Consider the following 41,271-nt stretch of genomic DNA (forward strand, 5'->3'; position numbering starts at 1 on the left):
GCCACACGCGGACACGCGACCGCTCTTACACCACTCCACGGGACGTGACCCTCGACCGTCGCGTCGTCGACACCTTCGGGACGTCGGGTCTTCTGTGTTTGCAGCTCGGTCATGAAAGGTGTGATACCCAATAGGCGTCGGATTGCATCACACAGCAAAGCCGCCGCGGTTCGCATTGACCGGCGCGAAGACGGGTAGAAGTAGGTGGTGACGGAGATGACGGTCGCCGCCGGTGATGACCTCGTGGTGTTGGTCGACGAGGCCGGCAGGCAGGTGGGCAGCGCGGCGAAGTCGGTGGTGCATCACCGCGCGACGCCGTTGCACCTCGGGTTCTCCTGTTATGTGTTCGACGCGGGCGGTCGCATTCTGCTGACGCGGCGGGCGCTGACCAAGCGGACGTGGCCGGGTGTGTGGTCGAACTCCTTCTGTGGGCACCCCGCGCCGGGTGAGCCGGTCGTCGACGCGGTGCGACGCCGTGCGCGCCAGGAGCTCGGCCTCTCGCTGGACGCCCTGGAGTGCGTGTTGCCCGAGTTCCGCTACCGGGCGGTGGCGGCCGACGGCACCGTGGAGAACGAGATCTGCCCGGTGTTCTACGCCCGCACCGCGGAGCCGCTGCAGGTCGACCCCGACGAGGTGATGGACTGGCGGTGGGTGTCGTGGCGCGACCTACGGTCCGCGGCCGCGCTGGGGTGGTCGATCAGCCCGTGGGCGGCCGAGCAGGTGCCGCTGCTGGATGCGGTCACCTGCCGGAGTCGGCGTCGCGATTGAGCCCGGCGAACCGCAGCGCGAACAGCCGTTCCGCGTAGGCCAGGTCGTCGCGCCAGAGCCGGGTCGCCGCGCGCCGCATCACCGGTGCCACCAGCGGCGCGCCGCGTACGGCGTGCACGAAACCGGGCCGATCGGAGTGGGCGATGACGGCCTCGATGACCGCGGTGCGCGGTAGCCCGTCCGGCCCGTTCCCCAGTGGCGTGGCGTGGGTCTCCACGGTGCTGCCGGAGCCCTCGCCGTCGATGATCCGCATCACGATGGTCCGCGGCTCGGGACTGGTGAACTCGGCCACCACGGGTACGCCCAGCCGCCCGATGCGGAAGGTCACCGCGACCAGGAAGCGGTCTGCCGTTGCGCAGACATCGTCTCCCGCCGGTGGGCTGGCGAGCACGTCCAGCTCGGTGAACGAGTACGGGTGAAACCAGGAGCCGTGCCACGGATCCATCCGGTTCGCGATGACATCGCGCGGTTCGCAGGTGCCGTCCAGCCGGGCGACGGCATGCATCCGGGGTGCGTCCGGACGCTCGGGAAGCACCGGCCGCTCCGTTGGGGTCTCCGCGCCGACGCTGTCGAGCCGTACCCACGCCAACACGCCGTCGTCGTGAGCGGGAAACGGGCTCCACCCGGCTCGGCGTCCACCCGACAGTCGCAGCCCGTGCCAGGGACAGATCAGAACACCGTCATCGACCTTTCCGGTCGACAGGTCGGCGCCCAGATGGGGGCACGCGCCGGGACCCACATGCAGGGAGCCGTCGGCGCCGCGCCATGCCACCAGTTCCTTACCGGCGACGACCGACCGTACCGGTCGGCTGCGGATGCTGTCGCTGGCGGCGAACACATACCAGTTGCCGCTGGGCCGAGCCTGGGACCGTTGCAAGGCGGCCTCGATGACCGCCGGCGAAGCGTCGCGGTGGGTGGGCCGCTGCGCCGGCCACCGCGACGGCGGAAGTAGCTGGAACGGAAAGGTTTTCGACAGCCTCGATCGCATCTCAGCCAGCAGGCTCATCGCGGATGCGCCTTTCGCTCAGACGGCGCAGGACCGCTGAGCGGCCCCGCATCGGGACGGTGTGCAGGGTGTGGCCCATGATGCCGAAGCGCGCCAAGAGCCGGTTGGCCGCCGCCCAGCCCGTCGTCGCGGCGCGCTCCATCAGCGCCACCGGCAGGTCGATGCGGATGCCGTCGCCGGCCAGCATCAGCGCTTCGTGGGGTGTGGTGACACCGGGCCGCCCGGCGAAGTCGCCGGGGGCGAAGCGCGGGCAGTCGTCGTGACACAGCACCCGTTCCCCTACCACGCGGGCCCGGGCGGTCTCTGGATACAGCTCGTGGAGGCGCTTGACGAGCTGCTCGGTGACCTCGGGTCCGGCGGCGGCGTAGGCGTGCAGTTCGACCACCGACCCGCCGGTGCGGACGCGCCAGTCGGCGGCTTCTCGTTCATACCGCTCGAGCACGCTCACATTGTCCAGCGGCGGCAGCCCGCCGGTGCCCAGAAACGGCGCACGGTCGGGGTTGACCGGGCGATCCAGCCACAGGCGCTGCACCACGAACGGCGGCGCGGTGCACAGCGCGGCGATCCGGTCGCGCCAGGCCTGGTCGCCCAGGTTTCCTGAGTTGCCGACGATGCGTTGCAGCGCGGTGACATCGGTCGCCAGCACCACGCCGTCGGCGTGCAGTGTCGCACCGGTGCTGCAGCGCACCTCGAACCGGGTGCCCTCGCGCACCTCGGTCACCGCGACCCCGGTACGGAATCGAACGCCCCGCGTCTCCAGGTAAGCCCGCAGCGGGTTCCACAGCGCCACATCGAAGTTCGCGGCGGCGACGTCGAAAACGAGCCCCTCGCTGGAGCCGAGGAAGTAGATGTGGAACATGGTGGCCAGTTCGGCGGCCGACAGTTCGGCGGGCCTGGCGAAGAAGCTGCGGCTGAACACCTCGAAGGCCAGATGCCGCGCGGCCTCGGGGAAGTTGATCGCGCGCAGGAAGGTTTCGGCGTCGACGTGGTCCAGCCGGTGGTAGGTGCCGGGCACCGACACGGCGGCCAGCGGCGCGGCCGCGCGGGCGTTCAGGCGTACCAGGTCGCGCAGCCGGAACGTGGGGCTGCGCACGGCGAACGCCAACGCGTTGAACGGCGGCGTTCGCGGCAGTCCGCGGAACGTGTCGCGGCGCCCGTGCGCGTCGACCAGCGGGTAGTCGTCCACCGGCGTCAGCATGGACAGCGTCGGATCTATGCGGCCCAGCAGTTTTCGAAGGTTGTAATACTGGCGGAAGAAGGCGTGGAAGCCCCGGTTCATCGCCACCGGGGTGCCGTCGTCCAGCGTCTCGGTCCAGCCACCGACCCGGCCGCCGAGTTGGGGCTCGCGTTCGACGACGTCGACGCCGACACCGCGTTCGGCCAGTCCGGTCGCCGCGGCCAACCCGGCGATACCTCCGCCGACGACCACGACGCGCGGTGTGGTGGTCAACGCGGCGGCGTTCGCGGCGCCGGGTGGTGCGGTCAACGTGACGCGCCGCGGATCGGTCATGGCATCGGACATGTGGAGGCCTTCGCGAGGAAGGTGTGCACGATGTTGTGTTGCCATCCCGGCACGGTCTTGCTGTGAACGTCGGTGAAGCCGTTGCTGCGCAGGCGGTTACAGAACGCCGTCACACCGTCGAAGCGGTTCACGCTGCGCCGCAGATACGTGTAGAGCGACGCGTCTCCGGTGCGGAGCCGACCCGCGGGGATGATGACCGTCGCGCACACGGTGTTCCACACGGCCGCGGCGAAGCGGGAGTCGCTCACCGAGTATTCGTGCACGGCCAGCGTGCTGCCCGGCCGCAGCAGCGCCCGGAACTTCTGCAGCTGGGCGTCCGGGTCGGCCAGGTTGCGCAACAGGTATGCCGCGAAGATTCCGTCGAAGGGGCCTTCGACTCCGGCCTCGGCGAGGTTCTCGATGCGGCTGTGCACGAACCGCACCGACCCCGGCCAGCGCTTGGTCCGCGCCTCGGTCAGCATGCCCGCCGAGCCGTCCACCGCCACGATCTCGGCCAGCGGCGCGACGCGCAGCAGCGCCGCGGTGGAAGCCCCGGTGCCGCAACCGGCGTCGAGCAGACGCAACCCGCGGCCGTTGCCCGGCAACATCATCCGCCGCGCCGACAGCCGCAAGTGGCTGTGGTAGCCCGGGTTGGCATCGACGAGTCTGTCGTAGCTGCCTGCCGCCGCGTCGAACGCCGCGGGCACGTCGCCCGGCTCGCTGATTCCCCGGGAACTCACGACGCGTCCGCCTGACCGTCACGCAACCGCTGGCGTTCCCACAACAGCAGCACCGCGGTGACCAACGCCCAACCGAACAGGAAATCCTCGACGGGAATGTCGAAGGGAAACCGGATCCCGCTGGTGTGGCGCTCGTCGTAGATCACGATCGGCGCGCTCAGTTTGGTCAGCCAGCCGTCGACGGGAACCTGAAACGCCGTCACGATCGCCATCGACACCCAGTAGGCGGGCCGCCGGAGCAGCCCGGTGTGCAGCACGGCGACCTCCCATATGCACACCAGGATCACCGCCAGCACGGCGGGAAGCGTGTAGCCCAGACCCGTCATCGCCGGCGCACCGACTTGCGCCGCGAGCGTTCGATGATGGTGTCGACGGCGTTGTAGGTGAGCAGCCCGCACAGCGGAATCACGAAGAAGAACAGCAACTCCTCCACCGGCATGATGCCGGGCACGTCGACACCGGTCACATACGACGGGTTGTAGCTCCAGACCCCGGCGAGGATGGCCACCACGTCCCAGGTGATGAACACCGCCGCGACCGGAAGGATCGCGGCGGCCGCCCGCCGGGCCCGCCGGTAGACGCCGGCGCCGAACAGCTCGAGCGGGGCGGTGATCGCCAGGCAGGCGGCGAGCACGAGCAGGTAGTGCCAGCGGTCCACGTCTAGAGCCTGCCCTCCTGTAGCCGGGTGCGCCACGCTTTGACCAGGCCGCCGGCGGCCACCCGCAGCCGGCGGCCGTTGCCGACGGTGGCGCGTTGGCTGAAGATCGCGAAGTCCAGGTCTTCGATGCGGTCCAGGATCTGTGAGTACAGCGTCAGGGCCGCCGATATGCACGGCCTCGACCGGGGGGCCAGCAGCGCGATGCCCTGCTGGGCGTACTCGTAGATGCGCCGGGTGGTGGCGTGCTGCTCGACCAGCGCGCGGCGCACCCGCACATCGGTGCGACGGTGGTCGTGACACCACGACAGCACGTCACGGTCGACGTGGTGGGCGGCCAGCTCGTCGGCAGGCAGGTATACCCGGCCGCGCTGGAGGTCCTCGTCGACGTCACGCAGGAAATTGGTGAGCTGGAAGGCTTTTCCGAGCGCGGCGGCGTACGGCGCGGCCTCCTCGCGGGGACCGACCGTGCCGAGCACCGGCAGCAGCTGCAGCCCGATGACCTCCGCCGAACCGTGCATGTACCGGTCGAGTGCGGCCCGGTTCGCGTAGTCGGTGACGGTCAGGTCCATGCGCATCGAGCTCAGGAAGTCGTCGAACAGCTCCCAGGGGATGTCGTACTTTCTGGCGCTGTCCACGACCGCGGCCAGCGCGGGATCGTCGTCGTCACCGCGGTCTGACACCATCCGCGAAAACAGTTGGGTGCCCAGGTGTTGCAGGTGTTCCGCGCGCTCGGCGGTGGTCAGGCTCGGGTCGAAATCGTCGAGGATGTCGTCGGCGCGGCGGGCGAAGCCGTACAAGGCGTGCACCGCCGGACGTTGCTCGGGGGCAAGAAGCCTGGTCGCCAGATAGAACGTGCGGCCGTGTTCGGCGTTGAGCCGGCGGCAGCACCGATACGCTTCGCGCAGCGCGGGGTCTCGCACGCCGGCCGCATCCAGTTCGGAACTGATCATGTCTGCACCACCTGTGAATTCCTGTGCCCGGCAGGCACTCCGGTGATCCGGTCGGCGGCCAACCGACCGGACAGCAAGGCTGTCGGCACTCCGACGCCGGGCACCGTGGACGACCCGGCGAGCACCACGTTGTCGATGCCGCGCACGATGTTGGCCGGTCGGAACGGCCCGGTTTGGGCGAAGGTGTGCGCGAGCGCGAACGGGGTGCCCGCGGCCATGCCCTGCCGCTCCCAGCCGGCGGGGTCGACCGTGTGCAGGAGTTCGGCGTCGACGCCCAGGTGCGGAAGCCGGTCGACGACCCGGTCGAGCATGTGCTGCGGGTACGTTCGGCCGCTGTCGGCCCAGTCGACCTTTCCCACAACGGTATTCGGTGCCGGTGCGAGGATGTAGAGCAGGTCTCGACCGGGCGGGGCCAAGCTGGGGTCGCTGGCCGTGGGCCTGGTCACCAGCAGGGACGGGTCGCCCATCACGCGTCCGTCGTCGATGATGTCACGGAACGTCTGGTCCCACGAGTCGCCGAAGACGATGGTGTGGTGACCGGCTCCTGCCGGAGCGGGCTGCCCGGCCCGGCACCCGACATGCGCGACGACCGCGGACGGGGCGTGCCGTAGCCGCAGAACTCGTCGCGGCGTCCGCCCGAGCAGACGGTAGGTGTCGGGAAGCTCGGTGGTCAGCACCACCGCGTCGGCCGCGATGCGTTCCCCGGTGTCGGTGTGCACCGCGGTCACTCGGTCGCCGCGGCGTTCCAGGCTGGAAACCGCGCGCCCATAGCGGAATTCAACGCCGGCGTCGGACGCGGCAGCGGCCAGCGCGTCGGGCATCGCCCGCATCCCGCCGCGGGGGAAGTAGACACCGGCGACGGTATCCATGTAGGCGATCACGGCGTACACGGCCAACGCGCGCTGCGGTGGCACCCCGGCGTAGAGGGCTTGGAAGGTGAAGACGCGGCGCAGCCGCTCGTCGGAGATGAACCGACGCACCATGCGGTCCCAGCGCCGGAAGCCGCCGATGGCGGCCAGCCGCGCCAACTGGGGGGTCAGCAGCGAAAGGGGAGAGTCGAAGTTCGCCGCGATGAAACCGTCGAACTCGACGCGGTACAGCCGGGTGAGCCAGTCGCGCAGCCGCCGATAGCCTTCGGCCTGTCCGGCGCCCGCCAGCCGTTCGACCTCGGCGGCCATCGCGGCGGGGTCGCTGTGCACATCCAGGCCGCTACCGTCGGCGAACGACGCGTGGTAGCAGGGTTGGACCGGCATCAGCTCGAGGCGGTCAGCCATGGATTCGCCGACCGCGGCGAAGGCGTCCTCGACGATGTCGGGCATGGTGAGCACGGTCGGACCGGTGTCGAGGCGGTATCCGTCGACGTCCATGCGGCCCACTCGGCCGCCGGGGTGTGTCCCGCGCTCGACGACGGTGACCGCGCGTCCTCTGCCCGCCAGTTGCAGCGCCGCCGACAGCCCGGCCAGGCCGGCGCCGACCACCACGACGTGGGAGCAGCTACCCTCGACGGTCCGCACGGTCATCCACCGCCCTCATGCCGCTCGTGTTGTGCATGTTGTGGCCATGTCCACCAACGCCTTTCGAACCGGCTCCCGGATCTGCGGTGTCCGGATGCCGTCGGTCGCCCGGCATACCCGCTCGTCGATCATCTGCTCGACCCACTGAACCGCTCCGGTGGCGGCGATCAACCGGCGCCACCGTTCGATGTCGGACTGGTCGAGGTCTTGTGCGCCCATCAGCTCGGCCAGCTGGCGACGCAGCGAGGGGTTCGCGAGGTGGTACGCCGACACGACAACGCTGGTGGCCTTGTGCTCGGACAGGTCGACGCCTGCCGGCTTTCCGGTGACCGCGGGCGATCCGAAGACCCCCAGCAGGTCGTCGCGCATCTGAAACGCTTCGCCGACCGCCTCACCGTAGACACCGAGCGCGGTCAGCACGGGACGGCCGCATCCGGCCAGCGCTGCACCGATTTCCAGGGGACGGCGCACCGTGTAGTTGCCCGACTTGCGCCGGGACACGTCGAGCACCTGGTCCCAGGTGGGAAAGCCGCTCGAGTCGTTGACCAGGTCGGCGAACTGACCGACGGCCAGTTCGGTGCGCATCTCGTCGTAGCGCGGCCAGGCGCGCGACAGCGCCACGGCCGCCACCCCGCTTTCCCGCAGCATCTGTTCGGCCCACACCAGACACAGGTCACCGAGCAGGACAGCCGCCGCCTCACCGAAGCGGTCCGGCGAGCCGGTGAGTCCGCGTGCCCGGTGCCAGCGCGCGAACGCGATGTGCGCGGCCGGCCGGCCGCGGCGCAGCGTGGAGCCGTCCATGACGTCGTCCTGCAGCAGCGCGAACGCATGGAGCAGCTCCATGCTGGCGGCCGCCCGCAGCGCCGCGAGGTCCTCGTCCTGGCCGCACAACCAGCCCAGATACATGAACGTCGAGCGCAGGCATTTTCCGCCGGTGAGAAAGCTGCGCAGAATGTCGCCGGTGACCTCCACGCCGGTCATACCGAGGTGGTCGGCGCCCCGTTCGGCGACGAAGCACGTCACCGCGTCACAGACGGCGTCGCGGATGCCGCTGCGCCAGGTGGCAGACGACGGAGGCGCTGAGACCAGAGCGCATGTTCGTCCGTCACCTGTGTTCAACGGCTTGTCCTTTTCTCGTCCGGCGTTGAATCCACTACCCACTTCGCGCAGAAATGAACCGCCGAACCGCTCCGCCGCGCCGGTCTCACGCCGCAGCCGTTGCCTGGGGCGCGAATGACGCTGTTGCGCCGCGGCTATCACGTCATCGGCGTCGGTTGAGCAGCCAGATGTGAGTGGAGAGCACGGTCGCGAAGGCGCACCACGCCGGATAGGGCGCCAGCACCAGCGCGTTCCTCCCGCTGGCTGCTGTGGCCCTGCGCGTCAAATCGGCGCTGCTTGCCGTCAACGCGGCAGCCGTCACCGCGGCCAGGCCGAGCCGTCGTCGGCTGAAGAACACCCAGGACCAGCCGGCGTTGAGCACCAGGTTGACCGCCAGCGCGGCGGCGAAGGTCTTGCGCCGGGCGTCGTCGGCGACGCCTCGGCTGTCGTCGAGTGCCTGCGCGGACACCAGCGCGATGTCGGTGTAGAGCAGCGGCCACACCACCGGGAACACCGTGCTCGGCGGTTGGTACGGCGGTTTGCGCAGCTTCTCGAACCACGACGACTGCGGGTTACGGCCCGTGGCCGTGCCACCGGCGAGGGCGGTAGCGGTGACGGCGGCTGCTGCCACCCCAAGTGTCTTGATACGCAAGGTAACTCCGTTCGACGGTGGTTTACGGCCGGTGCACGATGGCGCTTGGCCGTGCAAAGAGTACCCAGGTGACGGGCCTTCGACTCCTCTCCCGACGTGTGCCGCCCGGCACACCCGCCCCGCGCCGGCAGGGCCGTTTAGCCCGCCCGAGGCAAGGGAACACCACGGGGTGCGTGGGGAGACTCCCCCGTTCGGCCCGGCAAGCGGGCAAGACCGATCCACCGCATAAGGGGAAAGGCGACCGATGACAGAGAAGAACAGCGGCCCTCAGGAAGGCGTCAAGGGCGCCGTCGAGGACGTCAAGGGCAAGGCAAAGGAAGCCGTCGGCACCGTGACCGGTCGAGACGACATGGTGCGCGAGGGTAAGGCCCAGCAGGACAAGGCCGACGCCCAGCAGAACGCGGCGAAGAAGGAAGCCGAGGCCGAATCGGCTCGAGGCGGTGCGAAGGCCGCCGAGGAGCGTCAGAAGTCCGAGCAGTAGGGCTGAGAAGCCCGAAGAACAAGCCCGAAGAAGAGGCCCAGCCGGTCATCCGGCTGGGCCTCTTTCTACTGTGCCTGAGTTAACTGCTGGGACGCTGACGTTGAGCATCGGGATGCTCTGAGTACCAACGGTCTTCGACCTTTCGCACTCGCAGATGCTCGATCAGCAGCCAGCCGAGCGACACGATGAACAGGCCGGCAGAGATGCAGCCCAGCGTGACGCCCACGTTGTGGTGGGTGGTCGCGTGCGCGGCCAAGGCTGCGACGAAGGCGACCAGCGCCAGGCCGAGCACGACCAGCGCGGGCATGTTCTTGCTGTCTTTCATCGTCTCGCCGGCGTGCGGGCGTGTCGTACGTGAATGGTCGACAGGATCTTTCGGGCTTTTCATGACTTCTCCTCTCCCGCGTAGAACTACCCGACTGCGCAGGTTAAGAAACCGCCGATATCACTGGTAGGGCGGATATTGATCATCACGCAGCACCGTGGCGAGGTGGACGGCGTTGCGTGCCAACGCCGCGGTGGTCTTCGCCACCGGCGCGGGGACCTCGTCGAGATCCTGGTAGTCGGTGGATTGCATCGCCTCGCCGACCCGGTAAGTGCCACCCTGCGGCGGAACGCTCATCGTCACCACGAGCAACATCAGGGTCAGCAGGAGCCAGCCCGCGCCTTGCCACGCCCAGAAGGACTCCCGCTTGCGCCACGCCTGGTAAGTGCGGAAGAAGGCGAACAGCGCGCCGAACAGCAGGATGGCCGGTGCACCCAGTGCCAGCAGGGCGCGCTGCGGTGCGCCGCAGGCCACGGTGTCGGCGGTCGATCCCGAGCAGGTACTCATCCAGACGGCAGCGGTCACCAGAAACGCCACTCCGATCGCCCCGACGATCACCGTGTGGCGGACCGCCTCGCGCACGTTCGAGTCGACGTGCCGCAATTCGCCTTGGTTCTGACGCACTCCCGTTTCTCCCCGGTTCGCTGGTCGCAGTGTCGTCCTACGACGACGCGAAAGAATGTTCCCGACCTCTTGACCAGCTAAACCTCAGGATTGAACGCGATAATGCGCGGTCAACAGCAATCTGTCGTAGGTGGACCGGGGCGGCAGCTCTTCCTCGTAAGTGAGCTCCAAGAAGTCCTTCACGATTTGCTCGGCAAGCAGTCGCAGCTTGGTGTTGGTCTCCTGCGAACGCCACTTGAGCAGTTCGAACGCGGATTCGGCGTTGATTCGGTAGATGAGCATCAACATGCCCTTGGCCTGCTCGATGAGGCCGCGCGCCTCGGCGATCTCCGCCACCGCCGCGGTGACCATCTTGTTCTGCCGCTCGGCCATCGCCGGCGTCACGTCGACGTAGAACCCGTGGGTCCCGATCACGTCGCCGGCATCGTTGAAGATCTTGTCACCGACCACGACGACGTGATGCGTCTCGCCATGGGTGTCGATGATCCGATGGCGGGTGGAGAAGGCGCCGGCGGTGAGCTTGATCTCCTCCAGCGTCGCGGCCACCTGCCCGTAGTCGTCTGGATGCTTGTGCGACAGCACGAGATCCGTCGTCGGCTCGACCGTGCCCGGTTCATACCCGTGCATGCTCTGCACCTGTGGGGACCATTCCCAGCGCTCGTCGGCGAAGTAGAAGCGGAACCAGCCGACACGCTGCATGTCTCCGCCGGCAAGGACGTGCTCGACGGACTTCTGCCCCTCGAAGTCGACGAGGTCGTCAGCCATGAATTGAAGGCTAACCCTGTCCGGGCAGGTAGACATCCAGCCTGGTCAACACTTCGCAAAGTGGACAGGCGCAGGGGGCGAGCGCAACGGTATCGCGAGCCCACCCCGTGGTGCGATCATGGACCGTGGGCTTTGTCGGCGAGCTCGTCGCGCCCGTCTGATGTGCCCATACCGCGGAGAGGTGCGGCTCCCAGCGAGATTCGAGATCGCACCAGTTGAGGAGGTCCCTGATGCCTGGCGCACCGACGGATACACCGGCGGCCGGCCGCCGTTTCCCCGACGACTTCTTTTGGGGCACAGCCACAGCGGCCTTCCAGATCGAAGGCGCATGGAACGAGGACGGCAAAGGCCCGTCGATCTGGGACACCTTCGGCCATGCCGGCAAGATCAGGGACGGCTCCACCGGCGACGTGACCGTCGACCACTATCACCGGTACAAGGAAGACGTCCAACTGATGAAGGCGATCGGGGCGACGGCGTACCGGTTCTCCATCTCGTGGCCCCGCATCTTCCCGGACGGGGTCGGCCGGCCGAACGCGAAGGGACTGGACTTCTATCGCCGTCTGGTCGACGAACTGCTTGCCAACGGCATTGAGCCCTTCGCGACGCTGTATCACTGGGATTTGCCGCAGGCGTTGCAGGACAAGGGCGGATGGCAGTCGCGGGACACGGCCAAGGCCTTCGGTGATTACGCCGGCTACATCGCGGGGCAGCTCAGCGACGGGGTGCGGCACTTCTTCACCATCAACGAGTTCTCCAGCTTCGTGGAGCTGGGTCACGGCGTGGGCATCCTCGCTCCCGGCCTGCAGCTGCCTTCCGGTCAGGTCAACCAAGTTCGTCACCATGCCGTGCTGGGCCACGGCCTGGCTGTGCAGGCCATTCGCGCTCAGGCCCGCGCGGGGACCAAGGTCGGGCCGGCGGAACAGATCATCGGCACCGCTCCCATCATCGCGACGCCCGAGAACATCCGGGCCGCCGCAGCCGCATTGCGGGACTTCAACGCGGGCTACATGACCGTGATGATGGAAGGCCGTTACCCCGACGCGTTCCTCGCCGGGCAGGGGGCGGACGCGCCGACGTTCACCTCCGAGGAGCTGCAGATCATCGGTAGCCCGGTGGACTTCATCGGCACGAACATCTACATGGTCCACGCCTTCGTCCGGGCATCCGGCTCGGAACCGGGGTACGAAGTGGTCGCAGGAAGCTCCATGGTGCCTCCGCCGGCGCGGCCCTATCAGCCGTCCCATGCCCGCGCCCAGTATCCGAACTCAGAAATCGCGTTGAGGCTCAGCCCAGAGTCGATGTACTGGGGGTCGCGCCTGCTGGTCGACGTCTGGGACGCCAAGGAAATCTTCATCACCGAGAACGGCATGCCGACGACCGCCGAGGAAGACGCCGAGGGGTTCGACACCGGCCGCATCGTCTGGCTGCGCGCTTACCTGACTGAGCTACAGCGGGCGACCGCCGACGGTGTGCCGGTGCGTGGCTACTTCCACTGGAGCCTGATGGACAACCTCGAGTGGGGCGCGGGCATGCAACCGAAGTTCGGGCTCTATCGTGTCGACCTCGCCACCCAGCAGCGGATTGCGAAACTCAGCGCCACGTGGTTTCGCGAAGTCGCCCGCCACAACGCCGTCGTGTAGTCGTGAAGAGACTCGCCTCGACGCGTCTCGACGGCCCGCTGATGTCAGCGCCCGTGCCTACCATTCGGCTGTGAGGTTGCGGCTGTACTTGTTCACGGGCGTCGTCGCCGGCGTCGGCGCATATCTGCTCGGCCTCGGTGTCGGTTGGAGCGTGGCACTCGGCGTGCTCGCGCCGCTGGTCTTGGCGGCGACGCCGTCGTTCCTCGCCGGCACCTTCGCCGGGCTGCGAACCGCGCATGACCCCGCCGAAGCCATGTCCGGCACCGAGTTCGAGGACCACGTCGCGCGGATCGCGCGATCCTGCGGGCTGCCGGTCATCATGACGTCACTGACCGGCGACTGGGGCGTCGACATCATCGTCGGGAAACGCCCCAACCGGTTGGCCATCCAGTGCAAGCGTCAGTCGCGTCCCGTCGGCGCCGCGGCCGTTCAGGAGGTGGTGGCCGGCGCGCCCATGCAGGACTGCGCCAAGACGATGGTGGTCACCAACAACGACTTCACCCCTGCGGCAAGGAAACTCGCGGAGTTACACGGCTGCGAGCTGGTCAGCGGCGCCGAGCTGCGCCGGCTGCCGGCGACGATACGTCGCCTCACGCAGCCTGCGGCTCCGACCGAGATCAGCTGAGGGCGTCGCGCACCGCGCGGATCGCGGCGTCGATCTCCTCGCGCGTGACGGTCAGCGCCGGGCGGAACCGCACGCCGTCCGGCCCGGTCGGCAACACGATCACCCGGCGGTCCCACAGTCCGCGCACCAGCGCATCCCGCTGCGCAGCCGACGGCAGGCTGAACGCGCACATCAGCCCGCGCCCGCGAACGTCGAGCACCACACCGGGAAACTCGGCGGCCAACTCCTGCAGCCGAGCGAGCAGGTATCGGCCGGTGTCGGCCGCCCGCCTCATCAACCCGTCGGCCTCCATGACCTCCAGGACGCGCCGTGCCCGCACCATGTCGACGAGGTTGCCGCCCCAGGTGGAATTGAGCCGCGAGCTGACCGCGAAGACGTTGTCGGCCACCTCGTCGACCCGGCGGCCCGCCATGATCCCGCACACCTGAGTCTTCTTGCCGAACGCCACGACATCTGGCGTCACACCCAATTGCTGGTAGGCCCAGGCGGTTCCGGTGAAGCCACACCCCGTCTGCACTTCGTCGAAGATCAACAACGCGTCGAACTCGTCGCACAGTCGGCGCATCGCCGCGAAGAACTCGGGCCGCATGTGCCGGTCGCCGCCCTCACCCTGGATCGGCTCGGCGATGAAGCAGGCGATGTCATGCGGATTGGCTTCGAACGCCGCGCGCGCCTGGGCGAGCGAACGCGCTTCCACCGCATCCATGTCCGCGTCCTGCCGCACGACGGGCGCGTCGATGCGGGGCCAGTCGAACTTCGGAAATCGGGCGACCTTGACCGGGTCGGTGTTGGTGAGCGAAAGCGTGTAGCCGCTACGACCGTGGAACGCGCCGGTGAGATGTAACACCTTGGCGCCCAGGCCCGCATCGATGCCGCGTGACTCGTTGAGCCGGCTCTTCCAGTCGAACGCCACCTTCAGCGCGTTCTCGACCGCCAACGCGCCGCCTTCGACGAAGAACAGGTGCGGCAGCGCGGGGTCACCCAGCACGCGGACGAACGTGTCGACGAACCGCGCCATCGGCACGGTGTAGATGTCGGAGTTGCTCGGTTTGTTGACCGCCGCCTGCGCCAGCTCCGCGCGGAACTGCTCATCGGTCAAAGCCGGGTGGTTCATGCCGAGCGCGGACGAGGCGAAGAACGTGAACATGTCGAGGTAACGCACACCGGTGCGGGCGTCGACCAGATAGCACCCCGCTGAGCGTTCGAGGTCGAGCACGAGGTCAAGACCGTCGAGCAGCATGCTGCGGGACAGCACCTCGTGCACGTCGGACGCGGCGATGTCATGCTGCGCGAAAACAGCGGTCATACGGCGATTTTACCGCACATTTTATGGATATAGCGGTAGCAGACCGTATATATTCCTGTCAGGCCTATGGTACGTGCTGTCGCCCGTCGTAGAAGGTCTGCAGGATGACTGTGCTGCGAGTGCGGACGTTGGCCGCGGTGCGGATCTGTTGCAACAGATCCTCGAGCGCGCGCGCCGAGCTCACCCGCACCAGCAGCACGTAGCTCTCCTCGCCGGCCACCGAGTGACAGGCCTCGATTTCCGGGATGTGCTCGAGCCGGGCAGGCGCATCATCGGGTTGGGACGGATCGAGAGGGGTGATGGCCACGAACGCCGACAACTGGTGCCCGACGGCTTCGGGCTCGATCCTGGCCTGGTATCCGGTGATGACACCGCGTGCCTCCAGGCGTCGCACCCGCGATTGCACCGCCGACACGGACAGGCCGGCACTGGCCGCCAGATGGGCCAGGGTCGCGCGGCCGTCAGCGACCAGCTCGCGGGCCAGAATCCGGTCGATATCGTCCAACTGCACTGGTTCGTGCGGGTGTTCGTCGAATTCACCCATGGCGGCACTGTATCCGAGGCGGTGTCCGCGATCTGCCGGCCATTCCCACGACGTCGAATTGGAGGCGGCATCATGACCGAGAGCCGAACCGCTCCGCTCCCCACCACCACCGCGCTGAGCGCGAGGGTGCGCAGTGCGATGGACGCGCTCGGGGTATCCGTCGAACTCGGCGAGCCCACCGCGGCCGGACTGCCCGCGAGCACACCGATCACCGGAGACGTGCTGTTCACCCTGCCGGAGACGACGCCGGAGCAGGCCGACGCCGCCGTCGCACAAGCGGCGCAGGCGTTTACGACGTGGCGCACCACTCCGGCCCCGGTGCGGGGCGCGCTGGTCGGCCGACTCGGTGAACTGCTCGTCGAGCACAAGGAACATCTGGCGACGCTGGTCACCGTCGAAGCCGGGAAGATCACGTCCGAGGCGCTCGGCGAGGTGCAGGAGATGATCGACATCTGCCAGTTCGCCGTCGGTCAGTCCCGTCAGCTGTACGGCAAGACGATCGCCTCGGAGCGGCCCGGCCATCGGTTGATGGAGACCTGGCATCCGCTCGGGGTGGTCGGCGTCATCACGGCGTTCAACTTCCCCGTCGCCGTGTGGTCGTGGAACGCCGCGATCGCGCTGGTGTGTGGGGACACCCTGGTCTGGAAGCCCTCCGAGCTGACCCCGCTGACCGCGGTCGGCTGCCAGGCGCTGCTGGAACGGGCGGCCGCCGACGTGGGCGCTCCCCAGGGGGTGAGCCGGCTGATAGTCGGCGGGCGGGAGATCGGCGAGCGGCTGGTCGACGATCCGCGGGTGGCGCTGTTGTCGGCCACCGGTTCGGTGCGGATGGGCCGACAGGTCGGCCCACGGGTGGCGCAGCGGTTCGGCAAGGCGCTGCTGGAACTCGGCGGAAACAATGCCGCGATCGTGACGCCGTCGGCCGACCTCGAGCTCGCGGTGCGCGCGATCGTGTTCTCGGCCGCGGGCACCGCCGGTCAACGGTGCACCACGCTCCGGCGTCTGATCGTGCACTCTTCGATCGCCGACGAGCTCGCCGACCGGATCGCTTCGGCCTTTCGGCAGCTGCCGGTCGGTGACCCGGCCGCCGACGGCACGCTCGTCGGCCCGTTGATTCACGAAACCGCCTACCGCGACATGGTCCGCGCGTTGGAGCAGGCGCGCAGCGACGGCGGCGAGGTCTTCGGCGGACGGCGCCACGACTTCGGCGAGGGCTCGTACTACGTCTCCCCGGCGCTGGTGCGGATGCCCGCGCAGACCGAGTTGGTACACACGGAGACGTTCGCGCCGATCCTCTACGTGCTCACCTACGACGAGCTCGACGAGGCGATCGCGCTGAACAACGCTGTACCGCAGGGCCTTTCGTCATCGATCTTCACCACCGACCTCCGGGAGGCCGAGCGGTTCCTGGCCGCCGACGGTTCCGACTGCGGCATCGCCAACGTCAACATCGGCACCTCCGGCGCCGAGATCGGCGGCGCGTTCGGCGGTGAGAAGCACACCGGTGGCGGCAGGGAGTCCGGATCGGACGCGTGGAAGGCGTACATGCGCCGGGCCACCAACACCATCAACTACTCGAGCGACCTCCCGCTGGCGCAGGGGGTGCACTTCGGCTAGGACGTCTCCAACGCCTTGGCGCAGCCGTCGAGGACGGCGCGAAAGCTCCAGCGGAGCAGGCGCGAGCTCACCGGCTCGAAGGCCTTCCCGCCCGACCAGAGCGGATGGGTGTATCTGGTCACCCAGTCGACGTGTGTGCCGGCACCTGCGTCGACGGGGCTGAACGTCAGCGTGCCGCCTTCGTGGACGAAACCCGGAACCGACCGCAGAATCCGGTAGGAGTAGCTGCGCGGCGGGTCGAACGCCGTGTACTCCTCTTCGAACCAGATGCCCGCACCGGTCACGACACGCACCGCGCCTTTTCTCGGCTCCGACGACCCGTCCGCCAGCTTGGCGCCGAAGACGGGGGGCGCCGCCTTCAGGCTCTTCGGGTCGGCCAGCCAGTCGAATACGCGCTCGGGCGGCGCCGCGATGGTGCGTTCGACGTGTAACTCCATCATCGCGCCATTCTAGGTCGAGTGCACATGCGGCCCAATGGGGTTAGTTCGGCGGCACCAGCATGCTCTGCCACGTGCGTTCCCCGTTGGCCGGGGCCAGGTCCTGCTGTGTGTAGACGTTGCCGTCCGGCGCCCGGTAGCTGCCGGTGGTGGGGTCGTAGAACGCGGTCGCGACCGGCGGCACCTCCGGCGGCGCCTGCGGGATGTCCTGCCCGGACAGGGTCGCGTTCGGATCGCCCTTCCAGTTGAACCCGTCGTTGAGCGGCACATACTCCTCGCCGCTCCGACACATCTTCGCGGTGGGCGCGCGCTTCCCCGGCTTCATCATGCAGGGTAGATTCCTGGCGCCGCGCACGGCATTCCACGAGTTCTGAGGTATCCGGCAGTAGAGATCGTCGACCGGCCGATCCGGGGTGTCGGTCAGCGTCGGGATCCGCTGTTGCTGCGCGGGTATGTATCCCGTGGTGCAGGGCGGGGGCAGGTTGAGGTTCAGGTTGAACGACAGGACCAGTCCGGGGTTCGGGGTGTTCTGGTTGGCGACGGTGCCGGCCTGCATGACCGCGACGCCCATGGGCAGCAGCACCAGCAGCTGTTCGATGCCCGGATGGTAGGTGAGGGCGAGTTCGCCGATGCCCAGCAGGTTGTTCATCAGCACGGGCACGGTCGGGTTCAGCCGTTCCATCAGTTGGCGGGCCTGGTCGGCGGCCGCACCGCCGTGTTCGATCAGGCCGGCGACGGCGCTGTCGTGGGTCTTGAGCTGCCGGGTGAGGTCGGCGGCATTGGCCGCCCACGCCTTGATGGCGTCGGCGGTGTCGGCCTGCGAGTCCAGCACCGGTTGCGCCTGGTCGATCAGCGACACCATCGGTTCCAGGTTCGCGCGGGCGTCCATGGCCAGCTGGGTGGACCCCTGCACGATCCGGGAGAGTTCGGGCCCCAATCCGCCGACGGCGGCGTAGCTTTCGTCGACCACGGTCTTGACGTCGTCGCGCGGAATGGCCCGCAGTCCGCGGTTGGCCGCATCGAGCAGCGCGCCGATGTCGGGCGGGGTCGACGTGTCTTCGATCCCGATGACGTCGCCGTCGCGCAGCGGCCGTTCGTGGTCGCTGCGCGGCAGCAGCGCGACGTACTGTTCGCCGATCGCCGACGTGCTGTGCACCCTCGCTTCCAGGTCGGACGGGATCGCAACATCCGAGCGCAGCGAAAGCACCGCGTCCACCCCGGTTTCGGTGATGTTCACCGCGGTGACCCGGCCGACCTCGGTGCCGCGGTAGGTGACGTTCGCGGTCTCGTAGAGCCCGGCCGCCTCCGGCAGTTGCACCGTGACGGTGTAGCGGCCGAGCCCGATCATGGCGGGCAGCTTGATGTAGCCGAAGATCATCACCACGCTCGCGATCACCGCGACGATGGTGAAGATCGACAGCTGCGTCTTCACGTGCCTCGTCAGGCGCATGTCACGGCCCCTGGTCGAGACGGTAGGGAACGACCAGCGGATTCGCCGCCGTGTAGGGGCTCGGTAGTTGGCCGATCGTGCGGCCCCACTGCATCTCCAGCTCGGTCAGATCGCCCTCCCACCGCGTGCCGGTGAACAGGTTGTTGTCGATGCGGCTGAGCGTCAGGTCGACGATCGCGGTGATGTTCGCGTAGTCGCCGCGAATCCAGTTGGCCAGCGGCCCTTTCGGCCACGGGAAGGTGCCCAGGAAGTCCAGCGAGCGGGTCAGGTCGGGGCCTGCGTCGGCCAGCGACTGCAGCACCGGTGCCACCGCTTCGAGTTCCTTGACCAGATTGTCCTTGCTCTGGTTGACGGTGTCGGTGGCCAGCGCGCTGAAGCGTCCGAGCGCGGTGACCGCGTCGGCGAGTTGATCTCGGCGGTCGGCGAGCACCTCCAGCGCGTCGGGGATGCTGTGGATCGCCTTGTCCAACACCGGCTTCTGGTCGGCGACTTGGCTCACCAGCCCGTTGAAGCTCTCGGTGGCGGAGATGATGTCACCGGTCTGGGTGTTGAGCCGGGCGGTGAACTGGTCGATCTGTTCGATCAGCCCGCGCAGGTCGGCTTCGCGCTGGTGAAAAGCGGTCGCGAAGGCCGCGGTGATGTCCTGCACCTGACCGATTCCGCCGCCGTTGAGCAGGAGCGACAGCGCCGCCAGGGTCTGGTCGGTGCCCGGGTAGGCGCCCGCATTCCGCAGCGGGATCAAAGATCCGTTGCGCAGCTTGCCCTCCGGCGGAACCCCGACCGGAGGAGCCAGTTCGATGTGCAGCGAACCCAGCAGGCTCGTCTGCCCGACCTTGGCCGTGGCGTTGGCGGGCAAGTCGACATCCGGATTGAGGGTCATCGTCACCAGCGCGTGCCAACCCTGGCGCTCGATCTTGGTGATCGTACCGACGTTGGCGTCGCCCACCCGCACGCGCGAGTTCTGCTGGATGTAGCCGACGTCGGGCAGCTGCGCCTGCACGACGAAGGAGCCCGGGCCACCGCCCTCGGTGCCGGGCAGTGACAGCGAGTTCAGACCGTGCCACTCACAACCGCTGAGCACCATCGCGGCCATCGCCGCCAGCACACCGGACACGGAGCGGCGCAGCAGGTTTCGTCGGCTCACGGCTGGCCTCCGGGGACCATTATGCCCTCGAGCCCGGCGCTCGGATCGGTCGGTGTCGCAGGCACTTCCGCCGGAAGCGCTGGGCCATGCGTCTGCGCCGGTGGCGGGGGCGACGGTCGGTAATCGGGGCGCAGCCAGTCTTCGGAGTAGGTGAGCTCGTTCGGTCGGGCCGACTGACCGACGACGTAGTTGGCGCCGAGCGGCAGGAAGTTGTACTGGCGGTTCTTGATGATCGGAGCCAGGTACTGCACGCACAGCTTCGCGGACTCCTCGTTGTTCTTCCGCGACGCGGCTTGGATACCGCCGCACAAGAACGAGATCGGGTTCGCGAAGTTCTGCAGTGTGAGGGCTCCGGTGATGCCCTGCTGCGTGGGTTGGTAGATGTTGATGAAGTTCTGCAGGGTGTTCGGGAACAGGTGCAGCGATTGCTCGACGTCGTCGATGCTGTCGTGGACCGCGCTGGTGATCGACGCGAGCTTGTCGGCGGCGGTGCCGATCGCGTCCTGGTTCTCCGAGAGGAACGCGGTGGCCTCGGTGACCACGTGGTTGAGGTCGGCGATCGCGTCGCCGACACCGTCGGGAGCGCTGTTCAACGCCCCGGTCGCTGCGGCGAGGTTCCCGTTGAGCTGACGCAGCAGCGCCGAGCTGTCGTGCAGCGCGGAAACCACCACCGACAGGTTCTTCACGGTCGCGAACGTGTCGGCGCTGTGATCGCCGAGAATCGACAGTGCCCGTGCGAGTTTCACCACGGTGTCGTGGATGTTCACGCCCTCACCGCGCAGGTTGTTCGCGGCGGTGTCGACGAACGCGCCGAGGGTGCTCACGCCGCCGGGCTGCGTCGGCGCCAGCGCTTCGGTGAGCTTCTCCAGTTGCAACCGCAGGTCGTCCCACTCGAGGGGGACGGCGGTGCGGTCCTCGCCGATGACCGCACCGTCGGCCAGCTTCTCCCCACCCGTGTATGCGGGCGTGAGTTGGATCGCGCGGGCGGTGACGAGTTGCGGAGAGACGATCGCGGCCCTCGCGTCGGCGGGCACCGAGTATTTCCCGTCGACCCAGAACGTGATCTTCACGCGCTGCACCTGCGGTTCGATACTCGTTATCCGCCCCACCGGCACACCGAGGATGCGCACTTCGTCGTTGACGTAGAGCCCGTTGCTGTTCTCGAAGTAGGCGGTCAGATGAATTCGGTTGGCGGCAGCCACCGTTCGCCAGATCACCGCGCTGCTCGCGGCGAGTAGCAGCGCCAGCGTCACGGCGAGGCCGATGCGTAAGCGGCGCGACGTCATCGCTGGCCTCCCTCACTCGGCGGGCCGGGCGGCGGTCCTCCCGGCGGGGGTGCCTGCGGTGGCTCGCGGTGCGGATAACAGCCGGGTCCCGGCAACGGCAGGTCGGGCGGGCCGCAGCCCTGGTCGCCGGGATTGCCGGTGATCGCGTCGGGCACGGTCAGGCGTGGTTCGCCACCTTGGCCCGTGCGGGGGTACGGCACCGGCAGCGGCGGGGTGGCCCGCTGACCGACCTGCGGATCCGTGCGTTCGGAGGGCAACAGCACGTTGGGATCGAGCCCGAGGTCGGAGAACGCCGCGTCGACGAACGGCTGAATGAACTGTCCCGGCAGCAGGTTGGCGATGTAGGCCTTGAAGAACGGTCCCGAGGCCACCGACTCTCCCAACGACATCGCGTACTGGTTCAGGTATTTGATCGCCTGCTGCAGACCGGCTTTCCGCGCATCGACGATGGCCAACGCCCCGTTGAGCTTGTCCAACGCGGGACGCAACCGGGCCTTGTTGTCGGCGATGAAGCCCGACAGCTGCTGGGCGAGGGCGGACAGATTGCCCGAAAGCTGCCCCAGGGCATCGCGTTGTGCCAGCAACTCGGCGAGAAGCGCGTTGCTGTTGGCGACCAGCTGGCCGACCTGGTCGGCGCGCTCTGACAGCACCGCACTCGCCTGGTTGGCGTTGGCGAGCAGGCTGCGCAGCGCCGTATCCCGCTCGGCCAGCGTCTGGGAGAACCGGCCGACACCCTCTACGGCGTTGCGGACGTCCGGCGGCGTGTCCTTGAACGTTTCGGCCAGAGTGGCCAGCGACTCCGAAACTCCTGTGGTGTCGAGGCTTTCGATCGTGGCGGTCAGATCACCCAGGGCATCGGGCAGCTGGTAGGGCGACTGGGTGCGCTCGGCCGGGATGGCGCGGCTGAGCCGTCCCTCACCTCGCGGGGTGATCTCGAGCACCTTGGCGCCCAGCAGGCTCTTGGTTCGGATCTTCGCCTCTGTCTGCTCGCCGAGCCGCACGCCCGAATCGACCTTGAATTTCACCAGAACCTGTGCACCTTCGAGGTCCACCGACGACACCTCGCCGATGCGGTATCCCGCAACCTGTACGGGCGCACCCGCTTTCAGGCCACCGGACTCGACGAAGTAGGCGGAGTACTTGTCGGTGCTGTTGAGGAAGGGGAGTTTGTCGTACTGCAGCGCCAGCGCGACGATCGCGATCGTGACGGCGATTCCGATGATGCCGATGATCACCGGGTTGCGTTCCTGGAAGGATCTCATTTCGGCGCACACCGTCCCGTGCTCTGCCCGGCCAACTTGATGTACACCGGTTGACCGCCCTTCCCGTTGACCTTGAGCACCAGGTCGCAGAGGTAGAACGTGAAGAAGTCGCCCATGATGCCCAGCCGGCTGAGCACCTTGTAGGACTCCGGCAGCGTCTCGAGGTACTCGTCGAACCATTCGTGGTCGGCCGCGACGATGGCAGCGACGCGATCGGTTTGCGCCACGGTCTCGTTGGCCGCGGGCCGGGAGCGCACGAGCAGGTCGGCGAGCGTCGCCGACGCGGCATTGGTGTAGGCGACGGAGTTGGCGATCTCGGTCTTGCGATCCGCCAGCCCCTTCGTGAGTTCGGACAGCTTGTCGACGGCCTTGGCGAACTGCTCGCTCTCACCGGCGAACGAGCCCGTCACGGCGTTGAGGTTGATGATCACCTGCCCGATGAGCTCGTCGCGGTCGGCGAGCGTGCTGGTGATCTGCGCGGCCTGGCTCAGGAATGCGCTGACCGTGGCGCCTTCGCCTTGGAACACCGAAATCAACTGGGCCGACAGCATGTTCACCTGCTCTGGGTCGAGCGCGCGGAACAGCGGGCGGAAGCCTCCGAGGAGGGTGTCGAGGTCGAGCGCCGGTTCGGTCAGGTTCGCCGTGATCGTGCCGCGAGGGGGAAGGGGCCTGGTTGCGCCGGTGCCCTCCAGCAGGGCCAGGTACCGGTCACCGATGGGGTTCTCCCACCGGATCGCGGCCTTCGACGCGTCGGTGAGCTCCACGGTGGGGTCCGTCGAGAACTCCACCACGGCTTGGGAATTCTCGTTGATCGAGATGCCCTTCACCTTGCCGACCTCCACGCCGGCGATGCGGACGAAGTCGCCGGACTTCAACCCGCTGACATCGGTGAACTCGGCGCGGTAGAGCCGCTCGCTGGAGAACCGGAACTGCGAGAAGATCGCGAGCAGCCCCGCGGTGCCGAGCAGGCACACGACCACGAAGACGGTGAATCCGATCGCAGCGCGTCGCAGGCTGGTGTTCACGGGTTCGGCTTCCTAAGCTTTCGGGGGCTTTCGGGGCTCACGGCGCAGGCGGCGGGACGGGTGCGGGATCCACGGGCAGCCCGGGATACAGCGGCGTGCCGTCAGCGGCGTACCAGGGTGCGCCGTAGGGCGGCCCACCCGGGTAAGGGGGCGGCGGGCCGGGTGCCGGGCCGGGCAGGCACTCGCCGACGTGCGGCGGTTCGGGGACGGCGCGGGTGACGGGGAAGTAATCGGCCGCGCAGGTGCGTCCGATCCCGGGATTCGGCCGCCAGTCCAAGCCGGTGCCGAAACCGGTGTTGGTCACCAGTTGGCGTACCGGGAAGTTCTTGGCGGCATCGGGCAGCGACCCGCAGCCGGGCTTACCACCGGGTCCGCCCTTGGCGGCCACGATCGGCAGGTTCTCCGGATACCGGTACAGATCGTCGCCGAACGAGATACCCGCATCGAGGAACACCGTCCGGCCGTCGCCGCCGAACCACTCGTTGCCGGCCTTGTCCAGAAAGACCTTCGCGCCCTGGATCGTGCAGGTGTATTCCGGGTTGTACTTGAGCAGCAGGTTGGTCGTCGGCTCAAGCACGTTGATGCCGTCGACGATGCTGTCCTTGTGGGGTGCCAGCAGCTCGGTTCCCCGGTTCGCGAAGCCGGCGGTGCTCAACAGCAACGCATCCAGATGTGCGGCGTGAGCGGTGATTGTGTCCGCCGTAGTGGACGCCGCGTCGATCGACGACAGGATGTTCGCCGCGGCGGAAGCGTAGGCGTCGCTGAAGGCCCCGAACGAGCGCCAGTCGGCGGCGACGGTGTCCATCCGCGGATTGACCGCCTGCAGCACCTGATACGCGTCGGTGGTGGCCCGCCCGATGCGTTCGCCTTGACCGCGCACGCTGTCGGCAACCGTGCTCAGAACGGAGTTCAGCTTCGCCACGTCGATTTGGTCGAGGAGTCCGACGAGGTTGTCGAATACGGTGTTGACCTCGGTGGTGACGTTGCGTGACCGCAGCACCTCACCGGCCGTCAACCGCTGTGGGCTCGGGTCCTCGGGATAGATCAGCTCGACGTACTTGGCACCGAATGCGGTGGTGGACTTGATTTCTGCTTCGACGTTCGCGGGAATGCGGTCGACTTGCCGTGGGAAGATCTCGAGCTGGAGGCTGGTGGGCTGACCGCCGCCTTCGACTCCGGCGACGCGCCCCACCTCGACGCCGCGCAGCTTGACCTTGGCGCCCGATTCCATCACCAAACCGGTGCGTTCGGAGACGAGCGTGACGGCCAGGTAGCGGTTGAAAGTTCCTGCGAACAACGCCATGCACAGAGTCATCAAGCCGATGATGGCGCCGAACATCGCGATCGCCCACCAGACCGGGTGGATGCGCTGTGCCCGTTCCGCGAGTGTCATCGCGCTATCCCGCCAAGTGGAAATTGCCGGACTGACCGTAGATGGCCAGCGAGACGAACAGCACGACGAAGACCGCGGCGATCATGGACGTGCGGACCGCCCGTCCGACGGCCTCCCCCACCCCGGCCGGACCACCGGATGCGGTGAACCCGTAGTAGGTGTGCACCAGCATGATCACGACGGCCATCAGCACCGCCTGAAAGAAGGACCAGATGATGTCGGTCGGGTTCAAGAAGGTGTTGAAGTAGTGGTCGTACACGCCGGAGGACTGCCCGTAGACGACGGTCGTGCCGAATCGGGCCGCCAGAAACGCCGTCGTCATCGCGACGCAGTACAGCGGCATCACGACGACCACGCCCGCGATCAGGCGATTCGACGCCAGGTAGGCGACCGCCCGCACGCCGATCACCTCGAGCGCGTCGATCTCCTCGTTGATCCGCATCGCGCCCAACTGCGCGGTCGCCCCCGCGCCGATGGTGGCGGCCAGCGCGATCCCGGCGATCACGGGGGCGATCAGACGGACGTTGAAGAAGGCCGAGGCGAATCCCGTCAGCGCTTCGACTCCCACGTTGGCGAACTGGTTGTAGCCCTGGACGGCGACCAGCGCCCCGGTGGACAAGGTCAGAAATCCGACGATGACAACCGTTCCGCCGATCACCGCCAACGCGCCTGTGCCCAAGCTCATCTGGGCGATCAGCCGCACCGTCTCGCCCTTGTAGTGCACGATCGCGTCCCTGGTGGACACCAAGGTCTCGAAGTAGAACTGCGCCTGCCTGCCGACGCGGGTGAGCCCGGCCGTGAGGTCGTGGGTGAGCCGGTGCAGTCGCGGCATCCGCGTGCTGGGGACCGCGGCGGTCACAACGTCACCTTCACACCGACGGCGGTCGCGACGATGTTGATCGCGAACAGCGCCACGAAGGTGAACACGACCGTTTCGTTGACGGCGTTGCCGACGCCCGCGGGCCCGCCGCCCACGGAGACGCCTTTGTAGCAGGCGATCAGTCCGGCCGCCAGCCCGAACAGGCTCGACTTGATCAGCGCCACAACGACATCGGGCGCCTTCGTGATCACCGTCAGACCTCCGACGAACGAACCCGGCGTGACGTGCTGAACGAAGACCGAGAACGCGAAGCTGCCGACGAGGCCGACGAGGATCACCACCGACGACAGCAGGGTCGCCACCACCGTGGCCGCGAGTACGCGCGGCACGACCAGCGCCTGGATCGGGTTGACGCCCATCACCTTCAACGCGTCGAGTTCCTCGCGAATGGTCCGCGCCCCCAGATCAGCACACATCGCCGTGGCGCCCGCTCCGGAGACGACCAGCACCGTGACGACCGGGCCGATCTGCGTCACCGTGCCGTATGCCGCTCCGGTCCCCGAGTAGTCGGCGGCGCCGAACTCGACCAGCAGGATGTTGAACGTGAACACCAGCAGGACGGTGAACGGTATCGCCAACATCAACGTGGGGAACAGCGATACCCGAGCGACGAACCAGGACTGAAGGATGAACTCGCGCCAAGCGAAGGGACGGCGCGGAATCGACACCAGCACGTCGAGCGCCATGGCGAAGAAGCCGCCGACGGCCCCCAGCGGCTTGCCCGCTCTCGTCGTACTGAGCTTGTCCAGCCGGGCACTCAGGCTACTCATCCCGGTGTCCGACGCACTCTCGCCACCGAGCAAGTGAACTCATAGGAAACCCATCCTGACATGCGGCGATCACAACCTAAACCTAATGACATGCGGTATTCTCCGCCGGGGTGACAATCTACTAGCAATAGGTTTAGTTGCCAAGCCCGAGTTGTGGACCCATTCGCATTCGGGCGCAGCTGGGCCGCTGCGCACTCACGGCGATGTCAGGCCGACGGCTTCTCGGCGCCGCGCGCGTACTCGTCGCTGAAGATCAGGCCGTAGAGGAAACTGCGGATCCTGTTCGCGAACAGCTCCTTCACCGTGAACTCATTGGCCTCGAGTGCTGCGGTGAGGTTCGGATGCTCCTCGGGGCTCACCGCGGGGAAGAGGGCACCGCGCGTGCGGGGCTTGCGTACCGCCTCGCTCAACACCGCACCCACGCAGAGCGTTTCGACCCCGTCGAGGATCTGCACGTGCAGGTGCACCGGCACGCCGGAGTCGTGGAGGTAACGTGCCGCATCCTCGAATCCGGGCACGAGCAGTTCCCGGGGCAGGTGCTTGATGAGGACCGGCGCCGCGTTGCGGTGGCGCAGCACCGATTGCCGAAAATTCAGCCCGAGGCTGACGAAGTACTCCGGCCAGTCCGGACCCGGCGGGCGCCGCGGCCGGATCACCGACTTGCCGGCGATGTGGCGCGCCACCGCGATGAGGATGTCGTCCTTGCTTCCGAAGTGGTGGTAGAGCGAGGGCGCCCGCACACCCAGATGCTGCGCGAGTCGGGGCAGGCTGAACGCGTCGAGTCCCTCTTCGTCGATGATCTCGATCGACGCCTCGACGGCGGCCGTGCGGCTGATCAAGGGCTTTGACGGCCGGGCCATGTCAGTGAGTTCCTAAACCTCGGGGCGGCGCACCGCCGGGTGTCTCGGCTAGCCAGTATAGGTAGCGCGGGGCGCGAAAAACGGGTCTCGACCGTGCGTTTCGTCGAGTCGTTCGACCTGGTAAGCGATGATTCCATGTAGCTCACGCAGCTCAGTTGCGCGGGGTCCGGCCCAGTCGGCGCCGCCAGTCATGGGCGCCGAGGAGGCGTACCGCCCGCCCCATCAGCCGGGACCGCCAAGGCGCCACCGGGTACCACAGCGGCTCGGACTTCAGAGCGAACCGCTCTTCGACCACGGACTGCTGACGACAGTACTTCAGGACGCCCGCAGCCCCGCCGAACCGCGTGCCGAGCCCGGAGTTCTTCCAGCCGCCCATCGGAATCGGCATCTGGAATGTTGCCACCAGCGCATTGTTGACCGACACCGATCCGGCCTCGATGCGTCGCGAAAGCTGTTCGGCCTTGCGACGATTCCGCGTCCACAAGCTGGAGCTGAGACCGTAGTCGGAGTCGTTGGCCAGCGCGACGGCTTCGTTCTCGTCGGCCACGCGCATGATCGCCAGCGTCGGGCCGAAGGTCTCTTCGCGCATGCACCGCATCGAGTGATCGACGTCGACCAGCACCGTCGGCGCGAAGCCGTTGCCCGGCCTGCGCTGCCCGCCGGTGAGGACCCGGGCTCCCTTGGCGACGGCATCTTTCACATGCTCTTCGACGATGTCGGTCTGGGCGGGGGTGACCATCGCCCCGATATCGGTGGCGAAGCTTCCCGGTGCGTCCATGCCCTGGCGCAGCGCGGCGACCCGCGAGGTCACCAGCGCGACGAAGTCGTCATAGACCGGCGCCTCGACGTACACTCGCTCGACTCCCACGCATGCCTGCCCCGCGTTCGTCATCCCGCCCCACACCGCGGCGCCGGCGGCCCTGTCGAGGTCCGCGTCGGCCAGCACGATCATCGCGTCCTTGCCGCCCAACTCGAGGCTGCACGGGATCAGGCGCTCGGCGCAGCGCACCGCGATGGCCCGGCCGGTGCGCACCGAGCCGGTGAACATCACCATGTCCACCTGGTCCACCACGGCGGCGCCGGCCTCCTGGTCGCCGTTCACCGCCGCAAGGACCGGGGGCGCGCCGATGTCCTCCCGCCAGCCACGCACGACCTCGGTCCAGGTCAGCGGCGTCACCTCAGAGGGCTTGGAGACCACGGCCGCACCGGCGACCAACGCCCCCACCGCGTCCATCATCGGGCCGGCCAACGGGCCGTTCCACGGCGTGATGAGGCCGACGAGTTGGTGCGGGCGGACCTGCACGCGCAACCGGCGGACCGCGTTCGCCACACCGGCGGGCTTGACCTTGCGGTCGGCGAGGAAGCGCTCGGCGTTGGCGGTGAAATAGTTGATGACGTCCAGGGCGACCGACATCTCGAGAGACGCGTCGGCCCACGACTTTCCGGTCTCCTGCTGCACCAGTTCGAGCAGACGTCGCTCGTTGTCGAGCAGCCAATCCAGCCAGCGCAGCAGGTGGTCGCTGCGCCCCCGTGGCCCCAATGCCTCCCACTGCGGCTGAGCGCGACGCAAATCGTCGCAGACCGTGGCGATCTCGTCGGCGCTGAGAGCCGGCACCTCCCCGACTTCACGTCCGTCCACCGGACACCTGACGGAGAGCACCGGCCGCCCGGAACGTCCGTCCGGTCGTCCCGTCACTGCAGCCGGACCTGACATCGTGTGACTCCCTCGGATGATCGGAGGCGATTTACCTAACATCGTAAGTTTTGTCGGCGCCGAAACGCAATGTGACACCGCTATGGACTCGCCTTCAACCTAACGCCTATAGTTTTAGGTGTCGTCGCAGGCCCTCGAGGAGAAGTGCCACATGAGAGTTCGCCTTGACCGCTCCAAGTGCGCTGGGCACGCGCAGTGCTTCGCCGTCGATGCCGACCTCTTTCCGATCGACGACGACGGTTACTCCATCCTGGAATCGCGCGAGGTCGCGCCCGGCGACGAAGAGGTCACCCGCGCAGGCGTCGCGGCATGCCCGGAACTGGCGCTGATCCTCGAAGAGGACTGAGCGCATCCTTCGTTTACAACTGACAAATGACGTATGATGTCAGCATTGGCTCGGTGATCAAGGGAGGCGAATGCCTCGACGCAGAGACGGCTCCGGTCTCAGCAAGGACGTCGACGAGGCGCGCGAGCAGATTCTGGCCGCCGCGGAAGCGGTCATTTTGCGCTACGGCATCCCCAAGACCACGATGGACGACATCGGCAAAGAGGCCGGTGTATCGCGGCCGACGGTCTATCGCTACTTCGGCGATCGGGACGCGCTGGTCGCTGCCCTCATCGAGCGACGCGCACGCATGCTCTTCGAGCGGGCACGAAAATTCATCTTGAGCCATGACACGTTCGCCGAGCAGTTGGTGGAGGGCCTGGTCTACCTCGTGGATCGCGGCCGGAAGGACCCGATCGTGCGCATCCTGGTCAGCCCGGAGCACATGGGCATGACCACCCCCATCGTCGGCGGAACGAACCTGGCCACGAACCTCACGGCGGAGATGTGGGAGCCGATCTTTCGCCGCGCGATGGAACGCGGTGAGATCCGCGCCGACTTCGATCTGGGGGCCGTCGCGGAGTGGCTCGCGCTGGTGCAGTACATGATGGTGGGACGGCTGGATTTCGCCCGTTCGAAAGACCCCGATCACCGCGACATGCTGCGCACGTTCGTGCTGCCGGCGTTTCTTTCGTCCGAGGCCGGCTGAGCACAGCGCCGACCCTTGCCGCACTGCCGATTCCCCACCTCGAAGGAGCATCCCGGATGACGTCGCACCCCGAAGCCCCGAGCTTGTTCATCGACGGCCGGTTTCGCCCGGCCGCCAAGACGATACCGATAATCGAGGCGGCTACCGGCGCGCTGCTGGCCGACGGGCCCTGCGCCACGGAAGCCGACGTCGACGACGCCGTCGCCGCCGCCAACGGGACCGCAGCCCAGGCTTGGCGTGCGTCGGATCCGCGCGACCGCGCGGACGTCCTGAGGCGGTTCGGCAAGGCGCTTCGGTCGCGGGCCGAGCACACCTCGGTGCTCGTCTCCCGCGAGAACGGCATGCCGATCACCCTGTCGCGCAGCGTCAACGGCGCATTTCCCTCCGTGCTCGCCGGGTATTACGCGAAGATGATCGGCGCGTGGGAGGCCGAGGACGTCCGCCCCGCGCTGATCGGCCACACCATCGTGCGGCGGGAACCGGTCGGCGTCGTCGGTGCGATCACCCCGTGGAACTATCCACAGGCGTTGGCCGTCATGAAGATCGCACCGGCGCTGGCCGCGGGCTGCTCGGTCGTCCTCAAGGCTGCCCCCGAAACCGCTCTCGACGCAATGGTTTTCGCCGAGGCCGCCGATGAAGTAGGCATACCGCCGGGCGTGCTCAACATCGTGCCCGGCGACGCCGCCGCCGGCAGCCGGCTGGTCTCGCACCCCGATGTCGACAAGATCGCCTTCACCGGCTCCACCGCAGCCGGCCGAGCCATCGCAGCCGAATGCGGCCGGCTGATCCGTCCGGTCACGCTGGAGCTCGGCGGCAAGTCCGCCGCGATCATCCTCGACGACGCCGACCTGACGGCCACGGTCAACGGACTGCGCACGGCCTCATTCGTCAACAACGGGCAGACCTGTCACCTGAGTTCGCGCATCCTGGTACCCGATTCCCGCTACGCCGAGTTCGTCGAGGCGATCGCGCAGCTGGCGAGCGACCTGGTCGTCGGTGACCCGCTGCAGGAGAGCACCGAGATCGGTCCGCTGGTCAGCCAGCGACAGCGGGAGCGGGTGCTGGAGTACATCCAGCTCGGCATCGACAGCGGCGCCAAACTCGTTGCCGGCGGCGACGTTCCGCAGGACCAGCCGAAGGGCTGGTACGTCTCGCCGACCGTGTTCGCCGATGTCGACAACGCCGACCGGATCGCGCAGGAGGAGATTTTCGGCCCGGTCCTGACGATCACCCCCTACACCGACGACGCCGAGGCGGTGCGCATCGCCAACGACAGCGAGTTCGGGCTCGCCGGGACCGTGTGGTCGCAAGACACCGCGCGCGCCACCGACATCGCACGTGCCATCGACACGGGTTCGATCGGGGTCAACGACTACCAGCTCGACATCCAGTCACCGTTCGGCGGCGTCAAGGCGAGCGGGTTGGGCCGCGAACTCGGTCCCGAAGGCCTGGCGGCCTATCACCGCACCAAGTCGATCTACCGGGCGGGCCCCGCCTGAGCGAATCGTCCGCTCAGCGGACCCCTGCCCAATCGTCCGCTCAGCGGACCCCTGCCCAATCGTCCGCTCAGCGGACCCTGCTGAACTTGTCCGCGATGTCCCGATACGCATCGCGGATCTCGCGTTTCGCGATCTTTCCACTCGGCAACCGCGGCAACGGATCCGAGTTCAAGACCACGTAGCGTGGCACCTTGTAATCCGAGAGGACCCGCTCGCAGTGCGCGATCACGGCGGTCTCGTCCAGGTGGTGTCCTTTGGCGACGGAGATGATCGCCGCCGGAGTCTCCCCGAACCGGGGATCGGGCGCGGGGATGACCGCGACTTCGGCGACACCGTCGAGCGTCGCGATCGCGGCCTCGAGCTCGACCGGCGAGATGTTGATCCCGCCCGAGATGATCAGGTCCTTCATCCGGTCCACGAAGGTGATCCGGCCCTCGGCATCGCTGACGCCGGCGTCACCGCTGTGTAGCCAGCCGTCCCGGATCGCCGCCGCGGTGGACACCGGGTCGTTCCAGTAGCCGGGTGTCACGCCGGGGCCGCGCACCACGATCTCACCCTGCTCGCCGGGTTCGGCGAACGAGCCGTCGGAGTTCATGACCCGGACCTCTGTGAAGATCGACCCGCTGCCACACGAGTCCGGATGCTGGAGCGCTTCCGTTTTCAGGGTCGCGGTGGCAACCCCGCCCGATTCGGTCATGCCGTAGATCTGGCGCAGCAGCACGCCCTTCGCCGCCCATCGCCGCAGCAGGTCCGGTGGCACCGCAGCGCCCCCGACGATGGCGGTCTGCAGGCTGGAAAGGTCGGCTGCGTCGAATTCGGTTGCCCGCGAGAGACTTTCGAAGATCACCGGCACGCCGAACAGGGTCCGCACCTTGTGCTCCTCGATGAGTCGCACCGCGCGCGAAGGGTTGAGTTCGGGCTCGACGATCAGGCTGCCACCCAGCACGGTGGTCAGCAGCAGCCCGTATACCAGGCCTGGGGTGAACGCGAGCGGCAGCACGAGCAGGCTCACGGTGCCGGGGCGGAAGCCCTCCTCGGTCAGCGTGTTCTCCAGCACAATGCTGAGCAACGTCTGGTTCGTGAGGATGACACCCTTGGACAGCCCGGTCGAGCCGCTGGTGAAGATCACCGCGATCGGGTCGTCGAGTGCGCGCTCGACCCGGAAGTCGTCCTGGTCGCCGTCGCACAGCGCGTCGACGATGTCGAAACAGAGCACGGCGAAACCACCGTCGCCCTTCAGCGCCTCCTCGGCGGCGGCGAGCGTCTCGGGTGCGGAGATCAACATGCTCAAGCCGGCGTCGTCGGCCACCTTGCGGATCTCGGCGGGCTTGAGCCGCGCATTGAAGGGCACCAGCACTGCTCCGGACTTGATGATGGCGAGCGCGACCACCGGCCACTGCAGCACGTTGGGTGCCAGCAGGCCCACCCGGTCTCCGGGCGCGACGCCGGCGTCGACCAGCGTGCGTGCCAGCCGGCCGGACCAGTCGTGCAGTTGCCGGTACGTCAGTTTCTCGGGGCCGACGCGGATCGCGACGTCGTCGCCTTTGGTCTTAGCCCACCAGTTCAGCGCGGACCCCACGGTCGCGGCCATGTCCCTCCTTCACGATCCCGGCGGTGGTGCACCGGGTTCACACCGTCTGTAGCGATCCAAACACCGTCGAGCTCACCATGGGTGCCATGGGGCCACCGATCAGCAGCGAGATGTCGGCATCGGCAACGGGGTTCGGCGAGCCGCCACGGATCTGCCGGACCGCCTCCAGCACGAGGCCGATGCCGTGGACGAAGCCCTCGGCGATGTTGCCGCCCGCGGTGTTGATCGGCAGCGCGCCCGCGGGCACCGTCAGGTTGTCCACCGTCATGAACTCGCCGGCCTCGGGACCGGACGGACAAAGCCCGTGGTCGATCATCGCGGCCACCGCCGGGCCGGTGAAGTTCTCGTAGACCTGCGCGACGTCGACATCGGCGGCGCTGATACCCGCGCCGTCCCACAGCCGCCGCACCATTGCCGGATGGAAGCCCGCCGAGGTGTAGCGCTCCTCGTTCTCGGCCGACTCGTTCCATCCCGCCGCCGCCCCCTGCACCCCGGACAGGATGACGGCGGGGGCGCCGGCGTACTCGTCGTGACGGCCGGTCGCGGCGACGAGAATGGCTGCAGCACCGTCGTTTTCGCGTGAGCAGTCATAGAGGTGCAGCGGCTCGGAGATCAGTCGGCTGCTTGCGTAGAGCTCATGGTCGAGCGGCTTGCCGTATGCGACGGCCCGGGGGTTGTTCTGGGCGTGGTGGTAGCCGGCCATCGCGACCGCCTCCAGCGCCGACGGCGGCACACCGTCGACCTCGAGCATCCGCTGCGTGCGCAACGCGCAGATCTGGGCGGGTGTGACGACACCGTGCGCGGTGTAGAGCGTGCCCAGGTGGCCCTTGGCGAACGCGCGCCGTCCGTCCACCGCCTCGGACAGGCCGCGGTACACGGCCACGCAGTTCGCCTGTCCGCTGTAGACCGCCGCGGCCGCACAGTTGACCGCGGCCGCGAGCCCGCCTCCCCCGCCGCCCCAGATCTGCGTCGACCACCGGACCTCATGCACGCCGAGTGCCGCACCGATCGCCAGCCCCTCCGACGAGTCCTCGGAGTAGGACACGAACCCGTCGATGGTGCGCGGATCGCAACCCGCATCGGCGCAGGCCGCCAGGATCGCCTGCAGCACCAGCTGAGCCGAGGTGCGTTCGCTGGTCCCGCGCCGCAGATACTCGGTGGTGCCGACTCCGACCACCGCGGTCGCGCCCCGGAAGCCATCGCTCACGCCCGCGCTCCGTCCAGGCGCCACCGCACCAACGGCCAGTGCCGGTCGTCAGGCGGTTCTTGGATCGTTCCGCGCACCGCGGCTCCGATGGTCGGGGTGATCCCGTCGGCATTCTCGAGCACGCCCAACAGCCGGCACCCCCCAGCGGCCGGCAGCTCGACGAGCACCACTACGTAGGGCAGGTGCCCGGTGGCCTCCGTGGTAAAGGCCTGCCAGGTGCGCGTCCAGGTGTAGACGGTGCCGACGGGATCGACAGGCTCCCAAGTGGTTTCGAAGCTGTGGCACCTAGGGCAGATCGGCCGGGGCGCCCAGATCCAGATCGCACAGTGCGGGCACCGCTGCAGGAGCAGACGGCCGTCGCGCAGTCCGTCCCAGTGCGGGGCGTCCACTCCGTCCCAGGCCGGGCCGGTCGCGTCGATCCACGGCGGCGTTTCGGGAATGTTGCGCACGGCCAATACCCGCCAAGTGCCGTCGTGGAATCTCACCCATCGGCTGCGCAGTTCGAACCAGGTGTCGTCGGGTTGGGTATAGCGGATCACCGCGTCGAAGCGCGCATCGCCGGCGTCGGCGATTCGGCGCACCTCGGCCGACTTCAGCTGGGCGGGAACGTCGGCAGAGCCGATCAGCTGCCCGATCCGGTCGGGGAGGAAATCGGCCAGCACCGCGGGATTGTCCCCGGCGGCAACCGCTTTGCCGTGGGCCTCCACGGTGCTGACCAAGTCTGCGGGCACGGCGGCGTCGAGTTCGATGGTCATCGGCGACCACGGAACTGGAAGCACACGTCGGTGCGGTCGTGCTGGAAGCCGGCGATCCGGCAGGCGTTGACCCATGCGGCGTCGCCGGAGTCGACGTACACGACCACGCCGCTGCGCCCGGCCTCGTGGGCAAGGGCCGCAGCACCGACGAGCAGTCGCCGGCGCGCCTGCGCAGGTGCGTTCGGCGCCGCGCTGACGGCGGTGATGGTCGCGCACATCCCGAATTCCTCTGACCTGACGGGATGGCCGTCGAGCGCGATTACGCCGACCACACGGCCCGCCTCGCGCAGCGCGAACAGCTCACCCGGTGTCGAGGCGTCCACCCACTCGCGCGTGTCGTCGGCCGTCGCGGCCGCAAACGGCTCCAGGACGGGTGCGGCGGTGGCCTCCTGCGCGCACTCCGTCGATCGGATCAGCTTCCACACCCGTTGCGTCCGGGGAATCAAAAACCGGTCACCCAGCCGTCCTGCGGCGGGATGGTTGCCCTGCGCCCATGCGGTGATCGTGTGCGCCCCTGTGCCCAGCCACCCGTCGGTCCCGGCGGCGTCCAGGCCCACCTGCTCGAGCAGCAGGGTGGTGATCCCGATCGAGCGCAGCCGCGGATCGATCACGATGGCGCTCTGCGCGCTGCCGTCGGGGTCGACGACGAGCCGGAGCAGCCCGGCGATCCGTTCCGGTTCCTCCGCCGCGCCCAATGCGGTGCTGTGCGGCAGCATCCAGATCACCAGGAGCTTGATCCGGCTGTCCGCGGTCTGCATCGCGCGTTCGACGTCACGGAAGTTGATGGTGCTGTATTCCGGTTCGGCATCGTATGTCGCGGCCCGATCGAGTAGGTCGGCCAGTTGCGCGGCTTCGTCGGCGTCGAGCCGGGTCCGCCATTCGTACTTGATCATCGTGGCGACGACGCCGCGCCCGCGGCAAGCAGTTTGCGGGTCTCCCTCCGGAACACCTGGTTGGCGGTTTCGTTGCGGCCCAACAGCATTTCGCCGGCATCGGCGCTGGTCATGCCGCGCTGTGCGTTGCGCAGCAAGGGGAAGTCCTCGTCGTGCAGCACCGCCAGCAGGATCTGCCAGTTCTTGTCCCACCGCTTGTTCCAGTGCTCCTCCTCGAGGCCCGAGGCCTCCAGGGTCGGCACGATGAGCCGCTGCTCCATCCGCGAGCGGGTCGGGTCATTCTGGTCCGGCCGGAAGGTGAGCAGCTGGAAGTGATCGGGTTGGCGCAGCAGCGTGCTGTTGGGCAGCAGGAAGTGCGTCTCGGTGACGTAGGCTCCGAGGTCGCGGTCGCCGGGGTCCTCTTCGAGCCAACGGTCGATCGACTTGCGGGGCGCGATGAAGCGGCAGTGCCTGCCGAAGTCCTCGAACGCCATCACGTTGGTGTGGATCACCTTTCCCGCCGTGTTCGGGTGGGCGTACTGGATGTGGTACCCGTCCAGGAAGGCGTCCTGCATGATCTTCCAGTTGGTGGGTTCTTCGAACCCCGCGGACCGGACGCATATCAGCGTGTCGAGTCGGTAGCCGGCGAGGATCGCGTCCATCTCGGGACCGAGCCAGGCGGCGACGTCGATGTCGGCGTGGGCGTTGTCGACGACCCAGATGAACCCGTGCCGTTCCTCACACGGCACCTCGACCAATCCGTGCTTCTCCCTGTCGACCTCACCGAAAGTGGCATCACGGGTGATCATCCGCAGTGAGCCGTCGGGGTCGTAGGACCACCGGTGATAAGGACAGGAGAAGAACCGGCAGCGACCCTTTTCGTTCTCCTCGAGCAGCGCACCGCGGTGCCGGCACAGGTTGACGAAAGCCTTTATCCCGCCGTCTTTCTGGCGAACGACGATGATGTTGTTGCGCGGCATCGCGACGGTCAGGAAGTCGTACGGCTTGGCGATCTCCGAACCGTGCGCCACGATCGACGGCACGACGCCGAAGATGAGATCGCGTTCCGCCTGGGCCAGCACCGGGTCGGTGAACTCGTCGGCGCTGAACCTCACCACCTCGTCGAACTTGTCGGTGGTCTCGTTGCGGAGCAGCTCCAGTGCGCGACGGATGCGATCCTGACGTGGCAGTGACGTGGTCATATCGGCCTTCTACTTCTCGCTACTTCTCGGGGGTGAACGTGATCGGCATGCGCATGCAGCCGCGCACCTGGCTGGAGTGGAAGACCGGCGGGTCGGCCTCCACCAGTTGGTAGTCGGGGATGCGACGGTGCAGCTCCTCCAGCGCGATGCGCAGCTCGAGGCGCCCCAGGTGAGACCCGAGGCATCGGTGCGCGCCCGCCCCGAAGGACAGGTGCCGGTTCGGGTGCCGGGTGACAGTGAACTCGGTCGGGTCGGGGAACTCGCGGGGATCGCGGTTCGCCCCGCACAGCATCAGGATCAGTTGATCGCCCTCGGCGATGTGCACCCCACCGAGTTCGACGTCTCGGGTGGCCCGGCGGCCGGGGATGACGGCCGCCTCGATCCGCAGGATCTCCTCGACCGCCTTGGGGATCAGCGTCGGATCCGCGATGATCGCCGCGCGCTGGTCGGGGTTCTTCGACAGGTGCAGGATCGTCCAGGCCAACGAGCCCCGCACGGTGTGCAGGCCGCCGATCAGCAGCAGGAAGAACATCCGGTTGAGCTCTTCGTCGGTGAGCAGACGGGTGCCGTCGGGCAGCGCCACCTCGGTGTGGACCAGCGTGGAGGTGATGTCGTTTCCGGGATTGGCGCGGCGGTCCTCGACGATCTTCTGGAAGTACCCGAACATCGTGAAGCCGGCCATCATTCGGGCCTGGTTGGACTCCTCCTCGGTGCCGCCGGGCTTGCCGACCAGGATCGTGTCGGTCGCCTCGGTGAACAAGGGGGCATCGGACAGCGGCCAGTCCATCAGCGCGAGGAAGACCCGCGCGGGCAGCTCGTGGGCGAACTGCGAAATCCACTCGGCCTCACCTTTGTCGGCGAACGCGTCGAGCAGTTCGTTGACGACGGCGCGGATGTCGCCGTCGAGCTTCTTCATCCGCTGCGGGCTGAACAGCGGCTGCAACGCCTGGCGGTACGCCGTGTGCTCGGGCGGGTCGAGCTCCAGCGGGATGAACTTGCCGATGTCGCTGGTGACGAGGTTGTTCGGATAGCTCGAGAACGTCTCGGGGTCGACAAGGACCTGGTGAATCTCCTTGTAGTGGGTGACGATCCAGTGACCGCCGTAGGCCGAGGAGTACACCACCGGCCCCTTGGCGGCCAGCTCGGCGACCCGCTCCTGCATCACGTCGACCGGCGCGGCCAGGCTCGGGTCGTAGACGTCGAAGTCCACGATGAGTTCAGCGGGCACCTTTTCAACAGTGGTCATCTGATCTCCGATCGAAAGTTGTTGCCGTGATGCGTTTCTCAGGACGCCGGTTCGGGGTTGAGGTCCTCCGGGAACCACATGCCCACCCGGGCCAGGGTGCCGCCGTCGGTCGCACCGATCGTGGCGCCCGAAATGTAGCCGGAGTCATCGGACGCCAGGAACAGGGCGACCTTCGCGTTGTCGCGCAGTGACGGCGGCCGCGGAACCTTGAGCGGGATCGGCGAAGCGGTCGGGTTCCACGGACCCGCTGTCTCCTCGTAGGACTGCCCGACCACCGGCGCGCCCGGCGGCATCAGGAAGTTGGGTGACATGCCATGCGTGGGAGCGATCGCGTTGACCCGGATGCCGTACCGGCCGAGATCGAGGCTCAGCGCGCGGACCAGGCCGTTGACGCCTGCCTTGGTCGCGCAGTAGAGGGCGATCTTGGGGTAGGCCACCAGGGACGCGGCCGACGAGGTGGCGAGAATGACGCCACCGCCGTTGGCCTTCAGGTGCGGAACCGCGGCCTGTGCGGTGAACACCACGCCGCTGAGGTTCACCCCGAGCACGTGCTGCCAGTCCGCCTCGGTGAGATCCTCGAACTCGACCGGGTCCTCGAGACCCAACGCCGCGCCGCCGCCGCGGGACACTATTCCCGCGTTCGCCCACGCGATGTCGAGCCGACCGTAGTGCTCGACGGCCGCGTTGACGGCATCGGTGATCTGACGCTTGTCGGCGACATCGGCGGTGATGGAGACGCCGTCGCCACCGGACTGCTCGACGAGCTTGCGCGTCTGCTCGGCGCGCTCGGCGTCGATGTCCACGACGGCGATCCTGGCGCCCTCGCCGCTGAACAGCACCGCGCTCTCACGGCCCAACCCCGAGCCCGCGCCCGTGATCAACGCAACTTTGCCTTGCAGTCTCATGACCCTCCTCCGGGTATCCGCGGTGGTGTTCGCATCGAGGTATCGCAGGAGGCCCGTCCGTGAGTCGGAGATGGCTGGTGTGACCCCTACCACCGGTTCGGCGAAAACCTTACGACAATAGGTATAAGACGTCAATCAAGAAATGTCAGCTGACGCCGATGGGACATAAATTCGCACTTCAATGGCGTGTAGCTACGCTTGCACGCCAGGTGTCCGACCGCGTGCGCCTAACCGATTTTGGGCTACAGGATGGGTCTGCCGCCGGTCACCGCGATGCGCGCACCGGTCACGTAGCTGGCTTCGTCGGAGGCCAGCATCACGTAGACCGGTGCCAGCTCGACCGGTTGCCCGGCGCGGCCCAGCGGGGTGTTCTCCCCGAACTGCTTGACCTTCTCTGGCGGCATCGTCGATGGGATCAGCGGCGTCCAGATGGGGCCAGGCGCGACGCTGTTGGCGCGAATGCCCTTCTCGCCCAACATCTCCGCCAGGCTCGCTGAGAAGTTCGCGATCGCGGCCTTGGTCGCCGCGTACGGTGCCAGCTTCGGGTTGGGCATATCGGAGTTCACCGAGGAACTGCCGATGATCGACGCACCGGCGCCCATGTGCGGCAGCGCGGCCTTCACCAGATAGAAGTAGGCACCCACGTTGAGCCGGAAGGTGTAATCCCATTCCTCGTCGCTGATCTCGTCGAGGGTGTCGTGGGTCATCTGGTAGGCGGCGTTGTTGACGAGCACATCGATGCCGCCGAACTCCTCCACGGCCCTGTCGACCACCGCCCGGCAGTGCGCCGGGTCGGAGAGATCCCCGGGCATCAACACGCACTTGCCGCCGGCGTCGCGCACGTAGCGCTCGACCTCCTTGGCGTCCTCGTCCTCGTTGAGGTACGCGATCAGCACGTCGGCGCCTTCGCGCGCGTAGGCGATCGCGACCGCGCGACCGATCCCGCTGTCCCCGCCGGTGATGATCGCCCGCTTGCCTTCAAGCCGGCCCGAACCGCGGTAGCTGGTTTCGCCGCAATCCGGAACGGGGTCCATCTGCGCCTGCGCACCGGGCGGTGATTGTTGTTGTTCAGGGAAGCCCATCTGTGTTCGCCCTCCTCGACGGCTGCTCGACACGCAGGTGATTACCCTGATCGGCGCCGTCGAATCGGGTTGAGGTCACGGCATCACCAGGTTGTTGCACATGTGCCAATTAAGATGTCCGTATGTCTGAACCCAGGCGGCGGCTATCTCCCGACGACCGGCGCAACGAACTGTTGGCGCTCGGCGCCGAGGTGTTCGGGCAGCGGCCCTACGACGAGGTCCGCATCGACGAGATCGCCGAGCGTGCAGGCGTTTCCCGCGCCTTGATGTATCACTACTTCCCCGACAAGCGGGCGTTCTTCGCCGCGGTCGTGCGCGCCGAGGGCGAACGGCTGTTCAAAGCCACCAACACCCCGCCGAAACCCGGGCAGAGCCTGTTCGACCAGCTGCGCGAGGGCGTGCTGGCCTATCTGCGCTACGACGAGGAGCACCCGTACGGCGCATGGGCGGCCTACGTGGGGATGGGCCGCCAAGACCCCGTGCTGCGCGGCATCGAGGACGTCGACAACGTCCGCCAGGCAGACCGCATCGTCGCGCGGATACACGCCGCGGCCGGCGAAGAGCTGGACTCCAAGGTGGAGCGGGACCTGCGTATCACGGTCTACGGCTGGCTGGCGTTCACGTTCGAGATGTGCCGTCAGCGCCTGATGGAGCCCTCGATCGACGTCGACCAGGTGGCTGCGGCGTGTGCGCACGCCCTGCTCGACGCGATCGAGCGAGTGCCGGGGATTCCGGCGAAGTTGGCCGATGCGGTCGCCGGTAAGCACCGATGACCTCCGAGCGCGCGGAAAATGATGCTCCTATTGATGTCAAGCGATTTGGAGCCAGGTTCTGTAGGTTTCA

The 41,271-nt window shown here is 67.7% G+C and carries 42 protein-coding genes; 9 read left to right on the forward strand and 33 right to left on the reverse strand.

All coding sequences use genetic code 11. The features are described 5' to 3' along the window. The first annotated feature begins 216 nt into the window (after window positions 1-216). Complete coding sequence (gene idi / locus MELE44368_RS18710; RefSeq protein WP_128109908.1) at window positions 217-768, forward strand: isopentenyl-diphosphate Delta-isomerase; 552 nt, start codon at window positions 217-219, stop codon at window positions 766-768. On the opposite strand, the gene MELE44368_RS18715 is transcribed toward idi, so the two are convergent. From MELE44368_RS18715 to MELE44368_RS18755, 9 genes are all read right to left on the reverse strand, one after another. Next, on the reverse strand, window positions 740-1,774 hold the full coding sequence (locus MELE44368_RS18715; RefSeq protein ID WP_128109875.1) for a Rieske (2Fe-2S) protein: 1,035 nt from the start codon (window positions 1,772-1,774) through the stop codon (window positions 740-742). The genes idi and MELE44368_RS18715 overlap by 29 nt on opposite strands. Beyond that, on the reverse strand, window positions 1,758-3,284 hold the full coding sequence (locus MELE44368_RS18720; protein ID WP_128109910.1) for an FAD-dependent oxidoreductase: 1,527 nt from the start codon (window positions 3,282-3,284) through the stop codon (window positions 1,758-1,760). The genes MELE44368_RS18715 and MELE44368_RS18720 overlap by 17 nt, the downstream gene beginning before the upstream one ends. Then, window positions 3,281-4,015, reverse strand: coding sequence for a class I SAM-dependent methyltransferase (locus tag MELE44368_RS18725; RefSeq protein ID WP_241566682.1), 735 nt, complete (start codon window positions 4,013-4,015; stop codon window positions 3,281-3,283). The genes MELE44368_RS18720 and MELE44368_RS18725 overlap by 4 nt, the downstream gene beginning before the upstream one ends. Further along, on the reverse strand, window positions 4,012-4,341 hold the full coding sequence (locus MELE44368_RS18730) for a lycopene cyclase domain-containing protein (protein WP_128109876.1): 330 nt from the start codon (window positions 4,339-4,341) through the stop codon (window positions 4,012-4,014). The genes MELE44368_RS18725 and MELE44368_RS18730 overlap by 4 nt, the downstream gene beginning before the upstream one ends. Continuing rightward, window positions 4,338-4,673, reverse strand: a complete 336-nt coding sequence (locus MELE44368_RS18735; RefSeq protein ID WP_128109877.1) for a lycopene cyclase domain-containing protein — start codon at window positions 4,671-4,673, stop codon at window positions 4,338-4,340. Before MELE44368_RS18735 ends, MELE44368_RS18730 begins: the two co-directional genes overlap by 4 nt. Window positions 4,674-4,675: 2 nt before the next feature. Further along, window positions 4,676-5,623 (reverse strand): phytoene/squalene synthase family protein, encoded by a 948-nt coding sequence (locus MELE44368_RS18740; protein WP_128109878.1) that lies wholly within the window; start codon window positions 5,621-5,623, stop codon window positions 4,676-4,678. Next, entirely contained in the window at window positions 5,620-7,143 is a 1,524-nt protein-coding gene (gene crtI / locus MELE44368_RS18745; protein WP_241566683.1) for a phytoene desaturase family protein, read from the reverse strand. Before crtI ends, MELE44368_RS18740 begins: the two co-directional genes overlap by 4 nt. Before the next feature lie 9 nt (window positions 7,144-7,152). Next, on the reverse strand, window positions 7,153-8,256 hold the full coding sequence (locus MELE44368_RS18750) for a polyprenyl synthetase family protein (RefSeq protein WP_276050301.1): 1,104 nt from the start codon (window positions 8,254-8,256) through the stop codon (window positions 7,153-7,155). 142 nt (window positions 8,257-8,398) lie between these two features. Continuing rightward, window positions 8,399-8,887, reverse strand: coding sequence for a TspO/MBR family protein (locus MELE44368_RS18755; RefSeq protein WP_128109879.1), 489 nt, complete (start codon window positions 8,885-8,887; stop codon window positions 8,399-8,401). A gap of 244 nt (window positions 8,888-9,131) precedes the next feature. On the opposite strand from MELE44368_RS18755, the gene mbp1 reads away from it, so the two are divergent. Further along, window positions 9,132-9,368, forward strand: coding sequence for a microaggregate-binding protein 1 (gene mbp1 / locus MELE44368_RS18760; protein WP_128109880.1), 237 nt, complete (start codon window positions 9,132-9,134; stop codon window positions 9,366-9,368). Between the two features lie 79 nt (window positions 9,369-9,447). On the opposite strand, the gene usfY is transcribed toward mbp1, so the two are convergent. The 3 genes from usfY to MELE44368_RS18775 form a co-directional block, all read right to left on the reverse strand. Further along, complete coding sequence (gene usfY / locus MELE44368_RS18765; protein ID WP_046752407.1) at window positions 9,448-9,756, reverse strand: protein UsfY; 309 nt, start codon at window positions 9,754-9,756, stop codon at window positions 9,448-9,450. Between the two features lie 57 nt (window positions 9,757-9,813). Next, window positions 9,814-10,317, reverse strand: coding sequence for a hypothetical protein (locus MELE44368_RS18770; protein WP_128109881.1), 504 nt, complete (start codon window positions 10,315-10,317; stop codon window positions 9,814-9,816). Between the two features lie 84 nt (window positions 10,318-10,401). Next, window positions 10,402-11,082 carry a PAS and ANTAR domain-containing protein gene (locus MELE44368_RS18775; protein ID WP_128109882.1) on the reverse strand — a complete coding sequence of 227 codons (681 nt, stop codon included), beginning with the start codon at window positions 11,080-11,082 and terminating at the stop codon, window positions 10,402-10,404. Between the two features lie 230 nt (window positions 11,083-11,312). Between MELE44368_RS18775 and MELE44368_RS18780 the strand changes: the two genes are divergently transcribed. Both MELE44368_RS18780 and MELE44368_RS18785 read left to right on the forward strand, forming a co-directional pair. After that, window positions 11,313-12,725, forward strand: a complete 1,413-nt coding sequence (locus MELE44368_RS18780) for a GH1 family beta-glucosidase (protein ID WP_128109883.1) — start codon at window positions 11,313-11,315, stop codon at window positions 12,723-12,725. Window positions 12,726-12,795: 70 nt separating this feature from the next. Next, entirely contained in the window at window positions 12,796-13,350 is a 555-nt protein-coding gene (locus MELE44368_RS18785) for a restriction endonuclease (RefSeq protein WP_241566684.1), read from the forward strand. On the opposite strand, the gene lat is transcribed toward MELE44368_RS18785, so the two are convergent. Both lat and MELE44368_RS18795 read right to left on the reverse strand, forming a co-directional pair. Then, window positions 13,343-14,656 (reverse strand): L-lysine 6-transaminase, encoded by a 1,314-nt coding sequence (gene lat / locus MELE44368_RS18790; protein ID WP_128109884.1) that lies wholly within the window; start codon window positions 14,654-14,656, stop codon window positions 13,343-13,345. The genes MELE44368_RS18785 and lat overlap by 8 nt on opposite strands. A gap of 64 nt (window positions 14,657-14,720) precedes the next feature. Then, on the reverse strand, window positions 14,721-15,200 hold the full coding sequence (locus MELE44368_RS18795; protein WP_128109885.1) for an Lrp/AsnC family transcriptional regulator: 480 nt from the start codon (window positions 15,198-15,200) through the stop codon (window positions 14,721-14,723). Between the two features lie 72 nt (window positions 15,201-15,272). Here MELE44368_RS18795 and amaB point away from each other — a divergent pair, with 72 nt between their 5' ends. Further along, complete coding sequence (gene amaB, locus MELE44368_RS18800) at window positions 15,273-16,814, forward strand: L-piperidine-6-carboxylate dehydrogenase (protein WP_128109886.1); 1,542 nt, start codon at window positions 15,273-15,275, stop codon at window positions 16,812-16,814. Here amaB and MELE44368_RS18805 read toward each other — a convergent pair. The 11 genes from MELE44368_RS18805 to MELE44368_RS18855 all read right to left on the reverse strand — a co-directional run bounded on the left by MELE44368_RS18805 (window position 16,811) and on the right by MELE44368_RS18855 (window position 29,035). Then, window positions 16,811-17,254, reverse strand: a complete 444-nt coding sequence (locus tag MELE44368_RS18805) for an SRPBCC family protein (RefSeq protein ID WP_128109887.1) — start codon at window positions 17,252-17,254, stop codon at window positions 16,811-16,813. The genes amaB and MELE44368_RS18805 overlap by 4 nt on opposite strands. 40 nt (window positions 17,255-17,294) lie before the next feature. After that, window positions 17,295-18,701, reverse strand: a complete 1,407-nt coding sequence (locus MELE44368_RS18810; protein ID WP_128109888.1) for an MCE family protein — start codon at window positions 18,699-18,701, stop codon at window positions 17,295-17,297. A 1-nt stretch (window position 18,702) separates the two neighbouring features. Beyond that, on the reverse strand, window positions 18,703-19,794 hold the full coding sequence (locus MELE44368_RS18815; RefSeq protein ID WP_128109914.1) for a virulence factor Mce family protein: 1,092 nt from the start codon (window positions 19,792-19,794) through the stop codon (window positions 18,703-18,705). A 47-nt stretch (window positions 19,795-19,841) separates the two neighbouring features. Next, on the reverse strand, window positions 19,842-21,131 hold the full coding sequence (locus MELE44368_RS18820) for an MCE family protein (protein ID WP_128109889.1): 1,290 nt from the start codon (window positions 21,129-21,131) through the stop codon (window positions 19,842-19,844). Further along, window positions 21,128-22,393 (reverse strand): MCE family protein, encoded by a 1,266-nt coding sequence (locus tag MELE44368_RS18825; protein WP_128109890.1) that lies wholly within the window; start codon window positions 22,391-22,393, stop codon window positions 21,128-21,130. Before MELE44368_RS18825 ends, MELE44368_RS18820 begins: the two co-directional genes overlap by 4 nt. After that, a complete protein-coding gene (locus MELE44368_RS18830) occupies window positions 22,390-23,418 on the reverse strand; it encodes an MCE family protein (protein ID WP_128109891.1) in 1,029 nt (342 codons plus the stop codon). Before MELE44368_RS18830 ends, MELE44368_RS18825 begins: the two co-directional genes overlap by 4 nt. Window positions 23,419-23,455: 37 nt before the next feature. Continuing rightward, complete coding sequence (locus tag MELE44368_RS18835; protein ID WP_128109892.1) at window positions 23,456-24,811, reverse strand: MCE family protein; 1,356 nt, start codon at window positions 24,809-24,811, stop codon at window positions 23,456-23,458. Window positions 24,812-24,815: 4 nt separating this feature from the next. After that, window positions 24,816-25,670, reverse strand: a complete 855-nt coding sequence (locus MELE44368_RS18840) for an ABC transporter permease (RefSeq protein ID WP_441338868.1) — start codon at window positions 25,668-25,670, stop codon at window positions 24,816-24,818. Further along, complete coding sequence (locus tag MELE44368_RS18845; protein ID WP_128109893.1) at window positions 25,667-26,461, reverse strand: MlaE family ABC transporter permease; 795 nt, start codon at window positions 26,459-26,461, stop codon at window positions 25,667-25,669. Before MELE44368_RS18845 ends, MELE44368_RS18840 begins: the two co-directional genes overlap by 4 nt. A 206-nt stretch (window positions 26,462-26,667) precedes the next feature. Continuing rightward, window positions 26,668-27,321: a TetR family transcriptional regulator gene (locus MELE44368_RS18850; protein WP_128109894.1), complete on the reverse strand. Its 654-nt coding sequence runs from the start codon at window positions 27,319-27,321 to the stop codon at window positions 26,668-26,670. Between the two features lie 151 nt (window positions 27,322-27,472). Continuing rightward, a complete protein-coding gene (locus MELE44368_RS18855) occupies window positions 27,473-29,035 on the reverse strand; it encodes an aldehyde dehydrogenase family protein (RefSeq protein WP_128109895.1) in 1,563 nt (520 codons plus the stop codon). A gap of 151 nt (window positions 29,036-29,186) precedes the next feature. On the opposite strand from MELE44368_RS18855, the gene MELE44368_RS18860 reads away from it, so the two are divergent. From MELE44368_RS18860 to MELE44368_RS18870, 3 genes are all read left to right on the forward strand, one after another. Further along, a complete protein-coding gene (locus MELE44368_RS18860) occupies window positions 29,187-29,381 on the forward strand; it encodes a ferredoxin FdxE (RefSeq protein WP_128109896.1) in 195 nt (64 codons plus the stop codon). 70 nt (window positions 29,382-29,451) lie between these two features. Next, a complete protein-coding gene (locus tag MELE44368_RS18865; protein ID WP_128109897.1) occupies window positions 29,452-30,069 on the forward strand; it encodes a TetR/AcrR family transcriptional regulator in 618 nt (205 codons plus the stop codon). Window positions 30,070-30,125: 56 nt separating this feature from the next. After that, window positions 30,126-31,568, forward strand: a complete 1,443-nt coding sequence (locus MELE44368_RS18870; RefSeq protein ID WP_128109898.1) for an aldehyde dehydrogenase — start codon at window positions 30,126-30,128, stop codon at window positions 31,566-31,568. 67 nt (window positions 31,569-31,635) lie between these two features. Here MELE44368_RS18870 and MELE44368_RS18875 read toward each other — a convergent pair whose 3' ends face one another. The 8 genes from MELE44368_RS18875 to MELE44368_RS18910 all read right to left on the reverse strand — a co-directional run bounded on the left by MELE44368_RS18875 (window position 31,636) and on the right by MELE44368_RS18910 (window position 40,428). Then, the gene (locus tag MELE44368_RS18875) at window positions 31,636-33,159 is read right to left on the reverse strand and encodes a class I adenylate-forming enzyme family protein (protein ID WP_128109899.1); all 1,524 of its coding nucleotides are present in this window, start codon (window positions 33,157-33,159) and stop codon (window positions 31,636-31,638) included. 37 nt (window positions 33,160-33,196) lie between these two features. Continuing rightward, window positions 33,197-34,366, reverse strand: a complete 1,170-nt coding sequence (locus MELE44368_RS18880; RefSeq protein WP_128109900.1) for a thiolase C-terminal domain-containing protein — start codon at window positions 34,364-34,366, stop codon at window positions 33,197-33,199. Further along, window positions 34,363-35,121 carry a Zn-ribbon domain-containing OB-fold protein gene (locus MELE44368_RS18885; protein ID WP_128109901.1) on the reverse strand — a complete coding sequence of 253 codons (759 nt, stop codon included), beginning with the start codon at window positions 35,119-35,121 and terminating at the stop codon, window positions 34,363-34,365. Before MELE44368_RS18885 ends, MELE44368_RS18880 begins: the two co-directional genes overlap by 4 nt. Then, window positions 35,118-36,014: a hypothetical protein gene (locus tag MELE44368_RS18890; RefSeq protein ID WP_128109902.1), complete on the reverse strand. Its 897-nt coding sequence runs from the start codon at window positions 36,012-36,014 to the stop codon at window positions 35,118-35,120. Before MELE44368_RS18890 ends, MELE44368_RS18885 begins: the two co-directional genes overlap by 4 nt. Beyond that, on the reverse strand, window positions 36,011-37,195 hold the full coding sequence (locus MELE44368_RS18895; protein ID WP_128109903.1) for an aromatic ring-hydroxylating oxygenase subunit alpha: 1,185 nt from the start codon (window positions 37,193-37,195) through the stop codon (window positions 36,011-36,013). The genes MELE44368_RS18890 and MELE44368_RS18895 overlap by 4 nt, the downstream gene beginning before the upstream one ends. Window positions 37,196-37,214: 19 nt before the next feature. Continuing rightward, entirely contained in the window at window positions 37,215-38,441 is a 1,227-nt protein-coding gene (locus MELE44368_RS18900; RefSeq protein ID WP_128109904.1) for a cytochrome P450, read from the reverse strand. Between the two features lie 38 nt (window positions 38,442-38,479). Further along, window positions 38,480-39,346 (reverse strand): SDR family NAD(P)-dependent oxidoreductase, encoded by an 867-nt coding sequence (locus MELE44368_RS18905; protein WP_128109905.1) that lies wholly within the window; start codon window positions 39,344-39,346, stop codon window positions 38,480-38,482. A 242-nt stretch (window positions 39,347-39,588) separates the two neighbouring features. Continuing rightward, window positions 39,589-40,428 (reverse strand): SDR family oxidoreductase, encoded by an 840-nt coding sequence (locus MELE44368_RS18910; protein WP_128109906.1) that lies wholly within the window; start codon window positions 40,426-40,428, stop codon window positions 39,589-39,591. Between the two features lie 122 nt (window positions 40,429-40,550). Here MELE44368_RS18910 and MELE44368_RS18915 point away from each other — a divergent pair, with 122 nt between their 5' ends. Beyond that, window positions 40,551-41,201, forward strand: coding sequence for a TetR/AcrR family transcriptional regulator (locus MELE44368_RS18915; protein WP_128109907.1), 651 nt, complete (start codon window positions 40,551-40,553; stop codon window positions 41,199-41,201). Window positions 41,202-41,271 lie beyond the last annotated feature (70 nt).

This window comes from Mycolicibacterium elephantis DSM 44368, assembly GCF_004014805.1.
In the GTDB taxonomy this organism is placed as follows: domain Bacteria; phylum Actinomycetota; class Actinomycetes; order Mycobacteriales; family Mycobacteriaceae; genus Mycobacterium; species Mycobacterium elephantis.

Excerpts from the sequence above, each read along its gene's own strand:
- idi (WP_128109908.1), top strand. The coding sequence starts at position 217 with ATGACGGTCGCCGCCGGTGATGACCTCGTGGTGTTGGTCGACGAGGCC.
- MELE44368_RS18885 (WP_128109901.1), bottom strand. The coding sequence starts at position 35,121 with ATGACCATCGAACTCGACGCCGCCGTGCCCGCAGACTTGGTCAGCACC.
- MELE44368_RS18715 (WP_128109875.1), bottom strand. The coding sequence starts at position 1,774 with ATGAGCCTGCTGGCTGAGATGCGATCGAGGCTGTCGAAAACCTTTCCG.
- MELE44368_RS18815 (WP_128109914.1), bottom strand. The coding sequence starts at position 19,794 with ATGGCCGCGATGGTGCTCAGCGGTTGTGAGTGGCACGGTCTGAACTCG.
- MELE44368_RS18845 (WP_128109893.1), bottom strand. The coding sequence starts at position 26,461 with ATGAGTAGCCTGAGTGCCCGGCTGGACAAGCTCAGTACGACGAGAGCG.
- mbp1 (WP_128109880.1), top strand. The coding sequence starts at position 9,132 with ATGACAGAGAAGAACAGCGGCCCTCAGGAAGGCGTCAAGGGCGCCGTC.
- lat (WP_128109884.1), bottom strand. The coding sequence starts at position 14,656 with ATGACCGCTGTTTTCGCGCAGCATGACATCGCCGCGTCCGACGTGCAC.
- MELE44368_RS18805 (WP_128109887.1), bottom strand. The coding sequence starts at position 17,254 with ATGATGGAGTTACACGTCGAACGCACCATCGCGGCGCCGCCCGAGCGC.
- MELE44368_RS18855 (WP_128109895.1), bottom strand. The coding sequence starts at position 29,035 with ATGTCAGGTCCGGCTGCAGTGACGGGACGACCGGACGGACGTTCCGGG.
- MELE44368_RS18895 (WP_128109903.1), bottom strand. The coding sequence starts at position 37,195 with ATGACCACGTCACTGCCACGTCAGGATCGCATCCGTCGCGCACTGGAG.
- MELE44368_RS18910 (WP_128109906.1), bottom strand. The coding sequence starts at position 40,428 with ATGGGCTTCCCTGAACAACAACAATCACCGCCCGGTGCGCAGGCGCAG.
- MELE44368_RS18810 (WP_128109888.1), bottom strand. The coding sequence starts at position 18,701 with ATGCGCCTGACGAGGCACGTGAAGACGCAGCTGTCGATCTTCACCATC.
- MELE44368_RS18825 (WP_128109890.1), bottom strand. The coding sequence starts at position 22,393 with ATGAGATCCTTCCAGGAACGCAACCCGGTGATCATCGGCATCATCGGA.
- MELE44368_RS18775 (WP_128109882.1), bottom strand. The coding sequence starts at position 11,082 with ATGGCTGACGACCTCGTCGACTTCGAGGGGCAGAAGTCCGTCGAGCAC.
- MELE44368_RS18860 (WP_128109896.1), top strand. The coding sequence starts at position 29,187 with ATGAGAGTTCGCCTTGACCGCTCCAAGTGCGCTGGGCACGCGCAGTGC.
- amaB (WP_128109886.1), top strand. The coding sequence starts at position 15,273 with ATGACCGAGAGCCGAACCGCTCCGCTCCCCACCACCACCGCGCTGAGC.
- MELE44368_RS18905 (WP_128109905.1), bottom strand. The coding sequence starts at position 39,346 with ATGAGACTGCAAGGCAAAGTTGCGTTGATCACGGGCGCGGGCTCGGGG.
- MELE44368_RS18720 (WP_128109910.1), bottom strand. The coding sequence starts at position 3,284 with ATGACCGATCCGCGGCGCGTCACGTTGACCGCACCACCCGGCGCCGCG.
- MELE44368_RS18865 (WP_128109897.1), top strand. The coding sequence starts at position 29,452 with ATGCCTCGACGCAGAGACGGCTCCGGTCTCAGCAAGGACGTCGACGAG.
- MELE44368_RS18900 (WP_128109904.1), bottom strand. The coding sequence starts at position 38,441 with ATGACCACTGTTGAAAAGGTGCCCGCTGAACTCATCGTGGACTTCGAC.
- MELE44368_RS18730 (WP_128109876.1), bottom strand. The coding sequence starts at position 4,341 with ATGACGGGTCTGGGCTACACGCTTCCCGCCGTGCTGGCGGTGATCCTG.
- MELE44368_RS18915 (WP_128109907.1), top strand. The coding sequence starts at position 40,551 with ATGTCTGAACCCAGGCGGCGGCTATCTCCCGACGACCGGCGCAACGAA.
- MELE44368_RS18890 (WP_128109902.1), bottom strand. The coding sequence starts at position 36,014 with ATGATCAAGTACGAATGGCGGACCCGGCTCGACGCCGACGAAGCCGCG.
- MELE44368_RS18795 (WP_128109885.1), bottom strand. The coding sequence starts at position 15,200 with ATGGGTGAATTCGACGAACACCCGCACGAACCAGTGCAGTTGGACGAT.
- MELE44368_RS18835 (WP_128109892.1), bottom strand. The coding sequence starts at position 24,811 with ATGACACTCGCGGAACGGGCACAGCGCATCCACCCGGTCTGGTGGGCG.
- MELE44368_RS18850 (WP_128109894.1), bottom strand. The coding sequence starts at position 27,321 with ATGGCCCGGCCGTCAAAGCCCTTGATCAGCCGCACGGCCGCCGTCGAG.
- usfY (WP_046752407.1), bottom strand. The coding sequence starts at position 9,756 with ATGAAAAGCCCGAAAGATCCTGTCGACCATTCACGTACGACACGCCCG.
- MELE44368_RS18875 (WP_128109899.1), bottom strand. The coding sequence starts at position 33,159 with ATGGCCGCGACCGTGGGGTCCGCGCTGAACTGGTGGGCTAAGACCAAA.
- crtI (WP_241566683.1), bottom strand. The coding sequence starts at position 7,143 with ATGACCGTGCGGACCGTCGAGGGTAGCTGCTCCCACGTCGTGGTGGTC.
- MELE44368_RS18780 (WP_128109883.1), top strand. The coding sequence starts at position 11,313 with ATGCCTGGCGCACCGACGGATACACCGGCGGCCGGCCGCCGTTTCCCC.
- MELE44368_RS18870 (WP_128109898.1), top strand. The coding sequence starts at position 30,126 with ATGACGTCGCACCCCGAAGCCCCGAGCTTGTTCATCGACGGCCGGTTT.
- MELE44368_RS18740 (WP_128109878.1), bottom strand. The coding sequence starts at position 5,623 with ATGATCAGTTCCGAACTGGATGCGGCCGGCGTGCGAGACCCCGCGCTG.
- MELE44368_RS18820 (WP_128109889.1), bottom strand. The coding sequence starts at position 21,131 with ATGACGTCGCGCCGCTTACGCATCGGCCTCGCCGTGACGCTGGCGCTG.